A 56,284-nucleotide genomic window follows, 5' to 3' on the forward strand; every position below is an offset into this window, starting at 1 on the left:
CTGCGACTGGCCGTGCGCGTCAGCGCCGTTTCCCGTTAGCGGGCGGGGATGGCAACATGGCGCCACTCCACCGGCACACGCGCATGTTCAGACCCTTACCCGTCGCAATCGGATTGCGTTACCTGCGGGCCAAGCGCCGCAACGGTTTCATCTCCTTCATCTCCATGGCATCGATCCTCGGCATCGCGCTCGGGGTGACGGTGCTGATCACCACGCTGGCGGTGATGAGCGGTTTCCAGAAGGAAATCCGCGACCGACTGCTGCAGATGTCGGCCCACGCGACCGTCAGCGCCGATGGGGAGCCGATGAGCAACTGGCAGCACGCGGTGGACGTGGCGATGCGCGACCCGCGCGTGGCCGGCGCCGCACCCTACATCGAGATCCAGGGCATGCTCGCCGGCCCACGCGTGCAGGGCGCGATCGTGCAGGGCGTCGATCCGGCGCTGGAGCCGAAGGTGTCGGTGCTGGGTGAGAAGATGCAGAAGGGCTCGCTGGACAGCCTGCAGCCGGGCGAGTTCAACATCCTGCTCGGCAAGGAACTGGCGCTGTGGCTGGGCGTGGACGTGGGCGACAGCGTGGTGGCGACGCTGGCCGAGATCCAGGGCACCCCGGTCGGCGCGATGGCGCGGACCAAGCGCTTCAAGGTCAGCGGCATCTTCGAGGCCGGTTCCAACGAAGTCGATCGCGGCGTGGCCTTCGTCAACATGCAGGACCTGGAGCGGGTGCTGCGCGTGGACGGCGTGACCGGCGTGCGCCTGAAGCTGCACGACATGGACCAGGCCTATACCGTGGCGCGCGACCTTGCCCTGAACCTGGAAGGCTATTACCGGGTCAGCGACTGGACCCAGGAGAACGCCAACCTCTACCACTCGCTGCGCATGGAAAAGACGGTGATGGGCATCCTGCTGTCGCTGATCGTGGCCATGGGCGCGTTCAACCTGGTGTCCTCGCAGGTGATGCTGGTCACCGACAAGCAGGCCGACATCGCCATCCTGCGCACGCTGGGGCTGACGCCGGGTGGGGTGATGCAGGTGTTCATGGTGCAGGGCAGCCTGATCGGGCTGATGGGCACGGTGGCCGGCGTGATCGGCGGCATCAGCCTTACGCTCAACCTCGAGCGCATCCTCGGCCTGATCGAGTCGGCCTTCAACATCAAGCTGCTGCCGGAGGACGTGTACTACATCACCGGCCTGCCGACCGACATGCAGACCGGCGACATCGTGGTGATCACCGCGGTGGCGCTGCTGATGAGTTTCCTGGCAACGCTGTATCCGGCCTGGCGCGCGGCGCGCACCCAGCCGGCGGAGGCGCTGCGCTATGAGTGAGAACGCGAGCATGGAATCGGTGATCCGCGCCGAAGGGTTGGCCAAGACCTACGCCGAAGGACGCATGCAGACGCCGGTGTTCGACGGGCTGGAGCTGGACATCCGGGCGGGCGAGACCGTAGCGATCGTCGGCGCTTCGGGGGCCGGCAAGAGCACGCTGCTGCACCTGCTCGGGGGGCTGGATACGCCCAGCGCGGGCGAGGTCTATGTGGCGGGGCAGAAGATGTCGGCCCTGTCCGATGCCGAGCGCGGGCGCCTGCGCAACAGTTCGCTGGGCTTCGTCTACCAGTTCCACCACCTGCTGCCGGAATTCACCGCGCTGGAAAACGTGATGATGCCGCTGTTGCTGGGCGAGGACGGCGGCCGTGATTACAGGCGCGGCTGGGTGGCAGCCTGCGTGGCGCTTGTCTGCTTCGCCACGCTGGCGTCGGTCAGGAGCGGGTACTGGATTTTCCTGTGGCTTGCCCTGGGCCTGTTGCTGGCCGGGCTGCTGGGGAAGGGGCTCGTCGCGTACTGGATCGGGCGAAGAAAGGTCGCCGCCGCCCGTCGGCGGGCGACCGAGATGCTGGAGGCCGTGGGGCTGGGGCATCGCCTGCAGCACAAGCCCGGCGAACTGTCCGGCGGCGAGCGCCAGCGCGCCGCCGTGGCGCGTGCGCTGGTCAACAACCCCACCTGCGTTCTGGGCGACGAACCCACCGGCAACCTCGATGACAAAACCGCCGCGACGGTGTTCGAACTGATGCTGGAATTGAATCGCAGGCATCGCACCAGCCTGGTGCTGGTGACCCACGACCGCAGCCTGGCCCGCAAGCTGGACCGGGTGCTGGAACTGCGTGGCGCCCGCCTGTATCCGCTGGACCCTGCCGAGGTCTGACCGGGACCCGGTCTCCCGACGTGGGGCGTGTCGGTTCCGATCCGGCACGCCGGCTGAACAGGCGCCGGACTGTCGCTTGCGCCTCACGGGGCGCGGTGCAAGATGACGGCGTATTCCCGAACAGGAGGTGTGTCGTGAAACGTCTGGCAATTGCTCTATTCGCCGCGGCAGCACTGGCCGGCTGCGCCACCACCGGCAAGCTTTCCAGCAGCGAACGGTTGGAGTTGTATCGGGCCCATGCCGGTGCGCCGGTCCGGGATTTCCAGTACTTCGGTTCCCTCAACGGCTGGACCGAGCTAGGCGACAGCGCGCTGGCGGTCTGGACCAAGCCCAGCGAAGCCTGGCTGCTGAGCCTGGGCGGCCCGTGCATGGATCTTTCCTATGCGCCGGCGATCGGGGTGACCAGCATGATGGGCCGGGTATCGGCGAAGTTCGACCGCGTGATCGTGCGCGGCGGCAATCCGGGCATGGCGCCGATACCGTGCCGGATCGACACCATCCAGCCGCTGGACGTGAAGGCATTGCGGGCTTCGGAAAAGGAGCTGCGCGATGCCAAGGTCGAGGCGCGTGCCGAGGACCAGGCCAACGGCGGCAAATAACGCCGCAGCGGCAGGGCAGGAAGGGGGGGGCGGCTGAAGGCAGCGCCCGCCCTTGTCGTTCAGGGGGCTTCGGGTGCGACGTAGCCGGCCGGCTTTTCCGCACCGCCGCCGAACAGGAACTTGACCAGCTCTTCTTCCAGGAACGCGCGATGCTTGGGGTCGCGCGGCGAGAGCCGGTTCTCGTTGATCAGCATGGTCTGGTGCGCCAGCCACGCCGCCCAGGCCTGCTTGCCGACGTTGGCGAAGATGCGCTGGCCCAGTTCGCCGGGGTAGGGCACGAAGTCCAGGCCTTCGGTTTCGCGTTGTTCGTACTGGCAGAAGACGGAGCGGGGCATGCGGTGTTCCTGTCGATGGAGCGGGCCGCCTCAATGGCGGTCGAGCAGCTTGCGGATCGGTGCCGGCAGGCCCAGCGAGGGCAGGTCGGCGCGGGCGACCCAGCGCAGGTCGTCATTGTCGCCCACCCGCGGGCGCAGGGCGACCTTGCGCAGGTGCAGCGGCTGCAGGTGCAGGCGGTAGTGGCTGAAGGTGTGGACGATCGGCGGCAGTTCGCTGGCGCCGTCGTAGTCGCCCTCGATGTTGCCGGCGAACCAGGTGCGCAGGCCGGCGTCGGTCTCGGCCTGCGGCAGCGTCCACAGCGAGGCCCAGATGCCGGTGGGTGGGCGCTTGCACAGCAGGATGCGGCCTTGCGCGTCTTCCAGCAGCAGGGCGCTGGCCTCGCGTTCGGGCAGCACTTTGCTGGGCTTGGGCGTGGGCAGTGAATCCACCAGGCCCTGCGCATGCGCCGCGCAACTTTCCTGCAGCGGGCACAGGATGCAGGCCGGGTTGGCACGGGTGCACAGCGTGGCGCCGAAATCCATCTGCGCCTGCGTCCAGTCGGCCATGCGCCCGTGCGGCACATGCGCCACGTGCTGCGCAGCCAGCGCCCACAGCTGCTTCTCGATGGCGGGCAGGCCCGGGTAACCGGCGATGCCGTGGTAGCGGGTCAGCACGCGTTTGACGTTGCCGTCGAGGATCGCGAACGGGTCGTTCCAGGCCTGGCTGAGGATGGCGCCGGCGGTGCTGCGGCCGATGCCGGGCAGCGCCAGCAGGGCGTCCAGGTCGCGCGGCAGGTCGCCGCCGTGCCGCTCGACGCAGCGTCCGGCGGCGGCATGCAGGTTGCGCGCCCGGGCGTAATAGCCCAGCCCGGCCCAATGCGCCATCAGCGTGTCGTTGTCGGCCGCCGCCAGATCGGGCAGGGTCGGGAACGACTGCACGAAGCGCTGGAAATAGGGAATGACCGTGGCGACCTGGGTCTGCTGCAGCATGATCTCCGACAGCCACACCCGGTATGGCGTGCGCGGATGCTGCCAGGGCAGGTCGTGGCGGCCGTGCTGGTCGAACCAGTCGAGAAGGAGGTGGGCGGGCGGGCTCATGCGGGCAACGGTTCCAAAGCGGTAGGAGCGCACTTCAGTGCGCGATGGAGCTTTCCCGATAAAGCCCGATCGCGCACTGAAGTGCGCTCCTACGAAGATGTCAGGCGCCCAGCGCTTCGGGCAGCAACGCATCGACGAACGCTTCCGGGTCGAATACGCGCAGGTCTTCCGGACGCTCGCCGATGCCGGCAAAGCGGATCGGGATGCCGAACTCGCGCGCCAGCGCGAACACCACGCCGCCCTTGGCCGTGCCATCCAGCTTGGTCACCACCAGGCCGGTGACGCCTGCGGCGGCATGGAACTGGCGCAGCTGGTTCAGCGCGTTCTGGCCGGTGGTGCCGTCGATCACCATCAGCACTTCATGTGGTGCGGTGTCGTCGATCTTGCCGAGCACGCGGCGGATCTTGCTCAACTCGTTCATCAGCCCGGCCTGGGTGTGCAGGCGGCCGGCGGTGTCGGCGATCAGCACGCTGGTGCCGCGCGCCTTGCCGGCCTGCAGCGCGTCGAACGCCACCGAGGCGGCATCGGCGTTCTGGCCCTGGGCGATCACCGCCACGCCGTTGCGTTCGCCCCACACCTGCAGCTGCGCCACGGCGGCGGCGCGGAAGGTGTCGCCGGCGGCCAGCATCAGGCTGTGGCCCTGGTCCTTGAAGCGCTTGGCCAGCTTGCCGATGGTGGTGGTCTTGCCGACGCCGTTGACGCCGACGGTGAGGATCACGAACGGCTTGGCGTCGCCGTCGATGACCAGTGGCCTGGACACCGGCTGCAGCAGGGCGATCAGGTCGGCGCGCAGCGCGGCGAGCAGGGCGTTGGCGTCGGCGAACTCGCGCGATTTCATGCGCCTGCGCAGGTCTTCGACCAGCGCGGTGGTAGCGGGAACGCCGACGTCGGCGGTCAACAGCGCGGTCTCGATCTCGTCAAGCAGGTCGTCGTCAAGCCGTGGATTGCGCGAGAACAGGCCGCCGAAACTGCGGGCGAAGGCGCTGTTGCGCAGGCGGTCGCGCCAGCCGGGCTTTCCGGCCGGGGCCGCTGGTGCAGCATTGGCGGGGATCAGGTCTGCATCGCTTTCCGGCACGGCCGCCAGGGCTTCATCCTGGCCGGCGATGGCCGCGACGGGCTCGAAGGAGGCCGGCTCGGGCAGGGCGGGTTCGAGCAGAGTGGGTTCAGCCGCCGGCTTCCCGCTGTCGACGGGAGCCGTATCGGCGGGCTCCAGGGCCGCGGCCGGCTGTTCGGCGGGCGAGGGGACGGCGGAGGTCAGCTCCTCGGCGCTGAACTGCGGGGGCTTGCCGACCGCAGGGGTGTCCTGGGGCTTCTTGCGACGGAAAAAACTGAGCATGGATGAGAAAAACCGGGGCAGGGGCACATGCTACCACCGGCGCTGGCGCCGACCGGTTTGCAGGGGCCGTGAAACAGCTAAAGCCGGCGTGTTCCGGGCCGATACGGTGGCATGAACGCGATTTCCTCCATTGCCGCCTCCGGCATGCGCGTAGCCGTGATGGGCGTACGCGTGGCCGCGCAGAACATTGCCGTGCAACCGGTACAGCCGGTGGGGCCGCGGCAGGTGCTGGCCGTGCAGACCATTCCCGGCGGCGGCGCCAGCGCGCAGGTGACGACAGGCGGGGAAGCCCCGGACATGGTCGCCGACCTGCTGGCGGCCCGGACCTATGAAATGGCCTTCGCCGCCAACGCGGTGGTGATCCGGCGCAGCAACGAGATGCTGGGGACGTTGTTCGACGCGTTCGCGTGAATACCCCGTAGGAGCGCACTTCAGTGCGCGATGGGGGCTTGCACGCAGATCCCTCTGCAACAGCCCGCACATCCATGTGCGGGGATTCAAATGGAAAGCCCCATCGCGCACTGAAGTGCGCTCCTACGGGAAGGCCTCAGGCCGACAGTTCCAGCAGCAGCCTGTTGAGCCGGCGCACATAGGCGGCCGGGTCCTTCAGGCCGTCGCCCGCAGCCAGCGCGGCCTGGTCGAACAGCACGCGCGCCAGGTCATTGAAGCGGTCCATGTCGGGTTCGGCGTCGAGTTTCCCGATCAGCGGATGCACCGGATTGAACTCGAACACCGGCCTGCTCTCCGGCACCTTCTGGCCGCTGGCCTCGAGGATCTGCCGCATCTGCAGGCCGAGGTCCTGTTCGCCGATGGCCAGGATCGCCGGCGAATCGGTCAGACGGTGGGACACGCGCACTTCGGCCACGTCCTCGCCCAGCGCGGTCTTGATGCGCGCGGCCAGCCCTTCCTTGGCCTTGGCGGTTTCCTCCTGCGCCTTCTTGTCTTCCTCCGAATCCAGCGTGCCCAGGTCCAGGTCGCCGCGGGCCACGTCCACGAACGACCTGCCGTCGAACTCGTGCAGGTAGTTCATCAGCCACTCGTCGATGCGGTCGGTCATCAACAGTACTTCGATGCCCTTCTTGCGGAACACTTCCAGGTGCGGGCTGTCCTTGACCTGCAGGTGGCTCTCGCCGGTGAGGTAGTAGACCTTGTCCTGGCCTTCGACCATGCGGCCGACATAGTCGGCCAGCGCGACGTTCTGCTCGCCGTCGCCGCCGTGGGTGGAGGCGAAGCGCAGCAGGCCGGCGATCTTTTCGCGGTTGTTGAAGTCCTCGGCGGGGCCTTCCTTCAGCACCTGACCGAATTCCTTCCAGAAGCGCTGGTAGTCCTCGGGCTTGTCCCTGGCCAGCTTCTCCAGCATGTCCAGGGCGCGCTTGGTCAGCGCCGACTTCATCGAGTCGATCACCGGACCGGACTGCAGGATCTCGCGCGAGACGTTCAGCGGCAGGTCGCTGGAATCGACCACGCCCTTGATGAAGCGAAGGTACAGCGGCAGGAACTGTTCGGCCTGGTCCATGATGAAGACGCGCTGCACGTACAGCTTCAGGCCCTTGGCCGCGTCGCGGTGGTACAGGTCGAACGGCGCGCGGCCGGGTGTGTACAGCAGCGAGGTGTATTCCAGCTTGCCCTCGACCTTGTTGTGGCTCCACGCCAGCGGGTCGCTGAAGTCATGGGCGATGTGCTTGTAGAACTCGTTGTATTCGGCGTCGGCGACCTCGGACCGGGGGCGGGTCCACAGCGCGTTGGCCTTGTTGACCGCCTCCCATTCCGGTGCGGCCGGCGCTTGTTCGTCCTGCGCTTCCTTGAGCAGTTCGATCGGCAGGCCGATGTGGTCGGAGTACTTCTTGACCAGACTGCGCAGCTTCCAGCCATCGGCGAAGCCTTCCTCGCCTTCCTTCAGGTGCAGCACGATGCGGGTGCCGCGCCCGGGCTTGTCGATGGTTTCGACATCGAATTCGCCTTCGCCGCGCGAGGACCAGTGCACGCCCTCGCTGGCCGGCAGGCCGGCGCGGCGGCTGTAGACGTCGACCTGGTCGGCGACGATGAAGGCCGAATAGAAGCCGACGCCGAACTGGCCGATCAGGTTGGCGTCCTTCTTCTGGTCGCCGGACAGGTTCTTCAGGAAGTCGGCGGTGCCCGACTTGGCGATGGTGCCCAGGTGCGCGACGGCCTCGTCGCGGCTCAGGCCGATGCCGTTGTCGTCGATGGTCAGGGTACGCGCGGCCGGGTCGGCCTCGATGCGGATGCGCAGCGCGCTGTCGCCTTCCAGCAGCTCCGGCCGGGTCAGCGCCTCGAAGCGCAGCTTGTCGGCGGCGTCGGCCGCATTGGAGACCAGCTCGCGCAGGAAGATTTCCTTGTTCGAGTACAGCGAATGGATCATCAGGTGCAGCAGCTGCTTCACCTCGGTCTGGAAACCGCGGGTTTCCTTGTGGGCTTCGGCGGTCATCGTCGGGTTCGCTCCATGGGTTGCCTGGCCGCAAACGGCCGATGGCCCACGGATGTGGGCCGGGCGGCGGATTTCAAGGCCGGTGGTCGTGGGCATGCTCAGGATATCGGTGGCGCGGGTGCCCACGTCGGGCCTGCATCGCATGGATATCGCATCGGAGAATGCCAGGGTGGCCCCGGCGTCGACGGCACGCCTACAGCAGAAAAACAGGGCGCCGGAGCGCCCTGCCGACTCCTGTCCCATGTCGCCCCTACAGGTAGGCGGCGCAGGCCTGGAGTCAAAACGGGCCCGGTTCAGGTGGCTTGGCGCATTCCCGCCCGCATCATTCCAGCGGCGCACTGATAGGCTCGGCTCCAACTGTCGGCACTTCCGGTATCGAAGTCATCGCCAAGGCGCGCAGCCAGGGTTTCCAGCAAGGCCTGGCCGACCACCGCGAAGTGTCCGTGCTCTGCGCCATAGCTGGAATGCCTGCGGCCGAGCTGCGCCAGCGGCCCGACCAGACGCTCCGGGTTGTCGAGACTGGCTATCAGCAGGCCCAGGCTGGCAGCGAGCTTGCGGCCCTGGGCAACAAGATCGGCTGCGAACAGCGGGCGCACCTGTGGTGCCAGTTCGAACAGCCGGGCGTAGAAGTCGGCGGCGAAGCCATCCACGTTTTCACCGAGGTGCGCGTATTGCATGCGCATGCGTGCGATCCGCGATGGATCGAATACAGGGAATGAAGCAGTTGGATCGGAATGCATGGGAAACCTTTCATCGAGAGGAGGCCTGCTCCCGGTTTGCTGGCCGGAAGAAAGCCGTCGTGGGGACGGAAGGAAGCGGTGGGCACGCCCGGCACTGGGGTCTCGCGCATGGGCGCGCCTGTTTCATGCAGGGGCCGGGACTGTGCCGGACAGTGCCGGCACCCGCGCACGGGCCGTGTGTGCGGCCCGTGCGCGTGCCGCTTACCAGCTGAAGCCTGCGCCGGCCGAGACGCTCTTTTCCCCGCCGCCGAAGGCGCCGGCGATGGACACGCTGGCGCGGTTGTTGACGATGCGCTGGTAGCCGATGGCCATGGCCGCCTGGCCTCCCTGGGCGCCGAAGCCCACGCCCACGCGGTTCTGGCCGGGCAGGCCGGCGGTGTTCATCGCCATGCCGGCCATGGCACCGCTCATCGCGCCCTGCTTGTCGATGCGGCGGTCGGTCTGGCGGAAACGCCAGTCCATGTCCGAGCGCAGGGCGTCGATGGCCTGCATCGGCGCGGCGACGGCCTGGGCGAACTTCTGGTCGGTGTATCCCTTGGCCGAGGTCAGCGTGGCGGTGTCACCGGCGTCGGCGTGGGCATTGGCGGAGGTCAGCGTGGTGGCGTCGGCGGTGTTCATCTGCCGCACGTTCACCGCATCGAAGGGATCGACGCCATTGCCGACGCCCTTGATCTGCGTGCCGTCGCCGCTGAGGGTGATCGTGGATTTCGAGGCGTCGTCGTAGTGCACGGCAAGGGCGTCGGTGCTGTCGCCGGTTCCGCTGCCAGTTCCATTTCCGGCCGGCCCCTGCGGGCCTTGCGGTCCGGTTGGGCCTGCCGGTCCCTGTGGGCCTGCTGGGCCTTGCGGTCCGGCCGGTCCCGCCACGCCGCCCTGGCCGGTCAAGGCGGTCAGCTTGCTGTCCACGGCGGCGAATGCGGCCGCGACGTTGTTGTAGTTCGTGCCCTGGATGGCGAAGGTGGGCGCGGTGAATGTGCCGTTGTTCCATGCCGCGCCGCCGCCGAAGGCCAGCGCGATCAGCGAAAGATCAGGCATTGCGCCGCCGCCAGCCGGGAAGTCGGCCACGCCGAAGTTGCCGTTGGCGTCGGTGGTGACCATCTTCAGCGCGCCGGACTGGAATGCGTTGCCGTTGGCGATGCCGGCAACGGTGAGCGCGTTGTCGGCATTGCCCAGCTTGAACTGGCCGTTGCGGGTCGTAGCGACGCCGTAGCCCAGCGCAACGGAATTGAAGAAGGTGGCACTGGTGCCGCTGCCGATCGCGATGCTGCCCTGATTGTTGGCATGTGCGCTTGCACCGAGTGCAATCGAATCCGTGCCTTCCGCAAGGGAGTTGGTGCCGATGGCGGCGGTATTCTCAGCTTTGGCGCGCGCCTTGCTGCCGAACGCGGACGCATTGGCCTGGCTGGCTTCCGCCTCCGCACCTGCGGCGATGCTCACTTGGCCGACCGCATTTGCCTTGTAGCCGAACGCGGACGCATACATTCCCGTGGATTTCGTGGCCACGCCCAGTGCGATGCTCTTTTCGGCGGATGCATTCGCCAGCCAGCCCTGCGCGATGGCATTGATTCCGCTGGCGTCGGCGCTGGTGCCGATTGCGATGGCGGCGACTTGCGAGACATTCGCCTTGTAGCCCAGCGCAAGAGCCCCGGCCGCGGTGGTCTTGGCGGTATCGCCGATGGCCACCGCGTGGTCGCCACTGGCATGGCTGGCGTAACCGAATGCGGCACTGCCGGCGCCGCTGGCCTGGCTGATGTTGCCGAATGCGGAACTGCTCACGCCGTAGGCCTTGGCGCCTGTGCCCACGCCGGTGCCGCCGGCATTGGCCACGGTACTTGCGCCGATGGCGGTTGCGTCATCGCTGTTGGCTTTTGCGTTGTAGCCGAGGGCGGAGGCGGCGATGCCATTGGCTGTGCTGTCTGCGCCGACTGCGGTCGTGAATGTCTTGTTTGCGTACGCGTAGGCGCCATAGGCTGTTGCTTTGAGCGCAGCTGCGTGGCTATCGTTACCGAATGCAGTGGCATAGTTACTACCGGTCGCAAATGACCCCCAGTGCATGGATGCATCCCAGGTTTCGTAGTAACACCACATGTTGTTTGTGCTTTTGCCGAGATAGCAGGTCGTTGTCCAGGTGTCCTCCGCCAGTGCCGGCAGCGCGATAGCGGACAGCAGCGGAACCAGCGCGAGCGCGAGCGGTCGCATGCGGCGGGAATTGCGACTTTTTTTGTGATTGAAGCGGTTCATGGGTGGTCTCCTGTAGTGGTTGGAAGGGGCGTTCTGATCGCCTCAACCCAAGCCATACCCGGGAACTCCGGGAAACCGGACATGCAGTTGCCCACGGAAGCCCGCGGGCGTCAGAATCCCCCATCACCGGGGATGGGGATTCCCATGGATCACGAAGCACCGCAGTCGGTTACCTTCTGGCTGGCCCGTGCCGGCGACGGAGACGCCCGCGGGTTCCAGCAGGCCTATGCCGCCGCCTATGAGGAGCTGAAACGGTTGGCCCACAGCCAGCTGCGGCGGCGCGGGCGGGCGGTGGAGACCACCGTGCTGGTCAACGAGGCCTATCTCAAGCTGTGCACGGACAAGGCGACGCCGGCGAACGACCGCCACCACCTGATGGGGTTGGCCTGCAGCGCGATGCGCCAGGTGCTGTCGAACCTGGCGCGCGATGCAGGCGCCGGCAAGCGTGATGGCGTCATGGTGACGCTTGCGACCGGGCTGGGGGACCAGGCGCGACCGCTGGAGGATCTGATCGCCTTCGATGATTCGCTCAGCCGGCTGGCGAAGATCGATGAGCGCTGCGCCCGCATGGTCGAGCTGCGCTACTTCGGCGGTTATAACGAAGAGGAAACCGCGGCCATCCTGGGCGTGACCGACCGTACCCTGCGCCGCGACTGGCGCAAGGCCCAGGCCTTCCTGCAGATGGAGCTGGGCGCATGACCGGCGGGAACACGCTGGCCCGCCGCGCGTTCGAAGTATTCGACGAACTGGTCGAACTGCCGGATGCCGCGCGCCAGGCGAAGCTGGAGTCATTGCAGGGCAGCGATCCCACTCTACACGCGCTGGTCGAGCGGCTGCTCGCCGCCGACAGGGAGGTGGGCGATGCGCCCGTGGCGTCCGAGCGCGTGGCGCAGTGGGAGGCGGCGGTCGCACAGGCGCTGCCGCTGCCGGAGGTGGGCGCGGCGATGATCGGGCAGATGCTGGGGGGCTGGCGAATCGTTTCCCTGCTCGGGCGCGGCGGCATGGGGGCGGTCTATCTGGCCGAGCGCGAAGGCGACGAATTCCGCCAGCGGGCGGCGCTGAAGCTCATCCGCGTCGGCCTGGATTCGCCACGCGCGCGAGAACGTTTCATCCGCGAACGCAGCATCCTGGCGCGGCTCGCGCATCCCAACATCGCCACGCTGCTGGATGGCGGCATGACCGACGCCGGCGTGCCGTATTTCGCTATGACCCATGTCGAGGGCGAGCGCATCGACCAGTGGTGCGACGCGCGCGCCCTGTCCGTGCGCGAACGCGTCCGCTTGTTGCTGCAGGTGCTGGATGCGCTGGCTTTCGCCCACCGGCAGCTGGTGGTGCACCGCGACCTCAAACCGTCCAACATCGTCGTCGACGCCAACGGCCATGTCGTCCTGCTCGATTTCGGTATCGCCAAGCTGCTGGAGGATGCGGAGGAGCCTGGCCAGACCCGCACCGGTGACCGCGCATTCACGCCCGAGTACGCCTCGCCCGAGCAACTGCATGGCGAACCGGTCTCCACCGCGACCGATCTCTACCAGGCTGGCGTGCTGCTGTATGCCTTGCTGGCGCACGCGCATCCGTTCGGTTTGACCGGGGATACACCCCTGCGGGCGCAATTGACGCGCATGCGCGACGACCCGCAGCCGCTGTGGGAGGCGGCGAAGGGCATCTCCGTCGTGGACGCCGGCAAATGCGGACGTGCGCCGGGCGCGCTTGCGGGTGAGCTGAAGGGTGACCTCAGTGCCATAGCGGGTCATTGCCTGGCGAGCGACCCGCGCCAGCGCTACGGCAGTGTCGAGGCCTTGCGGGACGACCTGCTGGCCTGGCTGGACGGCCGCCCGGTGTCGGCGCGCGAACCGACCCTGCGCTATCGCGCCAGCCGCTTCCTGCGCCGGCATGCGCTGGCGGTGGGGGCGACGGCAGCGGTGGCGGCGACGTTGGTGACTGGTTTGGCGGTGTCGCTGTGGCAGGCGGACATCGCGCGCAGGGAGGCGCGCAACGCACGCGAGCAGCAGCATCTTGCAGAGAGGCAACGCGCCCTGGCTGGAATGCAGGCCAACAGTTCGCTGGCGGTGCAGGAGATGCTGGCGGGAATGTTTTCGCGTTCGCTGGCGATGGACGGCGGGCATGGCACCACGGTCAGCGACATCATCGGCAGCGCGCGCACGATGGGCATGGACCCGGAGGCGATGGATGCGCCGGCGCGCGCGCAGCTGCTGCTGCGCCTGGCGCGCATCTACGCCATCGCCGGAGGCGAACAGGAAGCCCGGGAATTCCTGGCGACGGCGCGTCCGCTCGCCGCGGGTGCCGGAGCGATACGTACCCGCCTGTTGGCGCAGGAACTGGATACCTTCGTCACATTGGCGATGGTCCGTGATGACTACCCGCAGATAATCCAGCTTTCGCCGATCCTGCTGCGTCTGCTCGACAGCTTCCCGCAGCCACTGGACGAGGAAATGCTGCAGATCCGGCTTGGCGTCCTGCGCACGCTCGGCTTTGCGTATGACCAGCGTGGCAATGCCCCACTGGCCATCGCGACCCGGCAGCGCTCCTTGCGGGCCCTCACCGGGCGCTATGGCGCCGATCATCCGCGGACCCGTGCCGCCCGAAGCGACCTGGCGCTGGTCCATCGCAACCAGGGGCACTATTCGACCAGTGCCGCGCTGATGCGCGAGTCCTTGCAGGGCATGGCCAGAACGGGGAGGCCAGCCTCGATGGACCAGCTTGTCATGATGCTGGAGTTCGTGGATGTACTCCGGCGTTCGGAAGCGGGCGCTTCCGAAGCGCTGCAGGTGCTTGAGGCAGGGCGTGCAGTAGCGGAGCAGGAGGGCATGCCTTCCATTTTCGGCCCCTGGGTGATGGCGCTGCGCGCGGACATCCTGCGTGAATCGGGTGATCTCGAAGGAGCCGCCGCCGCGTTGCGCGACCTGCCGCCGTTCCAGGAGGAGCCGGGCTTCCAGGGCGAGACGCGTGCGGTGCGCGCCATGATCCAGCAGGCGCGCTCCGATCTGGCCTGGGCAAAGGGCGATGCGGCCGGGGCCGCGCTCGCTGCACGGGCGGGTCTGGCCTCGCTGGAAGGAACTGCCCCGGCGAAGGGCTCCAATGGCCAACGCAGGCTGCTCAATCTGCGCCTGCGTCTCCTGCGCGCGGAAGCGGCAACGCTGCCCGGGGCCGACGTGCGTTCCGGTGTGGATGCCGTCCTGGGCGAGTGGGAAGGACAACCTGTTCTGCTGCGGGGGGCTGCGCTGATGATGGCCGCCGAAACCCTGCGCCTGGCGGGAGCGCCGGACCGGGAGCTGGCGCAACGCGCCGTCGCCGCTGCCGATGGCGAGCCGGAGCCGGATCCCCGCAGGCAACGCATTGCGCACAGGGAGTTGCGGTTGGCGCAGGAGTGAATCTCACGCTTGCGCGTCGCGGGGTTTCAGCGATCTGGTGGTTCGGCAAGGAAGTGCGCAGAAGGTATCGGCCGCGGGAGCCATGCTCGATTCGGCTTATCATGCCCCGCCCATCTCCATCGCCCGCCGCATGCCCCGTCCGCCCCGATCTCCAGCTCCTGCTTCCCGGCGTCCCGCGCATGGCGGGGAAGGGCAGGTGCGCATCATCGGTGGGCGCTGGCGCAATACGCGCCTGCAGGTGCCGTATTCCGAAGGGTTGCGCCCGACCAGCGACCGCGTGCGCGAGACCCTGTTCAACTGGCTGATGCCGAAGCTGCCGGGTGCGCGCGTGCTGGACCTGTTCGCCGGCAGTGGCGCGCTGGGACTGGAAGCGGTCTCGCGCGGCGCGGCCTCCGCGCAGCTGGTCGAGCGCGATCCCGCACTGGTTGCGGCATTGCGCGGCGTGGTCGAGCGGCTCGGTGCCGGGGAGCAGGTGCAGGTCGCCGCCGGCGATGCGCTGCGCTGGCTGGAAACGGCCGTGCCGATGCAGGCCGACATCGTGTTCATGGACCCGCCATTCGCCGCCGGCCTGTGGGCGCAGGTGTTCGAACGCTTGCCGCGGCACCTGGCCGCGGACGCATGGTTGTACGTGGAAGCGCCCGCCGGCGCGGCGCCGCTTCCGCCCGCGGGCTGGAGCCTGCACCGCGAGGGCGGCACCCGCGATGTGGGCTATGCCCTGTATCGCCACGCCGCTGCTACACTTCGCGGTGACCTGAACGCGACTCCGTCCGCATGATCCCGTCCAACCCGCGCATCGCCGTCTATCCGGGCACGTTCGACCCGATCACCAATGGTCACATCGACCTGGTGCATCGGGCTGCGCCGCTGTTCGAGAAGATCGTGGTGGGCGTGGCGCAGAGCCCGTCCAAGGGGCCGACGCTGCCGCTGGAGCTGCGCGTGGACCTGGCGCGCGAGGCGCTGGCACGCCATGGCAACGTCGAGGTGGTCGGTTTCGACACCCTGCTGGCGCATTTCGTGCGCTCGATGCGTGCCGGCGTGCTGCTGCGCGGCCTGCGCGCGGTGTCCGATTTCGAGTATGAATTCCAGATGGCGAGCATGAACCGCCACCTGATCCCGGAGGTCGAGACCCTGTTCCTGACCCCGTCCGAACAGCACAGCTTCATTTCCTCCTCGCTGGTGCGCGAAATCGCCCGGCTCGGAGGCGACGTGTCCGGCTTCGTGCCGGCTACGGTGCTGGAAGCGCTGCGCAAGGCCCGCGAATCCCGCGCGGGCGCCTGACCCATCCCAACAGCTGTAACGAATCCAATAGAGGGAGACGATCCATGAAGAACACGATGCGCGTGATGCTTGCCGCTTCGCTGGTGCTGGGCTTCACCGCCTGCAAGAAGGAAGAGGCCGCCCCGGTCGCCGATGCGCAGCAGGCGCTGGTAGCGCCGGCCAAGGACGACGATGCCGGCTGGCGCAAGTACCTGCAGGCCGTGGCCGTGCAGAACATGGGCAACATCAGCAACAGCCCGTTCCTGTACTACCTGGTGCCGGAATCGGATCCGGAATTCGCCGACAAGTACACGCGCCAGGTCGAAAGTGCCACCGCCGCCATCGGCCGCGGCGTGTCGCCGGGCAACATGCTGGCCTTCGGTTCCTCGGCCTCGTCGAAGATGGCCGACCTGATCGAGACCGCGTTCAAGGGCGTGGAAGCCGATTCGATGAAGGGCGTGCGCGTGGTGTTCATCGGCGATGCCGCCGACAACGCCCGCGTGCAGACCATCGTGCAGCCGACYGGCGCCGACTACATTTTCGTTGAAGCCAAGTGACCCGTGTCAGGCCGGGCATGCGCGAGGCATGCCCGGCCGCTGCCGGCCCGGAGACGGGCCGCATGGAGCCGGCGGCGCCACGCGCTTCCGGCCTGCCGCCGGCAAGCGCGGGCATGGAGCCGTTCCATGTCTCTGAAAATCAATGAGCTCTGCGTCAACTGCGACGTCTGCGAGCCCGCCTGCCCGAACAAGGCAATCTCGATGGGCGAGACGATCTACGTGATCGATCCTGCCCGTTGCACTGAATGCGTCGGCCATTTCGACGAACCGCAGTGCGTGGTGGTGTGCCCGGTCGAGTGCATCGATCCGGACCCGGACATTCCCGAGACCCACGACCAGCTGCTGGCCAAGCTGCATGCACTGCAGCGCGACCACCCCGAACTGTACGAACCGGAGACCCCCTCGGCATGAAACGTTTCGCGCGTTCCTTCCTGTTGTTTGCGCTGGTGCTGGCACCGGCGGCGTGGGCGGCGGAAACACCGCAGGCGCTCGCCGCGCACCCCGATGGCGCGGCGATCGCCAGCGGCCACGAGCTGGCAACCAAGGCCGGCATGGAAATCCTCGCCAGGGGCGGCAATGCGTTCGACGCCGCGGTGGCGGTGTCGTCCACGCTGGCCGTGGTCGAGCCGATCAGCTCCGGCCTCGGCGGCGGCGGCCTGTTCATGCTGCACGACGCGCGCACCGGCAAGGACGTGATGCTCGACGCGCGCGAGACCTCGCCGGCGTCGGCCACGCCCGAGCGTTTCCTCGACAAGAATGGCGAGCTGGACCGTGACCGCTCGGTCAACGGCCCGTGGTCGGCCGGCATCCCCGGCCTGCCGGCAATGCTGGTGCAGGTCGCGCGCGAGCATGGTCGCCTGCCGCTGTCCGAATCGCTGGCGCCGGCCATCCGCATCGCCACCGAGGGTTTCCCGGTGTATGCGCGCATGGCGCGCGGCTACGCGTCGCGTCGCGAGGTGATGGAGCGCTATCCCGGCACGCGCGAGGTCTACCTGCGCAACGGCCGGCCCATCGCCGAAGGCGACATCTTCAAACAGCCGGAGCTGGCGCATACCCTGCGGCTGCTGGCCGACAAGGGCTTCGACGGCTTCTACCGCGGCGAGACCGCCAAAAAACTGCTGACCGGCGTCAAGAAGGCCGGCGGCCAGTGGACCGCCGAGGAACTGGCCGGCTACACGGTCAAGGCGCGCGAGCCGATCGTGTTCGACTACCGCGGCTGGAAGATCACCACCGCGCCGCCGCCGTCCTCCGGCGGCATCGCGCTGGCGTCCATGCTGCAGATCCTGGAAGGCTGGGACCTGGCCAGGCTGGACGAGGCGCACCGCACCCACCTGGTGGTGGAAGCGATGCGCCGCGCCTACCGCGACCGCACCTTCTTCCTTGGCGATCCGGATTTCGTGCAGATCCCGCAGAAGGTGCTGACCAGCCGCGACTACGCGCAGGGCCTGCGCGCGACCATCCATCCGGAAAAGGCCACCCCGAGCGACCTGCTGTCGGGCAAGCCGACGCCGCTGGAAGACGACGAGACCACGCATTTCTCGATCATCGACAACGAAGGCAACCGTGTCGGCGGCACGCAGACGGTGAACCTGCTGTACGGCTCGGGCTTCATCCCGGCCGGCACCGGTGTGCTGCTCAACAACGAGATGGACGACTTCGCGCTCAAGCCGGGCACGCCCAACGCGTTCGGCGTGATGGGCTACGAGGCCAACGCGCCGAAGCCGGGCAAGCGCATGCTCAGCTCGATGACGCCGACCTTCATGGAGAACGCCGACAAGGTCATCGTGATCGGCACTCCGGGCGGCAGCCGCATCATCACCATGGTGCTGCTGGGCATCCTCGGTTACGACGCCGGGCTGGATGCGCAGCAGGTCGCGGCGCTGCCGCGCTATCACCACCAGTGGCTGCCGGACGAGATCTCGGCCGAGAGCGGCGCGTTCACGCCGGAAGTGGCCAGGCAACTGCAGGCCATGGGCCACAAGGTCGACCTGCCGGGCGACAGCGCCGAGGGCGGGCGCGGTTCCAGCCATGTCTGGGGCAACCTGCAGACGGTGGAGTGGGATCGCCGCAGCAACACCCTCAGCGGCGGCAGCGACCCGCGCAATCCGGTGGGCAGCGCTGAAGTGCGCAAGGGCGACTGAGCCCGTCTTCCACCGGTGTGATCGACCCGCGAACCCCGCCGTCATGGCGGGGTTCCGCGTTTCCGGCCGGGCGGCCGGAAACCGGTGCCGTGGCTTGCGAATATTTAACGCGGCGTGGGTAGAATTTTTCATATGAAACTATGGTCGATCCGAGGCAACAGCCAGAAGCTGGACGGTGGGGCGATGTTCGGCAACGCACCCAAGGCCGTGTGGGAAAAATGGACGCCAGCCGATGAGCTGAACCGTATCGAGCTGGCCTGCCGGGCGCTGCTGGCCAGCCCGCTCGGCGGCAGGACGGTGCTGTTCGAAACCGGCATCGGCGCGTTCTTCGAGCCGAAGCTGCGCGAGCGCTACGGCGTGCAGGAGCCGCGCCACATCCTGATCGATTCGCTGCGCGAGGCCGGCTTCGAGCACGAGGACATCGATGTGGTGGTGCTCAGCCACCTGCATTTCGATCACGCCGGCGGCCTGCTGGCGCCCTGGTCGGAAGGACGCGCGCCGGAGCTGCTGTTCCCGAACGCGACCTTCGTGGTCGGCGCCGCGCACTGGGAGCGCGCGCGCCATCCGCATCCGCGCGACCGCGCCAGCTTCATCCCGGAGCTGCCGGGCCTGCTGGAGGCCAGTGGCCGCCTTGAAATCGTGACCGGCGCGCATTCTCAGGTGCTGGGCGAGTCGGTGCGTTTCAGCTTCAGCGACGGGCATACGCCGGGGTTGATGCTGGCCGAGATCGTCGGCCCCGAACGCATCGATGGCCAACCGCATGGCGGCCTGGTGTTCTGCGCCGACCTGATCCCCGGCCGTTCCTGGGTGCATGTGCCGATCACCATGGGCTACGACCGCAACGCGGAGCTGCTGATCGACGAGAAGCGCGCCTTCCTCGAGGACAAGCTCGCCCGCAACGTGCATCTGTTCTTCACCCACGACCCGCAGTGTGCGATGGCACAGGTGATACGCGACGAGAAGGGCCGCTTCGGCGTGGCCCACGAGGTCGCCGAGCTGCGCGCGCGTTCCCTGGCGGCATGAAAAAGTGACTTCCGGCACGCCGCGCGGGTGACCGCCGGCTCCTGCCTGCCTGGTCCGCATCGCGGAAACTGGTCCCGTCTTCCAACGCGGGATCGGTCATGAACAAACGCTCTTTCCTTCGCGGGCTGTTCGCCCTGGCGCTGGCTTCGCTGGCCATGGTCCAGCACGCCTTCGCCGCGCCCGGCGCCACGGTACCGCTACAGGTATCTCCCGGGCGCGCCACCACGCTGGCCATCTGGGAGCCGGCGCAGGCGCGCGGCGTGGTGCTGTTCTCCAGTGGGCATGGCGCCTGGCCGGAGCGCTACGACCGCCTGTTGCAGACCTGGGCCGACGCCGGCTTTGTCGTACTGGCGCCGCTGCACGTGGATTCGGTCAAGTACCCGGAGCGGGAGAAGTTTTCGCTGCAGCAGGGCTTCGGCGAGCGCCTGGCCGACATGCGCGCGACCAGCGCCTATGCCCGTGCACGCTGGCCGGGCCTGCCGGTGGCGGCGGCCGGGCACAGCCTGGGCACGCTGATCTCGGCGGTGCAGGGCGGGGCATTGGCCGACCTCGGGCCGCTGCGCGATCCCGGCGTGGTGGCGGTGCTGGGCTTTTCCTCGCCGGGCCGGATTCCCGGGCTGATCGGCCCCGGTTCGTACGGGTCGCTGGCCGTGCCGCTGTTGCTGGTGACCGGCGACGAGGACCGGGTGCCGGGTTTCGTCACCGATCCGGCGGACCACCTGTATCCGGTGCAGACCGCACCGGCCGGCGACAAGCGTGCGGTCGTGCTGGCCGGTGGCGGACACAACCTGATCGGTGGGGAGCCGGAGCCGCTGTTCGAACGCGCCCTGCAATTGGGCACCGCGTTCCTGCAGGCCGAACTGCTGGGTGATGAGCAGGCGCGGCAACTGCTGGATGCGCCGGCAGCGGCGGGCGAGCACTGGCTGCGCCGTTGACGGCGGCCAATCGGGGCACGGCCATGGAGCGGATCGGGGACGATCCGCTCCATGGCGTTTCCATCATCAGTGCGTACGCAGGCAACTGCTCATGAAGGTCTTGCGGGCATCACCGTTCAGGTGCTTGGCCGAGGCGTCGGCGTTGCACTGGGTCATGCGCTGCTGCGGCGTGGTCGCAGCCGTGGCCGTGGCGGCAGCGGGATGAGCGCTGAGGCAGGTGCGCTGGGCTTCCTTGTAGGCATCGCCCTTGAGGCCCTTGTTCTTGGCCGAGCACTCGGCCATGCGTTGTTGTTGCGGGGTGGGCGTGCCGGCGCCGGCGGCGAACGGCAGGGCGGCGGCCAGCAGCAGGCAGGCAAGCAGGGCGGGACGGTACATGGCGCGGCTCCGTGGTGGATGACGGGCGCAAGCATCGCCTTGCGCGGGAGCAAGCCGCCGTGAAGCCGCGATGTAGTTTTTTTAATGCACCCGGGTGCCGAAGATGCGGTCGCCGGCATCGCCCAGGCCGGGCAGGATGTAACCCTTGTCATTGAGGCGTTCGTCGATGGCCGCGGTGTAGATCTCCACGTCCGGATGCGCCGCCTCGACCGCGCGCAGGCCCTCGGGCGCGGCGACGAGGAAGATGCCCTTGATGCGGCGCGCACCGGCGCGTTTGAGCATGTCGATGGTGGCGATCAGGGTGCCGCCGGTGGCCAGCATGGGATCGAGGATCAGCGCGTCGCGCTCTTCCAGGCGGCCGGTCAGGCGCTCGAAGTAGGGCACCGGCTGCAGGGTTTCCTCGTCGCGCTGCAGGCCGACCACGCTCACGCGCGCGGCCGGGATCAGCGACAGCACGCCGTTGAGCATGCCCAGCCCGGCGCGCAGGATCGGCACGAGGGTGATCTTGGCGCCGGCGATGCGCTGCACCGTGACCGGCCCGGCCCAGCCTTGCATCGTGCAGGGCTCGGTTTCCAGGTCGGCGGTGGCTTCGTAGGCGAGCAGGCTGCCCAGTTCGTCGGTCAGCTCGCGGAAATCCTTGGTGCTGAGCGAGGCCTGCCGCATCAGGCCGATCTTGTGCTGGACGAGGGGATGGCGGACTTCGACGACGGGCATGGGGGCGGCTCGGAAAGGAGAACGACGGACAGTTTAAGGTACGCCGTCCGGGGCTCGCCGCCGCGACTGTCCCGCCTGCCGGCGAGCCGCGCCGGCAGGCAGGGGGGATCGCATCAGAACTCGTAGCGGACGCCGCCCAGCCACGAGCGGCCGAAGCCTTCCATCTCCAGCACCCGGCTGCGCTTGCCCTGGAAGCGGACCTGGCGGGTGTCGTTGATGTTGTTGACCTCGGCGAACAGACGCCAGTTGGTGGTGAGGGCGTAGCTGGCCGAGAAATCGAGGCTGGCGCGGTCGCCCCAGTAGATGTTCAGTTCCGGCGAGTCCACGTCGAAGGACTGGATGAAGCGCGAACGATAGTTGTAGGCCAGGCGTGCATTCAGGCCATGCTTGTCGTAGGTCAGCGCCAGGTTGTAGTTGGTGCGCGAGGTGCCCGGCAGCTCGGTGCTGCCTTCGCCGAACGGCAGATCCGCGCGCGACTTGGCCCAGGTGTAGTTGCCGTACACACCGAAGCCGTCCAGCGGCGCTGGCAGGAAGTCGAAGGTCTGCTGCCAGGCCAGTTCCAGTCCATGCACCTGGCCGCTGCGGCCGTTTTCCGGGCGGGTGACCTGGCGGCTGAGGTTGTTGCCGATGCTCTCGCCATGGGTGGCGACGAACAGCGGGTCGTTGATGCGCTTGTAGAACGCGGCCACCGACACCAGGCCCAGCGGGCGCAGGTAGTGCTCCCAGGACAGGTCCAGGTTGTGCGCATAGGCGGCCTTCACGTCCGGGTTGCCCTCGGCCACCGGCGAAGTATCCAGCTCGCCGAGGGTGCGGTACGGCGCGGTGTGCATGAAGTCCGGGCGGTTGAGCGCGGTCGAGTACGAGGCGCGCAGGATGCTGTCGGCATCCAGTTCGTAGCGGAAGTGCAGGCTCGGCAACAGCTTGCCGTAGCGACGGCTGGCGTGCTGCGGCAGCATTGCGCCGGTGTCGGTGTTGAACTGGGTGGCCTCGCCTTCGGCGCGGGTCTGCTCGTAGCGCAGGCCGGTGACCAGGGTGAGCTTGTCCCAGTTCGCATCCATGCGCACGTAGGTGGCGTAGACGTCTTCCTTGGCGCGGTAGTCGCCGGTGATCGAGTCGGGGATCAGGCGCTGGTTGTTGGCGCTGTCCAGCAGCGGGCCGGCGTGCCTGTCGAAGATGTCGCGGCAGAAGCGCCGGCCGGCCAGGAAGTAGCCGAAGTTGTTGGACATCGAATCGCACAGAAGGTCGGACATGGTCAGGCCGAGTCTGGCGAAATCGGCGGCAGAGCCATTGCGGTAGCGCTCGTCGTCGAAGGACTTGTCGCGCAGCCGCGCGCGCAGGCCGAACTTGAGGCTGCCGCTGTCGCCCAGCAGCGTCTGGTCGCCGGTGGCGTCCACGCGGAAGCCGTTCTCCTTCTCTTGCCCGTATTCGTAGCGGTCGTTGAGGCGGCGGAACCCGAACCAGCTTTCCGGCAGGTCGACGCCGGTGGCCGGCGCATCGGCACGGCCCTGGATGGCCCATACCGGGAAATCAGGGTTGCCGTAGTCGTAGTCCATCTTCGGCCGCACCGTGGAACGGAAGATGTACTGGGCGCGCGGGCTGGTTTCCTTGGTGGCCCTGCTCTGCGAGGCCTGCCATTCCAGCTTCCATTGCTCGCCGACGAAATGCTCGCCGCCCAGGTTCCAGGTGCGGATGTTCTTGTCGTAGGTCCGCTCGCGCAGTTCCTTGTCGAAGGTGGCGCGGACGTTGCCGTGGACCTCGTCGGACGCGGCGGTGTGCTGGTCCATGGCGATGATCAGGTTGTCGCGGAACTCGTGGTCCTTGAAGCGCGCGTCGGAGGCGACGAGGTACAGCAGGTTGCCCGGGTCGATGCGGTAGTCGAAGCGGCCGGTGACGCCGGTGCGGGTGCGGGTGCCCTCGTAGTCCTTGATCTGCACTTCGCCGGGCAGGATGCGGCCGTCGTCGAAGCGCTGGTAGGTGGTCTCGACGTTGTCGGTGAAGCGGCCCTGTCTGCTGTACGAGGCCGAGACCAGCACACCGATGTTGCGGTCGGCGCCGAAGCGTTGGCCGAGGGTGGCGTTGTAGCGTTCGTTGTCGCCGTCGCCCAGCTCGTAGCGGCCCTGCGCGGCCGATGCGCGCAGGGTCATGCCGTCGCGGTCCAGTGCGCTCTGGGTGCGGATGTTGATGTTGCCGGCAATGGCGTCGCCGTCCATGTCCGGGGTAATGGCCTTGGTGACTTCCAGTGCGGCGATCACGTCGGAGGGAATGGTGTCCAGCTCGACGCCGCGGCTGGCCGCGTCGGGGTTGGCGATCTGTACGCCGTCGATGGTGACGGTGGTGAATTCCTTGGGCGCGCCGCGCACGGTCACGTAGCGGCCTTCGCCCTGGTCGCGCTCGATCGAAACGCCGGGAATGCGCTGGGTCGACTCGGCGATGTTGTTGTCCGGGAACTGGCCGAGCAGATCGGCCGAGACCACGTTGGTGTAGTTGATCGAGGTGCGCTGCTGGTTCAGTGCCATCGCCTGCGCATCGCGCGAGGCGCGCACGTCGATGCGCGCCAGGTCCAGCGCGGCGGCATCGGCGGCGGTGCTGAGCAGGGTCACGTCCACGCGCAGGCCCTGGCCGTTTCCGACTTCGATCTCGATGTCCTGCGGCTGGTAGCCGATGTAATCCACGCGCAGCTGGTAGCGGCCCGGCGCGATGCCGCCGAGGCGGAAGCTGCCGTCGCGCTGGCTGGCGACCTGGCGCCCGTCCAGCGTGATGCGCGCGCCATCCAGGTACACGCCGCGGGCGGCCTCCTTGACCACGCCGATGACGGTGCCGGCCATTCCTTCGGCGGTGACGGCCGCGGCGGAGCTGGCATGGACGGCGGCGGGAAACGCGAGCGCGGCGGCGATCGCCGTGGCGACAGCGGAAAGTCTCAGATTCATTGGGGATGGTTTCGTTGACGGAAGCGAGTCCCACGTGGCGTGGGCGTGCCGGCACTGTCGTCGGCGAGTGTTGCTGGAAGATGAAAAAAAATTAACGCATGGCGATGTCGCCACATGCGGCATGGCTGCCGTCATTGCGATGCAATCTTGGATGGTTAGGTTCGGCGCCTTTCGATGACGGCTCCGACGGGAGAGCAGATGAAGCCTGGATGCGTGGCCCTGATGGGCGTGTTGTTGCTGTGTGGCGGTTGTGCGGGCATGACGCAGGCAGGCAAGGGCGCGGTGTTGCCCGTCGCGCACGTCGTGGTGCCGGAAGCTTTCGTCAGTGCCTCCACGCCGCAGCACGATGTCGATTCGCCGGCCAGCTGGCGCGATCCGCAGGGGCGGCTGCAGGTGATCGCCACCGCGAAGAAGACCGGCATGCTGCTGGTGTATGACGGAGACGATGGCCGCCTGCTGCGCAGCGTCGGCGGCGAAGGCGAAGCCGCGGGCCGGCTGCGCCGCCCCAACGGCATCGCGGTGACCGGTGCGCTGGCCTGGGTGGTGGAGCGCGACAACCATCGCGTGCAGCTGTTCTCGCTGCCGGATTTCGAGCCGCTGCTGCTGTTCGGCGCCGACGACCTGCGCAAGCCCTATGGCCTGTGGGTACGTGCCCTGCCGCAGGGATATGAGGTCATCGTCAGCGACAACTACGAAGGCGAGGGCGGCAAGGACGCGGTACCGCCGCTGGCGCAGCTGGACCGCCGCTTCCATCGCTACCGCGTGGAACGGCAGGAGGGGCGCTGGCATGCCGAAGCGCTGGGCGCCTTCGGCGATACCACCGGGGCCGGCGCGATCCGCGTGGCCGAATCGCTGTGGGGCGACGAGCGCAACCAGCGCCTGCTGATCGCCGAGGAAGACATCGGCGTCGGTACCCGCCTGCGCGAGTATGGCCTGGACGGCAGGTACCGGGGACGCGACGTGGGCGAGGGCGTATACGGCGCGCAGGCCGAGGGCATCGCGCTGATGCGCTGTGCCGACGGCTCCGGCTACTGGATCGGCAGCGACCAGTACAAGCAGCGCACGCTGTTCCATGTCTTCGACCGCGGCAGCCTGCGCCATGTCGGTTCGTTCGCCGGCAAGGTCACCGCCAACACCGACGGCATCTGGCTGGACGAGCAGGGCGATGCGCGCTTCCCGGGCGGCGTGCTTTACGCCGCGCACGACGATCAGGCGGTGGCGGCGTTCGACTGGCGCGATGTCGCCAGCGCGTTGTCGTTGCCGGAGTGCGTGCGATGAGCCGGTCCCGCGATGCGATGCGCTGGGGTGCGGCGCTGCTGCTGTTCGCACTGGCGGCGGACGCGCAGGCATCCGCCGGCGCCGAACCGAACACGCGCGTACCGGCCGGGGTGATGCGCTATGCGCCCAGCGGTTTCCCCGATCGCATCGTCGCCTCGCCGCTGCAGGATGGCGCCAGCGGCTTCGCGGTGTCGTGGCGGACCGACGCGACGGTCATGGCGCCGCTGCTGGAAATCGTGGTGGCCGGCGACTCGCCCGACATGGGCCTGCCGCGGCGGCTGGTGGCCGGCAGCCACGCGCAGTCCACCGAGAACGGCGAGGCGCTGCAGCATCATGTTGTCGTCGATGGCCTGCAGGCGGACACGCTCTATGCCTGGCGCGTGCAGGGCGACCGCACCTGGAGCGCGTGGCACCACACCCGGACCGCGCCTGCCAGCGGCGAGCCGCTGACCCTGCTGTATTTCGGCGATACGCAGAACAAGAGCGTCAGCCTGACCACGCGGGTCGTGCGCGAGGCGATGCGGCATGCGCCGGACGCGCGCCTGGCGCTGTACGCGGGCGATCTGGTCAGCGGGGGAAACGACGAGGACGACAACGAGTGGGGCGAGTGGTTCGAGGCGGCGGGTGCGCTGCCGACCTCGCTGGTGGTGGCGCCGGCGCCGGGCAACCACGAGTACTTCGAGGAGTTCGAGGACACGCCGCAGGAACGCCGCGTGCTCGGCGCGCACTGGCCGCTGGCCTTCGCCCTGCCGGGCAACGGCGCGCCCGGCGTGCAGGGCACCAGCTACTGGTTCGACTACCAGGACGTGCGCGTGGTGGTGCTGGACGGTACTTCGGCGCTCGACCTGGGCACCGCGCAGGCGCAGGCGCGCTGGCTGGAGCAGGTACTGGCCGGCAGCCGCGCGGCCTGGAACCTGGCGTTGATCCACCAGCCGATGTTCTCGCCGCGCCAGGACCGCGAGAACCGGCTGTTGCGCGAGCATGTGCTGCCGGTACTGGAGCGGCACCGGGTCGATCTGGTGCTGCAGGGCCACGATCATGTCTATGGCCGGCGCGGTGGGCTGCAGGCCGGGCGCGCCACGCCGCAGTACCTGGTGTCGGTGGCCGGCGCCAAGCAGTACCGCCTGTCGCCGCAGGCGCGCGCGAGCATGGCGCCGGTGGCCGAGGACACGCAGTTGTTCCAGGTGCTGCGCATCGACGGCCAGCGCCTGCGCTACGAGGCGCGCACCGCGACGGGGCGTCTGTACGATGCGTTCGAACTGGTCCGGGACGGCGCGGGCAGGCAGCTGCGCGAACTGGACGATGGCCGCATCCCGCAGCGCGATTGCCTGCGTCCGGCATCTCCCAAGGGCCGCAGCGACCGCTGTTGGGAATAGGTAGGCATGTGCGGAGGTCGATGGTCGCAGCGACGGCCATCAACCTTCCGCGCATCCGGGGATGCGACGGGTGGCATGGCCGCCTATACTCGCCGCGACCGCGCGCCGGCCGGCGCGTACCGACATGATCTGTCGCCCGTGGACTTCGACGGCACGCACCGTCGATGGGCGCAGGCACCAGTCCGGCATCGCAGGCGATGCCGGACAACCACCAGGGAGGAACGTCATGCGCGCAGGCAGGATCCGGATCGTGGCAGGGGCGGCGCTGCTATTGGCCGCCATGGCGGGGAGCGCGTTGGCGCAGCCGCCACTGGAGGAGGAGCAGGTCAATCCTTCCGAGGTCGTTTTCGAGAACGGCCGCCCGTACATGCATGTCGATGGCGCGATGCAGGCGTTGCGCACGCGCCAGCAGAAGGGCGAGACCATTTACTACCGCATGGTCCGCTACGACCCGCAGGAAGGCTATGTGACCGGGAACGAAGACGGCGCCGTCGCAACGACAAGCCCGCAGCCGTTCGCCGCGCCGTCGCAGACGCCGATGCGCTATTACGGCCAGGGGCATCTCTACCGCCCGGATTTCTACAACAACCCCTACAACCGCGACGCGCGCCAACGCTACTCGGGACCGGGTTACTTCGGCAGCTGCAGCCGCTACGACGGCTGCAAGGAAGTGCAGGTGGTGCCGCTGTGGCCATACGGCCGCGGTTACTGAAGCGCCGGCTGGAGTGAAGCAACGGCGGCCATGGGCCGCCGTTTTCGTTGCGGGCGCCGGGTACTTCAGGCGCTGAGCGCTTCGAGCACCCGCAGTTCGGGGATCTCGCGCCCGCGCTGGCAGTACGCCGGCTCGTGGTCGACCAGATGCTTGGCGTTGGGGCACTGCAGCAGCATGTAGTTGGCGTCCAGGTTGAGCTTCTCCACCAGGAAATCGACGAAGGCGCGCACCTTGGGCGAGACCATGCCGCCGCCGGCGAACACCGCGCTGAAGTCGTAGTCCGGTCCGGTCCAGCCGGCCAGCACGCGGCGCAGCATGCCCGACTCGATGAAGGGCTTGGCCATCACGTCGCTGCTGAGCATCAGCCCTTCGCCGGCCACCAGCATCGAGTTCAGGGCCGAGGTGTCGTTGGCGACCAGCAGCGGGTTGACCGGGAATTCCTGCATCTGCCCGCCGTCCTCGGCCAGCGACCAGACGAAGCGGTTGTTCTGGCTCTGGTGCTGTTTTCGCACCGCCAGCGTGCGGTGGTACTGCAGTTCGTCCGGATGGCGCGGCTCGCCGTGGCGCTGGATGTAGGCCGGACTGGCGAAGACCTGCGTGCGCAGGCTGCCGAGCTTGCGCGCGATCAGGTTGGAATCGGGCAGGGTGCCGATGCGCAGCGCGAGGTCGGTTTCGCCGGAGATCAGGTCGAGCATCTCGTTGCCGAGGTGCATGTCCACGCGGATTTCCGGGTACTGCGCCTGGAACTGGCCCAGCAGGGGCGCGATCCAGTTGATGCCCACCGCATATGGCACGGTGAAGCGCAGCCAGCCGCGCGGCCCGGACTGCAACTGGCTGACCGCGCTCTCGGCCTGTTCGAGTTCGCGGGCGATGCGCTGGCAGTGGTCGTAGTAGACCGTGCCGGCCTCGGTCAGCCCAAGCCGGCGCGTGGTCCGGTGCAGCAGGCGTGCGCCGAGCCGTTCTTCCAGTTCCTGCACCTTGCGGCTGACGGTGGTCTTGGGCTGCCCGAGCAGGCGCGCGGCGGCGGTGAAGCTGCCCTGTTCGACCACCTTGACGAAGATCAGGGTGTCGTTGAGATCGTTGGCCATGGGAGAGGGATCCTGCGGCAGCGGGATTGTGCCGGCGACGGGACGATTATTCCCTTCAATTCGTACTAATCAAGTATTGATTAGGGGCGTAACTTGGCCGCCTCCGCCCAGAACGGATCTGCAGCCATGCGCCTGCGCCACCTTCCCGCCTTCCTGCCGACGCGCCGCGTACCAGCGTTTTCCAGAGCCGACCGCCGCGCCAGGCGGGACAACGGCTTGAATCCACTGCACTTCGCCGCGTTGCGGGGAGCGCGCACGCCAGCGGTGACGAGCGGATTGCTCGCCGCGTTTCCACGACTGGCTGCCTGCCTCGGCATGGCGTTTGTCCCGCTTGCGGGAGAAAAATTTCCGTGGGCGGGACAGTGAACCTGCAGGAGCAGCCGACCCTTGGGTGGGTTTTCCCGGCGCCTGCGCGGATGCGCACGCCGTCGCCCGGTTCCGGCGTCCGTTTCCTCCGACTGCTGACAGCGGCTGTCAGCAGCACCTCCGCACACTGCTGGACGCACCCGGCTCCCGTCCGGTCCGCGACCGCCCCGCCGCACCTCTTCCCCCTCTTGGATGCATGACATGAAAGGTATCTCCAGCCCCTCCCGTATCGCACGACGCCTTGCCCTGACAGGCATGTCGGCGCTGGCCATCGCCATCCTCGCCGCGTGCAGCGGCGGCTACGCGCAGGAAGCCGGCGCGCCGCCGGCACCGGAAGTCAGCGCCGCGCCGGTGCTGGTCAAGCAGGTCAGCCAGTGGGACGAGTTCAGCGGCCGCGTCGAAGCGGTGCAGAGCGTGGAACTGCGCCCGCGCGTGTCCGGCTACATCGACAAGGTCAATTACACCGAAGGCCAGGAGGTGAAGAAGGGCGACGTGCTGTTCACCATCGACGCGCGCAGCTACCAGGCCGAGTACGACCGTGCCCGCGCCGAACTGGCACGGGCCCGTACCCAGGCCGCGCTCGCGCACAGCGAGTCCGAGCGTGCGCGCCGCCTGGCCGAGCAGCAGGCCATCGCCGCCGAGACCGCCGAGCAGCGCCGTGCCGCCGCCGAGCAGTCCGGTGCGGCGGTGCAGGCGGCGCAGGCCGCACTGGATGCGGCCCGCCTCAACCTGGAATTCACCCGCGTGCGCGCACCCATCGACGGCCGCGCCGGCCGCGCGATGGTCACCGCCGGCAACCTGGTCACCGCCGGCGACAGCGCCAGCGTGCTGACCACGCTGGTGTCGCTGGACACCGTGCACGTGTACTTCGACGCCGACGAAAGCACTTTCCTGCGCTACGCGCGGATGGCGCGCACCGGCGAGCGCCCGAGCGAGCGCGATGAGGCGCTGCCGGTGAAGGTGGCATTGAGCGGCGAGGAAGGCTTCCCGCACGAGGGCAAGGTCGATTTCCTCGACAACCAGGTCGCCCGCAGCACCGGCACCATCCGCGTGCGTGCGCTGCTGGACAACCGCGACCGCCAGTTCACGCCGGGCCTGTTCGCGCGCGTGCGCCTGCTCGGCAGCGGCGAATTCGACGCGCTGCTGATCGACGACAAGGCGGTGCTGACCGACCAGGACCGCAAGTACGTGTACGTGGTCGACAAGGATGGCAAGGCGCAGCGCCGCGATGTCGATCTGGGCCGCAGCGCCGAGGGCCTGCGCATCGTCGAGGCCGGGCTGGCGCCGGGCGACAAGGTGATCGTCGACGGCGTGCAGAAGGTATTCATGCCGGGCATGCCGGTGCAGGCCCGGGCGGTGGCGATGCAGCGCGCGCCGGCAGTGGCGGCCGGCGCCGGCCGCGATGCCACCGCGTTGAACTGAGCCCCGTTTCCGCCTGACGCCGGCCCCGGGCCGGTCGCGTTGCCTTCGCCCGCAAGGGCGAGGGCGGGGCGGCTGCATGCCGGCGCCGGCCATTCCAAGGACTTCCCTGATGGATTTTTCCCGTTTCTTCATCGACAGGCCGATCTTCGCGGCGGTGCTGTCGATCGTGATCTTCGCCGCCGGCCTGATCTCGATCCCGATCCTGCCGATCGGCGAGTATCCGGACGTGGTGCCGCCCTCGGTGGTGGTGCGCACGGTGTATCCGGGCGCCAACCCCAAGGTCATCGCCGAGACCGTCGCCACGCCGCTGGAGGAGGCGATCAACGGCGTCGAGGGCATGATGTACCTCAAGTCGGTGGCCGGCTCGGACGGCGTGCTGCAGATGACCGTCACCTTCCGCCCGGGCACCGACCCGGACGCGGCGGCGGTGAAGGTGCAGAACCGCGTGGCGCAGGCGCAGGCGCGCCTGCCCGAGGACGTGCGCCGGCAGGGCGTGACCACGCAGAAGCAGTCGCCGACCTTCCTGATGGTGGTGCACCTGACCTCGCCGGGCGGCAAGTACGACACCCTGTACCTGCGCAACTACGCGCGCCTGCACGTCAAGGACGCGCTGGCGCGCATCCCCGGCGTGGGCGATGCGCAGATATTCGGCGGCGGCGACTACGCCATGCGCGCCTGGCTCGACCCGGACAAGGTCGCCTCACGCGGGCTGACCGCCAGCGACGTGGTGCGCGCCATGCGCGAGCAGAACGTGCAGGTCTCGGCCGGCCAGCTCGGCGCCGAACCGCTGCCCGACAGCCAGTTCCTGACCCTGATCAACGCCCAGGGCCGGCTGAAGAGCGAGCAGGAATTCGGCGATATCGTGCTCAAGAGCGGCGCCGATGGCGAGATCGTGCGCCTGTCCGACGTCGCCCGCCTGGAGCTGGGCGCCGGCGACTACACCCTGCGCTCGCAGCTGGACGGCAAGAACGCGGTGGGCATCGGCATCTTCCAGGCGCCGGGTGCGAACGCGCTGGAAATCCGCGACGCGGTCATCGGCAGCATGGACGCGATGCAGAAGACCTTCCCGGCCGACGTGAAGTACGAGGCGGTGTACGACACCACCATCTTCGTGCGCGATTCGATCAAGGCCGTGGTTTCCACCCTGCTGGAGGCCATCACCCTGGTGGTGCTGGTGGTGATCCTGTTCCTGCAGACCTGGCGTGCCTCGATCATTCCGCTGATCGCGGTGCCGGTGTCGGTGGTGGGCACCTTCGCCGCACTGTACCTGCTGGGCTTCTCTATCAACACGCTGAGCCTGTTCGGCCTGGTGCTGGCGATCGGCATCGTGGTCGATGACGCGATCGTGGTGGTGGAGAACGTCGAGCGCAACATCGAGGAAGGCCTGTCGCCGACCGCCGCGGCGCACCAGGCCATGCGCGAGGTGTCCGGGCCGATCATCGCCATTGCCCTGGTGCTGTGCGCGGTGTTCGTGCCGATGGCGTTCCTGTCCGGCGTCACCGGCCAGTTCTACAAGCAGTTCGCGGTGACCATCGCCATCTCCACGGTGATCTCGGCGATCAACTCGCTGACCCTGTCGCCGGCGCTGGCAGCGCGCCTGCTCAAGGCCCATGGCGCGCCGAAGGATGGCCCGAGCCGCCTGATCGAGCGCCTGTTCGGCTGGGTGTTCCGCCCGTTCAACCGCTTCTTCAAATCCAGTTCGGAGAAGTACGAGCGTGGCGTGGCCCGCATCCTTGGCCGTCGCGGCGCGGTGTTCGTGGTGTACGCCGTGCTGCTGTTCGGCACTGGCGTGATCTTCAAACTGGTGCCGCCGGGCTTCATCCCGACCCAGGACAAGCTGTACCTGATCGCCGGCGTGAAGCTGCCTGAGGGTTCCTCGATCGCGCGCACCGACGCCATGTTGCGCAAGGTGGCGAAGATCGCCCAGGAAACCGACGGCGTGGCCCACACCATCTCGTTCCCCGGCCTGAACGCGCTGCAGTTCACCAATACGCCCAACACCGGCGTGGCCTTCATCCCGCTCAAGCCGTTCAACGAGCGCCATGGCCGCACCGCCGCGCAGATCAACGCCGAGATCAACCAGAAGATCGCCGGCCTGCAGGAGGGCTTCGCGTTCGCGATGATGCCGCCGCCGATCCTCGGCCTGGGCAACGGCAACGGCTACCAGATGTTCATCGAGGACCGCGGCAACCTGGGTTACGGCGCGCTGCAGAACGCGGTGCAGGCCATGCAGGGCGCGGTAGCGCAGACGCCGGGCATGGCGTTCCCGATCACCAGCTACCAGGCCAACGTGCCGCAGCTGGACGCGGAAGTGGACCGGGTGAAGGCCAAGGCGCAGGGCGTGCAGCTGACCGAGCTGTTCGACACGCTGCAGACCTACCTGGGGTCGGCCTACGTCAACGACTTCAACCAGTTCGGCCGTACCTGGCAGGTGATCGCCCAGGCCGACGGCCCGTTCCGCGAGAGCGTGGAGGACATCGCCAAGCTGCGTACCCGCAACGACCGTGGCGAGATGGTGCCGATCGGCTCGATGGTGACCATCAGGGAAACCTATGGCCCGGACCCGGTGCTGCGCTTCAACGGCTACCCGGCGGCCGACCTGGCCGGCGAGGCCGATCCACGCCTGTTGTCCTCGGCCGAAGCGATGCACAGGCTGACCGAAATCGCCGGCAAGGTACTGCCGGTGGGCATGACCACCGAGTGGACCGACCTGAGCTACCAGCAGGCCACCCAGGGCAAGGCCGCCTTCATCGTGTTCCCGGTGGCGATCCTGCTGGCCTTCCTGGTGCTGGCGGCGCTGTACGAGAGCTGGTCGCTGCCGCTGGCGGTGATCCTGATCGTGCCGATGACCCTGCTGTCGGCGCTGTTCGGCGTGTGGCTGACCGGTGGCGACAACAACGTGTTCGTGCAGGTCGGCCTGGTGGTGCTGATGGGCCTGGCGTGCAAGAACGCGATCCTGATCGTCGAGTTCGCCCGCGAACTGGAAATGGGCGGCAAGGGCATCGTCGAATCTGCGCTGGAAGCCTGCCGCCTGCGCCTGCGCCCGATCGTGATGACCTCCATCGCCTTCATCGCCGGCACCGTGCCACTGGTGCTGTCGCATGGCGCGGGCGCCGAGGTGCGCTCGGTCACCGGCATCACCGTGTTCGCCGGCATGCTCGGCGTGACCCTGTTCGGCCTGTTCCTGACGCCGGTGTTCTACGTGGCCCTGCGCAAGTTCGTCACCCGCAACGGTGGCGGCCAGCTGGTGCGGCACGGCGAGCCGACCCTCCATCACTGACACGCAATGCCGCCGGTCGATGGCCGGCGGCCGCTGCTCCCATCGAGGCATGAATCCATGAATACCCATCACGACAGAATCGCGCTGGTCACCGGCGCCACCCGCGGCATCGGGGCCGAGACCGTGCGCCAGCTGGCCCACGCCGGCGTGCACACGCTGCTGGCCGGGCGCCGGCGCGAAACCACGGTGGAACTGGCGCTGAAGCTGCAGGCCGAGGGCCTGCCGGTGGAGGCGCTGCAGCTGGACGTGACCGACGCGGCCAGCATCGCCGCCGCCGTGCGCGAGGTAGAACAGCGCCATGGCCGGCTGGACATCCTGGTCAACAACGCCGGTGTGCTGCTGGAAGATCCGGCGCTGCCGCCGTCGGAACAGTCGCTGGAGGTCTGGCACCGCACCTTCGATACCAATGTGCACGCACTGGTGGCTGTCACCCAGGCTTTCCTGCCACTGCTCAGGCGGTCCGGCGCGGGGCGCATCGTCAACGTCTCCAGCATTCTCGCCTCGCAGACCCTGCACGCCGATCCTGGTTCGGGCATCTACGATTTCAAGATCCCGGCCTACAACGCCTCCAAGGCGGCGGTGAACAGCTGGACCCTGTCGCTGGCGTACGAACTGCGCGATACGCCGATCAGGGTCAACACCGTGCATCCGGGCTACGTGAGGACCGACATGAATGGCGGGCTGGGGGAAATCGACGTCGCCGACGGCGCGCGCTCCAGCGTGCAGATGGCGCTGGTCGGCGATGAAGGCCCGAACGGCAGCTTCACTTACCTCGGCGAGGTGCTGCCATGGTGAGGCACGCGCTGGCCGCTGCGCTCTCCGGCCTGCTGCTGGCCGGCTGCGTCACCGTCGGCCCGGATTACAAGGCGCCGGCGCAGGTGCCTGTCGCGCTGCAGGGCGCGGTCGCGCCGGTATACAACGCGCAGTCGCCGGTGGCCAGCTGGTGGGCGCAGTTCGACGATCCGGTGCTCGAACAGCTGATGCATGCGGCGTTGTCGGACAACCTCGACCTGAAGGTGGCGCTGGCGCGCGTGCGCCAGGCGCGCGCAGTGTTCATCGAAAGCCGCCTGGACCAGGCGCCGCACGTCACCGCGACCGGCAGCCAGGACCGGCGCCTGCAGCCCGACCCGGCGCAGGGCGGCGCGCGTGTCTCCAGCGAGACCTGGCAGCTCGGTTTCGACGCCGGTTGGGAGCTGGACCTGTTCGGCCGCCAGCGCCGTGCCGCCGAGGCGGCACGCGCCGATCTGGATGCGGAGTGGGCCAACCTGGTCGATGCGCAGGTGCTGGTGGCTGCCGAAGTCGCGCGCAACTATTTCGAGCTGCGCGGCACGCAGAAGCGCATCGCCGTGGCCGAGCGCACCCTGCTCAACCTGCGCGACACGCAGGCGCTGACCGAGACCCGCTGGGAACTGGGTGCGGGCAGCGAACTGGACGTGCAGAGCAGCCGCGCGCGGCTGAAGGCGATCGAGGCCGACATCCCCTTGCTGGAGATGGCGCAGACGCAGTCGCGGCACCGGCTGGCGGTCCTGCTGGGGCAGCGTCCGGGTACGCTGGATACACTGCTGCAGCCGCGCGAGGTGCCGGCGTTCGCCAGGGCCTTGCCGCTGGGCGACACCACCGGCCTGCTGCGGCGGCGCGCCGACGTGCGTGCGGCCGAGCGCCGCCTCGCCGCGGCCACCGCGCGGGTGGGCGTGGCCACCGCCGACCTGTTCCCGCGGTTGTCGCTGACCGGCTTCGTCGGTTTCCTCGGCGGCGATGCCGGCGGCCTGGTCAACGGTGCCAACAAGGCCTGGTCGCTGACGCCATCGTTGAGCTGGGCCGCGTTCGACTTCGGCAGCGTGCGCGCGCGGCTGCGCGCCAGCCGCGCGCAGGCCGACGGCGTGGCGGCCGAGTACGAGAAGACGGTGCTGCTGGCGCTGGAGGACGCGGAGAATGCGCTGGCGCGCTATTCCAGGCAGCAGGCACGGCTGGCGATCATCGCCGAACAGGCGCAGGCGGCGCGGCGTGCCGAATCGCTGGCGCAGGTCCGCTACCGCGAAGGATCGGAGGACTTCCTTGCGCTGCTGGATGCGCAGCGCAACCAGCTGGCAGCCGACGACGCGCTCGCCGCCGCCGAGGCCACGGTGAATGTCAGCGTGGTCGGCGTCTACAAGGCCTTGGGGGGCTGGGGGCAGGCGTCGGCATCGGCGCCGTCGGTTGCGGTGGTCGATACGCACTGAGTTGTCGGGTGGATGCGGGGCTCGCCCCGCATGGGCTTTCCCGGACGAAAAAGGCGGCCAGGTGGCCGCCTCTTCCGTTTTCCATCGGTGCAGCCGGTGCGGATCAGGCCGCGTCGGCCTGCTCGCGGCGCGGGCCTTCGGCCAGTGCACGGCCGACCATGTCCACCAGCAGGTCCAACTCGGCCTCGTCCATGCCGAAATGCGGGGTGAAGCGCAGCGAGTTCTCGCCGCCGTGGATCACGTTGACGCCGTGCATGCGCAGCCATTCCTCGGTGGAATTGGCGCCATAGCACTTGAACTGCGGGGCCAGTTCGCAGGAGAACAGCAGGCCGGTGCCCTGTACCTTGGTGATCAGGCCGCCCAGCTTCGCCTTGAGCGCTTCCAGCTTCTGCACCGCCTGCTCGCCACGGGCGCGGATGTTCTGGCGTACCTCGGGGGTAAGGCGGGCGAGCGTGGCGCAGGCCACGTCCAGCGCGCGCGGGTTGGTGGTCATGGTGTTGCCGTACACGCCCTTGCGGTACAGCTGGGCGGCATGTGCGGTCACGGCCAGTACCGACAGCGGGAACTGCGCGCCGTTCAACGCCTTGGAGTAGGTCTCCATGTCCGGCGGGTCCAGGGTTTCATAGCCCGGGTAATCGACGAACGACACGGTGCCGTGCGCGCGCAGCGAGGCCTGGATGGAGTCGATCAGCAGCAGGCTGCCATGGTCACGGGTCAGTTCGCGCGCCAGCTTGTAGAAGCTTGCCGGGACCGCGCGGCCCGGGTCGCCTTCGCCCATCACCGGCTCCAGGAACACGGCTTCGACGAACCAGTTGTTGGCCTTGGCATCGTCGAACACCTTGCGCAGCGCGGCCTCGTCGTAAGGGGCGATGGCGATGACGCTGTCCTCGCCGCGGTAGCTGGCCAGGAAGCGGTCGTAGGTCTTGCGGGTCGAATCCGAGTACAGCGCCGGGCGGTCGGTACGGCCGTGGAAGCTGCCCTTGATGACCACGCGCTTGACCGTGGCGCCGGCGTGGGGGGCACCCGGATCGGTCTGCAGCTTGGCGTTGATGTCGGCGATGCGGGCGGCCAGGCCGACCGCCTCGGAGCCAGAGTTCAGGCACATGAAGTGCGAGAACGGACAGCCGCCGCGGGTGTGGCCGATCTCGTTGCGCAGCGCCTGCACGAAGCGGCGCTGGGACAGGCTCGGGGTCATGATGTTGGCCATCACCTGCGGCTTGGCGGCGGCAGCCAGCACGTCGGCCGGGGTATGGCCGAAGCCGAGCATGCCGTAGCCGCCGGCGTCATACAGCACCGCGCCCTTGAGCGAGACCACCCACGGGCCGCAGGCGGCGAGGGCGATGTATGGCACCACCGCATCGTCGGCGTAGAAATTGACGAAGCCGGCCTGCATCGCGGCGATCTGGTCCTTCTCGTCCAGGTCCAGCAGGTCGGCGACCTCGTCCTTGATGCGGGCATATTCGCTGGCCGCCGCCGCGATGGCGCCGGACAGATCGGGATGGGCGGCGGCCAGGCGTTCGACGGCAGCGTCGTCCAGCCCGGTGGTCAGGCGGGTGCCGGCGTGCGCGCGGAGCGCGGCGAGAGGGCCGAGTACGGTCATGCTCATCTCCAGAAAGGTTTTGTACAGTCATTATCTGGAGATTCTGGTCATATGGCAGCTGTCATTCCGTCGAAAATCGGGTTAATTTCGTCGAATCGACGAAAATGGTCCGCGATGTGAAGATTTCTCCCGCCGACGAACGCCTGCTTTCCGTGCTGCGCGAGGACGCCCGGGCCTCCACCGCGCAGATCGCGCGCCGGCTCGGTCTGTCGCGCACCACGGTGCAGAGCCGCATCGACCGGCTCGAGCAGCAGGGGGTGATCGCCGGCTACACCGTGCGCACCCATGAGGACTACGAGCAGGGCCAGGTGCGCGCGCACGTGCTGATCACGGTGTCGCCGCGCAGGATGCCGGCCGTGGTCAAGGCGCTGCGCGAGATCCCGGAGGTGCGCAGCCTGCATTCGGTCAGCGGCGCGCACGACTTGGTGGCGATGGTGGTGGTGGGCGGGGTCGGCGAGATGGACGTGGTCACCGACGCCATCGGCGTGATCGACGGGGTCGAGCGCACCACCAGCGCGATCATCCTGTCGACCAAGTTCGAGCGCTGACCTCCGGCTGCTGTTCGTGCGGGGGCGCGTGCGCGGGTGCCGGTACAATGGCCGGCTCCCCCGCCCGATGTTCCGGCCTTGAAGAAGTCCGATTTCCACTACGACCTGCCCGAAGAGCTGATCGCCCAGGCGCCGCTGGCCGAGCGCTCCGCCAGCCGCCTGCTGGTGGTGCCACCGGCGCCGGCCGCCTATGACGACCGCCATGTGCGTGACCTGCCGGACCTGCTGCAGCCCGGCGACCTGCTGGTGTTCAACGATACCCGGGTGATCCCGGCGCGGCTGTTCGGGCAGAAGGCCACCGGCGGCCGGGTCGAGATCCTGATCGAGCGCCTGCTCGGCGGCCAGCAGGCCCGCGCCCAGATCGGCGCCAGCAAGTCGCCCAAGCCCGGCAGCCGCATCCAGCTCGACGCTGGTGGCGAGGCCGAGGTGCTCGGCCGCGACGGCGAGTTCTACGTGCTGCGCTTCGATCTCCCCGAGCCGCTGGAATCCTGGCTGGTGCACGAAGGCCGGCTGCCGCTGCCGCCGTACATCCACCGCGAACCGGGCGCCGACGACCGCGAGCGCTACCAGACCGTGTTCGCGCGCCAGGTCGGCGCGGTGGCCGCGCCGACCGCGGGCCTGCATTTCGATGAGGCGCTGCTGGAGCGGTTGCGTGCGCGCGGCGTGCGCTTCGGCCACATCACCCTGCACGTGGGAGCGGGCACCTTCCAGCCGGTGCGGGTGGACGACCTGTCCCACCATGTGATGCACCGCGAATGGCTCAATGTCGGCGCCGAACTGGTGCAGCAGGTGCGCCAGACCCGCGCCGCCGGTGGCCGCGTGATCGGCGTCGGCACCACCGTGGTGCGCGCCCTTGAAAGTGCCTGGCGTAAAAGCGAGGCGATGCCCGAGGGCGAACTGCATCCGTTCGCCGGCGAGACGCAGATCTTCATCACTCCGGGCTACCGCATCCGCAGCGTCGACGCGATGGTCACCAACTTCCACCTGCCGGAAAGCACCCTGCTGATGATGATCTCCGCCTTCGCCGGCAAGAAGCGGGTGTTCGATGCCTACGCGCACGCAATCGCCGCGCGCTACCGGTTCTTCAGCTACGGCGACGCGATGCTGCTGTTCCCGAAGTCCGACGCCTGATTCCGCCTTTACCTGCGCCGCCGTCGCCGATCCGCGACAATGGCGGCATACCGATCGAAACAAGCCCCATGTCCAGACTGCAGTTCACCCTCCAGACCACCGACGGCAACGCGCGCCGCGGCCAGCTGTCTTTCCCGCGCGGCACGGTGCAGACCCCTGCGTTCATGCCGGTGGGCACCTATGGTTCGGTGAAGGGCGTGCTGCCCGAGCAGGTCCGCGCGCTCGGCGCCGAGATCATCCTCGGCAACACCTTCCACCTGTACCTGCGCCCGGGCCTTGACGTGATCGCCGACCATGGCGGCCTGCACGGTTTCTGCCGCTGGAACGGGCCGATCCTGACCGATTCGGGTGGCTTCCAGGTGTTCTCGCTGGCGCACCGGCGCAAGATCACCGAGCAGGGCGTCACCTTCGCCTCGCCGACCGACGGCGCCCGCGTGTTCCTGGGGCCGGAGGAGAGCATGAAGATCCAGAAGGTGCTCGATTCGGACATCGTGATGATCTTCGACGAGTGCACGCCGTATCCGGCCACCGAGGACGTGGCGCGCAGATCGATGGAACTGAGCCTGCGCTGGGCCAGGCGCTCGCGCGACGCGCACGATGCGATGGACAACGATGCGGCGTTGTTCGGCATCGTCCAGGGTGGCGTGCATGTCGACCTGCGCAGCCGTTCGGCCGAAGGCCTGCAGCAGATCGGCTTCGACGGCTACGCCATCGGCGGGTTGGCGGTGGGCGAGCCCGAGCACGAGCGCAACGCCATGCTCGAGCACATGCATCCGATCCTGCCGGCCGACCGCCCGCGTTACCTGATGGGCGTGGGCCGTCCGGAGGATCTGGTCGAGGGCGTGGCCCGCGGCGTGGACATGTTCGATTGCGTCATGCCGACCCGCAACGCGCGCAATGGCCACTACTTCACCTCGTTCGGCACGGTGCGCATCCGCAACGCCCGCTACGAGCGCGACATGGACACGATCGAACCGGGCTGCGGCTGCCACGCCTGCAGCAGCGGCTATACCCGCGCCTACCTGCGCCACCTGGACCGCTGCAACGAGATGCTGGCGCCGATGCTCGGCACCCTGCACAACCTGTATTACTACGAGAAGCTGATGGCCGACATGCGCGCGGCCATCGAGGCGGGAACCTTCCTGGCGTTCCGCCAGTCCTTCTATGCGGCCCGGGGCACGACCGCCCCGGCGCTCTGACCCGGCCGGGGAGGCCGCGGGGCAGGGCGGGCTTGCAATGGAGCCGGGCCGCCCCTATGGCATACTTCCCCGCTTGAATCCGTTTCGCGGCGCCGGCTCCGGCGGGCGCTGCCCAACAGTTAAGGACACACGATGAACCCGATGGCTATCCTGCTTCCCGTCGCCCAGGCCGCTCCGGCCGCCCCGGGAATGGGCACTTTCCTGCTGCCGATCGCCCTGATCGCGGTCATGTACTTCCTGATGATCCGCCCACAGATGAAGCGCCAGAAGGAACACAAGGCGATGCTGGAGAAGATCTCCAAGGGCGACGAAGTGCTGACCAACGGCGGCATCGCCGGCGTGGTGACCGACATCGGCGACAACTTCATCACCGTCGAAGTGGCCGACAACGTCCGCATCCGCGTGCAGAAGGGCGCCATCGGCAACGTGCTGCCCAAGGGCACGCTGAAGTCCGCGGCCTGAGCCCGAGTTTCCCTTCCGTCATGACGCGGCGCCGGGACAGGCGTCGCGCAGGAATCCGCAATGCTTGAATTTCCTCGCTGGAAGTACTTCCTGATCCTGGCCATCCTGGTGTTCAGCGCCCTGTACGCGCTGCCCAACGTGTACCAGAAGGATCCGTCCGTGCAGATCACCGCCAACCGCGGCGGCCAGGTCGACGATGCCCTCAAGCAGCGCGTCGGCGCCGCGCTGGGCGAGGCCGGCATCACGCCCAAGTCGGTGGAGAAGGAAGGCGAGAGCCTGATCGTCCGCCTCGGCTCGCTCGACGCCCAGACCCGCGCCAACGACGTACTGCGCGAGAAGGCCGGCGAGAACTACACGGTCGCGCTGAACCTGGCCTCGACCGTGCCGGACTGGCTGGCGCGGATCGGCGGCAAGCCGATGGTGCTGGGCCTGGACCTGGTGGGCGGCGTGCACTTCGCCCTGCAGGTGGACAAGAAAGCCGCCGTGGACAAGCGCTTCGAGGCCTTCGCCGAGGACATCCGCACCACGCTGCGCGACAACCGCGTCGGCTACCGTTCGGTCGAGCGCCGCGGCGAGAACGACATCCAGGTGACGCTGTCCAATGCCGCCGACGCGGACAAGGCCCGCGCCGCGCTGGTCAAGGCGCAGCCGACCCTGACCTATTCCGGCAGCGACGAGCGCATCACCGTGAGCGTGCCGCAGGCCGAGATGCTGCAGATCGCCTCCGGCGCCATCGAACAGAACCTGACCACGCTGCGCAACCGCGTCAACGAGCTGGGCGTGGCCGAGCCGATCATCCAGCGCCAGGGCGAGGACCGCATCGTGGTCGAGCTGCCGGGCGTGCAGGACACCGCCGAAGCCAAGCGCATGATCGGCGCCACCGCCACCCTGGAATACCGCCTGGTGGTGGACGGCAATGCGGCCGACGCTGCCGCCAGCGGCCGCATCCCGCCGGAAGCACGCCTGTACCGCGATCGCCGCGGCATGCCGGTGCTGCTGAACAAGCGCACCATCGTGACCGGCGACCAGATGGTCAAGGCCGAGGTGTCCACCGACCAGAACGGCCTGCCCGCGGTTGCGGTCACGCTCAACAGCGTCGGCGGCCAGCGCATGTTCGACGTCACCAGCGTCAACGTGAACAAGCCGATGGCCGTGGTCTACACCGAGCGCATCCCGCAGGTGACCATGGTCGACGGCAAGGAAGTGCGCAGCTTCCGGGTCAAGGAAGAAGTCATTTCCGTGGCCAACATCAACAGCCCGCTGGGCAAGAACTTCATCACCACCGGCCTGGAGAAGACCGAGGCCGACAACCTGGCCAAGCTGCTGCGCGCCGGTTCGCTGGCCGCGCCGATGGACTTCGTCGAGGAATACGTGATCGGCCCGAGCCTGGGCGCGGAGAACGTGGCCAGCGGCATCAAGGCGGTGGTGTTCTCGTTCGTGTTCACCCTGCTGTTCTTCACCGTGTACTACCGCATGTTCGGCGCGATCACCTCGGTGGCGCTGCTGTTCAACCTGCTGATCGTGGTGTCGGTGATGTCGCTGTTCGGCGCGACCATGACCCTGCCGGGCTTCGCCGGCCTGGCGTTGTCGGTGGGCCTGTCGGTGGACGCCAACGTGCTGATCAACGAGCGCATCCGCGAGGAGCTGCGCGGCGGGATGCCGGCCAAGGCGGCCATCGCCGCCGGTTACGAGAAGGCCTCCCATACCATCCTCGACGCCAACCTGACCGGCCTGATCGTCGGCGTGGCCCTGTATGCCTTCGGCACCGGCCCGCTGAAGGGCTTCGCGCTGACCATGATCATCGGCATCTTCGCCTCGATGTTCACCGCGATCACCGTGTCGCGCTCGCTGGCGGTGCTGATCTACGGCCACCGCAAGAAGCTGACCTCCGTGGCGATCTGACGCGAATCCATCGCAAGCGCCCCGCACGTCCGCGTGCGGGGCCTGACAGGAAACTCCCTGCATGAAACTGTTCCCGCTCCACATCATCCCGAACGACACCACCATCGATTTCATGCGCCACCGCAAGCCGGTGCTGGCGTTCATGGCGGTGTTGCTGGTGGCGTCCATCGCCATCATCGGCCTGAAGGGCTTCAACTACGCGCTCGAGTTCACCGGCGGCACCGTGGTGCGCACCCACTTCGAGAAGGCGGTGGATGCCGAGCAGGTGCGCGAGCGCCTGGCCACGGCCGGCTTCGAGCACGCGCAGGTGCAGAGCGTGGGCGGCGGCAACGACGTGATGATCCGCCTGCAGGCGGACAACGAGCACAACAACGCCGCCGACGCCGCGCAGAAGGTCGCCGAGAAGGTGCGCGCCGCCATCACCACCGACGCCAACCCGGCCACCGTGCAGCCGGGCGAGTTCGTCGGCCCGCAGGTCGGCAAGGACCTGGCGATGAACGGCATCTACGCCACGCTGTTCATGCTGATCGGCTTCCTGGTCTACATCGCCGCGCGCTTCGAGTGGAAGTTCGCGATGGTGGCCAGCATCACTGCGTTCTTCGACCTGATCCTGACCATCGCCTACATGTCGCTGCTCGGCCGCGATTTCGACCTGACCGTGCTGGCCGGCCTGCTGTCGGTGATGGGCTTCGCGATCAACGACATCATCGTGGTGTTCGACCGCGTGCGCGAGAACTTCCGCAGCCTGCGCGTGGATTCGATGGAAGTGCTGAACCGTTCCATCAACCAGACCCTGTCGCGCACCATCATCACCGCGGTGATGTTCTTCCTGTCGGCGTTCGCCCTGTACCTGTACGGCGGCACGTCGATGGAAGGCCTGGCCGAAACCCACATGATCGGCGCGGTGATCGTGGTGGTGTCCTCGGTGCTGGTCGCGGTGCCGATGCTGACGATCGGGCCGTTCCGGGTCTCCAAGCAGGACCTGCTGCCCAAGGCCAAGGACGTCGAGGAACTGGCGCGCCGCCCGTAAGGTCCGCCGGTTTCCGTCCGGGAAAGAGCCGCGCATCGCGCGGCTCTTTCTTTTTGTCCGCTATCCGGCCCACCTATACGGTAGCGCCGTGAGTCGGCTGGCAGCCGCAATGCCAATGACACCGGCCAACGGCCAACGGCCAGCGTTGCCCCTCGCATGATGCACGCTGCCGGGCCCGGTCCTGCCTGATTCCCGCGGGCGCATCGTCCAGCCGGTATTTTCCTGTGCGATCCATGCGGTGGCGTCGGTTGTCATCGCCGCAGGCGCACACTACGATCCTCGCGGTTCGGCGCCCGTCCGCGATGTGCCACGGCGCTGTTTTTCCGCATCCAACCGAGGTTTCCATGGTCATCAAACCGCGTGTGCGCGGCTTCATCTGCGTCACCACCCATCCGGCCGGCTGCGACGCGGCGGTCAAGGAACAGATCGACTACATCAAGGCGCAGCCCCGGCTCGCCCATGGCCCGAAGAAGGTGCTGGTGATCGGTGCCTCCACCGGCTACGGCCTGGCTGCGCGCATCAAGGCCGCCTTCGGCAGCGATGCCGCCACGCTGGGCGTGTTCTTCGAGCGCCCCGGCAGCGACAGCAAGCCGGGTACGGCCGGCTGGTACAACTCGGCTGCGTTCGAGAAGTATGCGCACCAGGCCGGCCTGTATGCGCGCAGCGTCAACGGCGATGCGTTCTCCGACGAGGTCAAGGCCAAGGTCATCGAGATCATCAAGGCCGACCTGGGCCAGGTTGACCAGGTGGTCTACAGCCTGGCATCGCCGCGCCGCAGGCACCCGAAGACCGGCGAGGTCATCAGCTCCACGCTCAAGCCGATCGGCGCGCCGATCACCCTGCGCGGCCTGGATACCGACAAGGAAGTGCTGACCGAGACCACCCTGCAGCCGGCCACCGCCGAGGAAATCGCCGGCACCGTGCAGGTGATGGGCGGCGAGGACTGGCAGATGTGGATCGACGCGCTGCTGGAAGCCGGCGTGCTGGCGCCGGGCGCGACCACTACCGCTTTCACCTATGTCGGCGAGGAGATCACCCAGGCGATCTACTGGAACGGTTCGATCGGTGCCGCCAAGAAGGACCTGGACACCAAGGTCAAGGACATCCGCGCCAGCCTGCAGGGCATCGGCGGCGATGCGCGCGTGTCTGTGCTCAAGGCGGTGGTCACCCAGGCCAGCTCGGCCATCCCGACCATGCCGCTGTACCTGTCGCTGCTGTTCAAGGTGATGAAGGGCGAGGGCACCCACGAAGGCTGCATCGAGCAGCTCGATACCCTGTACGACATCCTCTACAACGGCCCGCAGGGCGGCGCCAACGCGGCGGGCCACCTGCGCCGCGAACTGGTCGATGGCAAGGGCCGCGGCATCGCGCTGGTCGACGAGGAAGGCCGCCTGCGCGCCGACTACAAGGAAATGGCGCCGGAAGTGCAGGGCAGGGTACTGGAACTGTGGCCGCAGGTGACCAACGAGAACCTGTACGAGATCAGCGACCTGGCCGGCTACAAGGCCGACTTCCTGCGCCTGTTCGGCTTCGGCATCGACGGCGTGGACTACGACGCCGACGTGGACCCGGACGTGAAGATCGAAAACCTGGTCGACCTGACCTGATGCGCGAAGGGCCGGCGGATGCCGGCCCTTCGTTTGCAATGAACCTGATGTAGGAGCGCACTTCAGTGCGCGATGGGGCTTTCTATTTGAATCCCCGCACATGGATGTGCGGGCTGTTGCAGAGGGATCTGCGTGCAAGCCCCATCGCGCACTGAAGTGCGCTCCTGCGGGTTTCGGCCTTGGCTCAGCCGAACTCGAAATTCATCTCCGGGCCGGCCGGGCCGACGAAATCGCCCTGCACGTAGTCCACGCCGGAACTGAACAACAGGCTCATCGTTGCCGCGTCCGAGACGAATTCGGCGATGGTGCGGATGTTCTCCGACTGCGCGCGCGCGGTGATTTCCTGGGTCTTGGGCAGCTGTTCGCGGGCCTGGACCGGATCGGCGGTGAAGCTGCTGTCCAGCTTGAGGAAGCCCGGCTGGAAGTGGGCCAGCAGCTGGAACGAATCCAGCCCGGAACCGAACTGCTCCAACCCGACCTTGCAGCCCAGCGCCGAGACGGCAGCAAGGAACTGCTGGGCGTTGCGCAGGTGGGTGAACACCTTGGCCTCGGGGACCTGCAGCCACAGCTGGTCGCCCGCCACGCCCTCGGCCTGCAGGCCGTCGCGGATCACCGCCAGCAGCTGCGGATCGGAGAACGATTCCGGGGTGATGCGCACCATCAGGTGGGTGCGGTGGCCGGCACGGCGGCGCTCGCCCAGCGCCTTGATCGCGTGGCCGACCAGCCAGCGGTTGATGGGCGCGAGCAGGCCCTGGTCCTCGGCGATCGGCAGGAAGGTCGAGGGGCCTACCATCTCGTCGTTGTTGCGCAGTCGCAGCGAGGCGTCGTACAGCTGGATCGCCTCGCCCATGAGGTTGATGACCGGGCGGAAGCGCAGCTGGAAGCCGTCGCCTTCCAGCGCGTCGCGCATCAGTTCCACCCAGCGCTGGATGCGTTCTTCCTCGACGCGGTCGGCGGCGCCCGGGTCGAAGACCTTGACCGTGTTGCCGCCCAGTTCGGCCGCGGCGCGGGTGCAGTCGCTGGCGCGTGCCAGTACCTGGCCGACGCTGGCGATCTTCTCGCCGACCTGCACGCCGCCGATGCTGACGGTGACCGTCGCCGAGCGCGCGCCGACGCTGAAAACATGCGAGGCGAAGGCTTCGCGCACGCGCTCGGCCAACCGCGTGGTATGCGGATAGTCGCCCTGCGCGAGGATGGCGAAGCTGTGTTCGCCGAAGCGCGCGACCGACAGCCCGGCATCGAGGGTCGCGGCCAGGTGCTGGCCCAGCGCGGCGACCAGCGCGTCGGCCGAATCCAGGCCGATGTCGGGCAGCAGGCGCGCGTAGTGGTCCGGCTCCACAAGCAGGAAGCCGTACTGGCCCTCGCTGCGGCTGACCTGCGCCACGGCGTTTTCCAGGTGCACCATGAAAGTGGGGCGGTTGAGCAGGCCGGTGACCTGGTCGCGCTGGCGCAGCTCCTCGACCTCGCGCGCCAGCTCCGGATCGAACTCCTCGCGGCGGCGAAACACCACCTGGAAGCAGGATTCGCCCTCGTAGGTGGCGGCGGTGAATTCCATCGTAGCCGGGAAACTGTCGCCATCCTGGTTGCGCGCGTGCACCTCGTACTGCGGCGGCGGCGGCTCACCCTTGCCCAGCGCCTTCAGCAGCTGCTTGAAGTCCTCCACGTGCTGCGGCGCGACCATGTCCAGCAGCGAGATGCCTTCCACGTCCTCGAACGATTCGTAGCCGAACATCTCCAGGTACGCCTCGTTGGCGCGGATGTGCATGCCTTCGTGGATATAGGCGATGGGGTCGCGCGAGGAGGCGATCAGCGCGTCGCAGCGGCGCTCGGTCTCGCGCATCTGCGCCTCGATCCGGCGCAGGCCGCGGCGCGCCTGCAGGTCGGTCCATTCGTTGCGGACCACCGCCAGCAGGTGCTCGGGGCGGTGGCGCAGGGCGATGGCGCGGATGCCGTTGGCGCCGGACTCCACCAGCATCTGCTCGTCGACCTGTTCGGCCAGCAGGATCGTCGGGATGTCCTTGCCGCTGGCGGCGATCTGCTGGCTGAGCAGGGCCTGCGGGATCACCTGCGAGGGCGCCGAAAGCACCAGGTCGATGGACTGGCCGGACAGGATGTCCACCAGTTCGGCCGGTGCCTGCGGCCGGAACGGGCGGATGGCGATGCCGCTGTTGCGCAGGGCGCTGACGATCGCCTCGGCGTTCTCGGCGCTGTCGTCGACGATCAGCAGGCGCAGGGTTGTTTCTTTGCCGTTCTGCATTCAGGACTCCCCTCTGACCGGGTTTAATACAACATGGGTGCGGTGCCGTCCATGCGCGGATCGCTTGCCTGTGACGCGGTTCCTGCGCGCGCCTCAGGCCGCCTGTCCGGCCGCATGCCCCGAGGCCCAGGCCCACTGGAAGTTGTAGCCGCCCAGCCAGCCGGTCACGTCCAGCACCTCGCCGACGAAATGCAGCCCCGGCACCTGCCGCGATTCCAGGGTCGCGGACGACACCTGGCGCGTGTCCACGCCGCCCAGCGTCACCTCGGCGGTGCGGTAGCCCTCGGTGCCGCTGGCTACCAGCGGGAAATCCGCCAGCAGGGCCGCGGCCCGCTTCAGCTGCGGCTCGTCGAGCTGGCGCACCGGCTTGTCCGGCAGCCAGTGCTCGCACAGGCGCTGCGCCATCCGCTTGGGCATGACCTCGGCCAGCACCGTGCGCAGCTCCGAAGCGCCGCGCTCGCGCTTCATCGCGCGCAGCCATTCCAGCGCATCGTGGCCGGGCAGCAGGTCAAGGCGCAGGTCGTCGCCGGGCTGCCAGTACGAGGAGATCTGCAGGATCGCCGGGCCGCTGATGCCGCGGTGGGTCAGCAGCATGAAGTTGCGGAAACCCTGTCCGTTGCAGCGCGCCTCCACCGGCAGCGCCACGCCGCTCAGTTCGGCGAAGCGTTCCTGGTGTCTGCCGCTCAGGGTCAGCGGCACCAGCCCGGCGCGGGTGGGCAGCACCTCATGGCCGAACTGGCGCGCGACCTCGTAGCCGAAACCGCTGGCGCCCATGCTGGGAATGGACAGGCCGCCGGTGGCGATCACCAGCGAGGCGCAGTGGAACAGCCCGTGGGCGGTACGCACGCGGAAGCCGTCGGCGCCGCGTTCGATGCCTTCCACCGCGCAGTCGGTGCGGACCTGCACGCCCGCCTGCTGGCATTCGTCCTGCAGCATGCGCACGATCAGCTTGGAGGAGACGTCGCAGAACAGCTGCCCGAGCTCTTTCTCGTGGTAAGCGATGCGGTGCCGCTCGACCATCTCGATGAAGTCGGCCGGGGTATAGCGGGCCAGCGCCGATTTGCAGAAATGCGGGTTGGCCGAAAGGAAGTTGGCGGCGGTGGTGCCGGTATTGGTGAAGTTGCAGCGGCCGCCGCCGGACATCAGGATTTTCTTGCCGACCTTGTTGGCGTGGTCGATCACCTGCACGATGCGGCCGCGCTGGCCGGCGGTGAGCGCACACATCAGCCCGGCGGCGCCGGCGCCGATCACCAGCACGTCGCAGCGGTGCGTGCCCATGCCTGGATTCGTCACCGCGCGCTCAGGCCGCCGCGCGCTTGCGCCAGGCGGGGATGATGTCGAGCTGGACCTGGTCGTTGAGGATCTGCACCTCGCCGTCCTGGATCAGCAGGCTCCAGCGCATCGCCCGCTGGATCTGCTGGCCCCAGCGCTCGACGAACCCGGCGTCCAGATCCATCACCGACAGATTGCCGAAACGGGCCAGGCCCTTGCCCTGCTTCTGCCACCAGATGTCCGAGGCGTTGCCGCCGTAATTGATCACCCGCACCTGGCGGCTGCGGTTGCAGGCCTTGCGCACGCGCGATTCGTCCGGGTGGCCGAGGTCGATCCATTGCAGGATGTCGCCGGTGTAGTCGTGCTGCCACAGGTCCGGCTCGTCGTCGGTGCTCAGGCCGCGGCCGAACTCCAGGCGGTCGTCGGCGTTCAGCGCGAAGGCGAGCAGGCGCACCATCAGGCGCTCGTCGGTCTCGGAGGGGTGCTGGGCCAGGGTCAGGTGGTGGGTCGCGTAGTAGCCGCGGTCCATGTCGCTGATCTGCAGCTCGGCCTTGCGGATGGTGGCGGTGAGGGCCATGGGATCACGGGGCAAAGACCGTCATTCTACTGCGCGGGCGCATGCCCGGCGGCCTGCACTTCAGCGTTGTCGCGCCAGCCATTGGTCGAGCCGTGCGGCGAAGGCCCGGCGGTCGCGTGTGTGCAGGCTGGCCGGGCCGCCGGTCTGGACGCCCGCGCCGCGCAGTTCGGCCATGAAATCGCGTATCGACAGGCGCTGCGCGATGCTGTCGGCGCTGAACGGCCCGCCGCGCGGGTCCAGCGCGGCGGCACCTACGGCCAGTACGCGCGCGGCCAGCGGGATGTCCTGGGTCACCACCAGGTCGCCGGCGACGACGCGCTCGGCGATGGCATCGTCGGCCACGTCCGGGCCACCGGCGACCTGCATGGCGCGGACGAAGCGCGAGGCCGGCGTCTGCAGCCAGCGGTTGGCGACCAGGATCACCTCGATCCGGGTACGTTCGGCGGCGCGGTAAAGAATGTCGCGGATGACGGCGGGGCAGGCGTCGGCATCGACCCAGATGCGGGGCGCCGGGGCGGGAAGGGCGGATTCCATGCCGCGCAGTCTAGCCGCCGGGGCTGCCGATCCGGGATATCAGGCGCCCTCCCCGAACCGCCAAGCCAATGAATTTGCCGGGATTGTTGCCCCGACGACCGCCTGCGGGACGGATGAATACGGTATTTGTCGCTTTTTGGCGGAAAGCCGCGTATCTTTCGCCCCACTGTGCTTGCAAGGGTCACCGTGAATCGTGGCCTGATGCAGCTGATCCTCACCGATCCGCTCATCGTTCCGTTTTACCAACGCCTGCAACTCAGTCTCGGCCCCGATCCCCGGTGGCTGCGATTTCCAATCAATAGTTCCAGGAGTTTGTAATGTCTGAGCGTCAGACCGGCACGGTGAAGTGGTTCAACGATGCCAAGGGTTTTGGTTTCATCACCCCGGAAAGCGGCCCCGACCTGTTCGTGCACTTCCGTGCCATCCAGGGCACCGGCTTCAAGTCGCTGCAGGAAGGCCAGAAGGTGACCTTCGTCGCCGTGCAGGGCCAGAAGGGCATGCAGGCTGACCAGGTGCAGGCGGTCTAATCGACCCCTCGCAACCGCAAGGTAGCCAGAACGCCGGAAGCGAAAGCTTCCGGCGTTTTTATTTGTGTCGGAACCATTCCCGGCGGCTGCTTTTACGGGAATGACGCGGCCTTCCAGCGGCCGTGCTTGTGACATCGAGCCCAGCCCCCATCTCCTGCCGATGGATACCCAGGTACTGCATTTCGACAACCGCTTCCTGCACGAACTGCCCGGCGACGCCGAAACCGGATCGCGCCGGCGCGAGGTGCTCGGCGCGGCCTGGTCGCAGGTGATGCCGACGCCGGTGGCGGCGCCGCGGTTGCTGGCGCATTCGCCCGAAGCAGCGACGATGCTGGGTTTCGATGCGGAAGCCATGCAGGCGCCGGATTTCGCCGAGGTATTCGGTGGCAATGCGCTGTATGCCGGCATGCAGCCGTGGGCGGCCAACTATGGCGGGCACCAGTTCGGACATTGGGCCGGGCAGCTGGGTGATGGCCGCGCCATTTCGCTCGGCGAACTGCTTGCCGGCGGCGGGCGCTGGGAACTGCAGCTCAAGGGGGCGGGGCCGACACCGTACTCGCGGGGTGCGGATGGCCGCGCGGTGCTGCGTTCGTCGATCCGCGAATTCCTGTGCTCGGAGGCCATGCATCACCTCGGCGTGCCGACCACACGCGCCCTGAGCCTGGTCAGCACCGGCGAAACCGTGGTGCGCGACATGTTCTACGACGGCCATCCGCGCGGCGAACCGGGCGCGGTGGTCTGCCGGGTGGCGCCCTCGTTCATCCGCTTCGGCAGTTTCGAGCTGCCATCCGCGCGCGGCGACCTGGCGCTGCTGCAGCGACTGGTGGATTTCTGCATCGACCGCGATTTCCCGCACCTGCAGGCCGGCTCCTCGCGCCAGGCAGACTGGTTCGTCGAGATCTGCACGCGCACCGCGGAGATGGTCGCGCAATGGATGCAGGTGGGCTTCGTGCATGGAGTGATGAATACCGACAACATGTCCGTGCTCGGCCTGACCATCGACTACGGCCCGTATGGCTGGGTCGAAGACTACGACCCGGACTGGACGCCGAACACCACCGACGCGCAGGGCCGCCGCTACCGCTTCGGCACGCAGATGCAGGTGGCGTACTGGAACCTGGTCCGGCTGGCGCAGGCGTTGTCGCCGCTGTTCGACGAGGCGGCGCCGCTGCAGGCCGGGCTGGATGCCTTCCAGGCGCGTTTCGCCGCATGCGAGCGCGGCAACCTGGTCGCCAAGCTCGGCCTGGGCAGGTACCGCGAGGGCGATGAGGCATTGATGGCGCGGTTCCGGGAACTGCTGCACGAAGGCGAGATGGACATGACCCTGGCGTTCCGTGCGCTGGCCGATGTCGATCCCCTGCAGTTGGATGCGGCCGCGCTGGAAGAAGCGTTCTATTCGCCCGGGCGCCGCGCACGGGTGATGCCCGGCCTGCTGGACTGGCTGCAGCGCCATGCCGCGCGCGTGCGCGACACCAACCTGCCGACGGAGGAGCGGCGCCGCATCATGCTGGCCGCCAATCCGAAGTACGTGCTGCGCAACTGGCTGGCGCAGCAGGCCATCGACCGCGCCGAGCAGGGCGATACGGCAGGCATCGCCGAGTTGCAGGAAGTGCTGCGTCGCCCGTATGACGAGCAGCCCGGCCGCGAGGCATTTGCTCAACGCCGCCCGGAGTGGGCGCGCGAGCGCGCCGGCTGCTCGATGCTTTCGTGCAGCTCCTGATTCCCTGCGGTTCAATGACCCATATGACGAACACCTATCCCGACTGGTCCGGCGCGATCCGCGAGGTGGCCGATTTCCCCCGGCCCGGCATCCGCTTCAAGGACATCACGCCGCTGCTGGCCGATGCCGCCGCTTTCCGCGCCGCGATCGCGGCGATGGCCGGGCCGTGGCGCGCGGCCGGGGTGCAGGCGGTGCTGGGCGTGGAAGCGCGCGGCTTCATCCTCGGTGCCGCGCTGGCGCTGGAACTGGGTGCCGGCTTCGTGCCGGTGCGCAAGCCGGGCAAGCTGCCCGGTGCCACCCTGATGCAGGAGTACGCACTGGAATACGGCAGCGACCGCATCGAGGTCTGCGCCGGCGCCATCGCGCCGGGAGCACGGGTGCTGCTGGTCGACGATGTGCTGGCCACCGGCGGCACGCTTGCCGCGGCGCTGTTGCTGGCGCATCGGCTCGAAGCCGAGGTGCTGGGTGCGGCGGTGCTGGTGGAACTGGATGGACTGGGCGGCCGCCAGCGCTGGCCCGGAGGCCTGCCGTTGCAGGCGACGCTGGTGTATCGGGCGTAGGAGCGCACTGGCGCAGGAGCGCACTTCAGTGCGCGCTGGGGCTTCCCCGGTAGAGCCCCGCGCACTGAAGTGCGCTCCTGCGTTCCTGGTCCTACATCTTCCGTACGCGGAACCGCTTGCCTTTGATCTTGCCGGCTTCCAGCCGCGCCACGGCCTTGCCGACCTGTTCGCGGGCGATGGCCACGTAGGAGCGGGTGGGGAAGATGTCGATCTTGCCGATGGCCTTGCCCGACAGTCCCGCATCGCCGGTGAGGGCGCCGAGGATGTCGCCGGCGCGCAGCTTGTCGGTCTTGCCGCCATCGATGCGCAGCGTGGTCATCGCCGCCTGCGGCAACTGCGCTGGGCGTGCGGTGGCCAGCGGGGTCTTCTGCCAGTTCAGGGCGCTGCCCTGGTCGGCTTCCAGCGCATCGGCGCGGTGGCGCTCGCGGCCGGCGACCAAGCTCAGCGCCAGGCCGCTGCGGCCGGCGCGGGCGGTGCGGCCGACGCGGTGGCGGTAGGTGTCCAGATCGCTGGGCATCTCGTAGTTGACCACCGCGGCCAGGTCTTCCACGTCCAGGCCGCGCGCGGCCACGTCGCTGGCGACCAGCACGTTGCAGCTGCGGTTGGAGAACTGCAGCAGCACTTCGTCGCGGTCGCGCTGCTCCATGTCGCCATGCAGGGCCAGCGCGGAGAAGCCGAACTGGCGCAGCGAGTTGGCCACTTCGTCCACGTCCTTGCGGGTGTTGCAGAACACCACCGCCGATTCGGGCGTGTACTTGAGCAGCAGACCGGCCAGCGCCTTCTGCCGGTGCGCGGATTCGACCTCGAAGAACAGGTGCTGGATGGCCGGGGCTTCCTGCTGGCCGTCGATGGTGACTTCCACCGGTTCGTTGAGCAGGGCGCGGGCCAGTTCGCGGATTTCATCGGGGAAGGTCGCCGAGAACAGCAGGCTCTGGCGTTCCTTGTGGGTGCGGCCGGCGATCTCGCGGATGGGCTCCTCGAAGCCCATGTCGAGCATGCGGTCGGCTTCGTCGAGCACGAACGTGCGCACCTGGCCGAGGTTGAGCGCGCGCTTGCGCGCCAGCTCCTGCACGCGGCCGGGCGTGCCCACCACCACCTGCGGGTCGTGCGCTTCCAGCGACGCCAGCTGAGGACCCAGCGGCACGCCACCGGTCAGCACCAGCAGCTTGAGGTTGGGGATGCCGGTGGCCAGCTTGCGCAGCTGTTTGCCGACCTGGTCGGCCAGTTCGCGGGTGGGGCAGAGCACCAGTGCCTGGGTACGGATGGTGGCCGGATCGAGCCGGTTCAGCAGGCCCAGGCCGAACGCGGCGGTCTTGCCGCTGCCGGTGGGGGCCTGGGCGATCACATCGCGCCCTTCCAGGATCGGCGGCAGGCTCAGCGCCTGCACCGGGGTCATGGCGGTATAGCCCAGCGCGTCGATGCCGGGAGCGAGTGCCGGCGACAGCGGCAGGGTAGAGAAATCGGTCATGCGGCATTTTCGCAGATGGCGCGACGGAATGTAGGTGCGCCCCCTGATGCGTGATCGGGCTTCGCCGGAAAAGCCCTGTGCGGGGCAAGCCCCGCACCTACAGGATGGCCCGCACGCCGAGGTTGATCAGCAGCCCGCCGCCCAGCAGCCAGGCGAACAGCAGTACCGCCAGCAGCAGCGGCCGGGTGCCGGCCTGGCGCAGGGCCGAGACGTGGGTGGTCAGGCCCAGGGCCGCCATTGCCATCGCCAGCAGGGCGGTATCCAGATCGACCAGCGTGGCGACCAGCCGTGCCGGCAGCAGTTGCAGCGAGTTGAAGCCGACCATGGCGATGAAGCCGAAGGCGAACCAGGGAACCGCGATCTTCGAGCGCTGGCCGTTGCCGGCAAGGCGACCGCGCGCCAGCAGCGCCGACAGTCCGACCAGGAACGGCGCCAGCATCATCACCCGCACCATCTTGGCGATGACCGCGGCGTCGGCGGCCGGCTGGCTGACGGCGCGGCCGGCGGCCACCACCTGCGCCACTTCATGCACGGTGGAGCCTGTGAACACGCCGAAGCCGGTTTCGTCCAGCGGCATCCAGCCAGCGTCCATGCCCCACTGGTAGAGCAGCGGGTACAGGAACATCGCCAGCGTGCCGAACACCACCACGGTCGCCACGGCGACGGCCACCTGCTCGGCGCGGCCCTTGACCACCGGTTCGGCAGCCATCACCGCGGCGGCGCCGCAGATGGAACTGCCGGCGCCGATCAGCAGGGCCGTGTTGCGTTCCAGCCCGAGTACCCGGCAACCCAGCCACCAGGCCAGGGCGAAGGTGGAACACAGCACCAGCGCGTCGATCAGCACGCCGGTGGCGCCGACCTGGCCGATGTCCTGCAGGGTCAGGCGCAGGCCGTAGAGGACGATACCAGCGCGCAGCAGCGTGGCCTTGGAGAAGCCGACGCCGGCGGCTGCGCGCGGTGCCAGCGCGGCGTAGACGGTATTGCCGAGGACGATGCCGATCACGATGGCCAGCGTCAGCGCGCTGATGCCGTGCGCCTGCATCCACGGCAGGGTGCCGAGCCAGGTGGACAGGCCGGCGACGGCGGCGGTCAGCAGCAGACCGGGAAGGAGACGGGAGGGGTGGGCGGGAGCCAGCCCTTGCGTGGCGGTATTCATGACGGATGGTTATCAGAAGGTGGCCCATCCTGAGGGCGGCATGATCACCCGTAAAACGGATACTATTTGTAGTATCAACCTGTTTTATGGGTAATTCATGCATCTTTCCCTGCGCCAGTTGCAGATCTTCTCGGCCATCGCCGACGCGGGAACGACCACCGCCGCGGGCGAAACCATCGGCCTGTCGCAGTCGGCGGTGAGCGCGGCGCTGGGGGAACTGGAAAGCCTGCTCGGGCTGGCGCTGTTCGACCGCGTCGGGCGGCGGCTGGTGCTCAACGGCCACGGTCGCGCCCTGCTGCCGGAGGCGCGCGCCCTGCTGGCGGGCATGGACGACATCGAACGCCGCTTCCGCCGGAGTGATGAAACCGCCGCGCCGGTGCGCTGGCGGGTCGGCGCCAGCACCACCATCGGCAACTACCTGATGCCGGCGCGCATCGCCGACCTGCGCGACGGCAACGGCCAGGCCCATGTCGACCTGGTGATCGGCAATACCCGCGAGGTGGCCAGCGCCGTGCTGCGGCTGGAGGTGGACATCGGCCTGATCGAAGGCCCGTGCCATGAGCCGGGGCTGGAGGTGGCGGTCTGGCGCGAGGACGAACTGGTCATCGTATTCGGCGACCGCCATCCGCAGGCGGCAACGCTGCGGGCGGGCGCGGACATGGCGCGGCTGCGCAGCGCCTGCTGGCTGCTGCGCGAGCCCGG

General features: G+C 68.3%; 50 protein-coding genes (2 of these 50 cut by a window edge). 33 read left to right on the top strand and 17 right to left on the bottom strand.

Annotation, left to right across the window (positions count from 1 at the left end; genetic code table 11):
- From AC1DGW_RS03390 to AC1DGW_RS03405, 4 genes are all read left to right on the top strand, one after another.
- Positions 1-39 carry the 3' end of a hypothetical protein gene (locus tag AC1DGW_RS03390; RefSeq protein WP_478019375.1) on the top strand. 390 nt of this gene lie to the left of the window's left edge, so 39 of the gene's 429 nt are visible here — the last part of the coding sequence; its start codon lies beyond the left edge, outside the window; the stop codon is at positions 37-39.
- Between the two features lie 44 nt (positions 40-83).
- Complete coding sequence (locus tag AC1DGW_RS03395) at positions 84-1,325, top strand: lipoprotein-releasing ABC transporter permease subunit (RefSeq protein WP_478019378.1); 1,242 nt, start codon at positions 84-86, stop codon at positions 1,323-1,325.
- Positions 1,318-2,199: an ATP-binding cassette domain-containing protein gene (locus AC1DGW_RS03400; RefSeq protein ID WP_478019380.1), complete on the top strand. Its 882-nt coding sequence runs from the start codon at positions 1,318-1,320 to the stop codon at positions 2,197-2,199. The genes AC1DGW_RS03395 and AC1DGW_RS03400 overlap by 8 nt, the downstream gene beginning before the upstream one ends.
- Positions 2,200-2,333: 134 nt before the next feature.
- Positions 2,334-2,798, top strand: coding sequence for a DUF6491 family protein (locus AC1DGW_RS03405; RefSeq protein WP_478019383.1), 465 nt, complete (start codon positions 2,334-2,336; stop codon positions 2,796-2,798).
- Positions 2,799-2,857: 59 nt separating this feature from the next.
- Here AC1DGW_RS03405 and AC1DGW_RS03410 read toward each other — a convergent pair whose 3' ends face one another.
- From AC1DGW_RS03410 to ftsY, 3 genes are all read right to left on the bottom strand, one after another.
- Positions 2,858-3,133 carry an oxidative damage protection protein gene (locus AC1DGW_RS03410; protein ID WP_478019385.1) on the bottom strand — a complete coding sequence of 92 codons (276 nt, stop codon included), beginning with the start codon at positions 3,131-3,133 and terminating at the stop codon, positions 2,858-2,860.
- A gap of 30 nt (positions 3,134-3,163) precedes the next feature.
- Positions 3,164-4,210 carry an A/G-specific adenine glycosylase gene (gene mutY, locus AC1DGW_RS03415; protein WP_478019387.1) on the bottom strand — a complete coding sequence of 349 codons (1,047 nt, stop codon included), beginning with the start codon at positions 4,208-4,210 and terminating at the stop codon, positions 3,164-3,166.
- A gap of 100 nt (positions 4,211-4,310) precedes the next feature.
- On the bottom strand, positions 4,311-5,546 hold the full coding sequence (gene ftsY, locus AC1DGW_RS03420) for a signal recognition particle-docking protein FtsY (protein ID WP_478019389.1): 1,236 nt from the start codon (positions 5,544-5,546) through the stop codon (positions 4,311-4,313).
- A gap of 111 nt (positions 5,547-5,657) precedes the next feature.
- Here ftsY and AC1DGW_RS03425 point away from each other — a divergent pair, with 111 nt between their 5' ends.
- Entirely contained in the window at positions 5,658-5,957 is a 300-nt protein-coding gene (locus AC1DGW_RS03425) for a hypothetical protein (protein ID WP_478019391.1), read from the top strand.
- A gap of 136 nt (positions 5,958-6,093) precedes the next feature.
- On the opposite strand, the gene htpG is transcribed toward AC1DGW_RS03425, so the two are convergent.
- The 3 genes from htpG to AC1DGW_RS03440 all read right to left on the bottom strand — a co-directional run bounded on the left by htpG (position 6,094) and on the right by AC1DGW_RS03440 (position 10,970).
- Positions 6,094-7,992 (bottom strand): molecular chaperone HtpG, encoded by a 1,899-nt coding sequence (gene htpG / locus AC1DGW_RS03430; RefSeq protein WP_478019393.1) that lies wholly within the window; start codon positions 7,990-7,992, stop codon positions 6,094-6,096.
- Positions 7,993-8,285: 293 nt separating this feature from the next.
- Positions 8,286-8,732: a globin domain-containing protein gene (locus tag AC1DGW_RS03435; protein WP_478019395.1), complete on the bottom strand. Its 447-nt coding sequence runs from the start codon at positions 8,730-8,732 to the stop codon at positions 8,286-8,288.
- A 201-nt stretch (positions 8,733-8,933) separates the two neighbouring features.
- Positions 8,934-10,970 (bottom strand): YadA-like family protein, encoded by a 2,037-nt coding sequence (locus AC1DGW_RS03440; RefSeq protein WP_478019397.1) that lies wholly within the window; start codon positions 10,968-10,970, stop codon positions 8,934-8,936.
- 144 nt (positions 10,971-11,114) lie between these two features.
- Between AC1DGW_RS03440 and AC1DGW_RS03445 the strand changes: the two genes are divergently transcribed.
- From AC1DGW_RS03445 to AC1DGW_RS03485, 9 genes are all read left to right on the top strand, one after another.
- A complete protein-coding gene (locus tag AC1DGW_RS03445; RefSeq protein ID WP_478019399.1) occupies positions 11,115-11,669 on the top strand; it encodes an ECF-type sigma factor in 555 nt (184 codons plus the stop codon).
- Positions 11,670-11,761: 92 nt separating this feature from the next.
- Complete coding sequence (locus AC1DGW_RS03450) at positions 11,762-14,362, top strand: serine/threonine-protein kinase (protein ID WP_478019401.1); 2,601 nt, start codon at positions 11,762-11,764, stop codon at positions 14,360-14,362.
- A 130-nt stretch (positions 14,363-14,492) separates the two neighbouring features.
- Complete coding sequence (rsmD, locus tag AC1DGW_RS03455; protein ID WP_478019403.1) at positions 14,493-15,137, top strand: 16S rRNA (guanine(966)-N(2))-methyltransferase RsmD; 645 nt, start codon at positions 14,493-14,495, stop codon at positions 15,135-15,137.
- Positions 15,134-15,640: a pantetheine-phosphate adenylyltransferase gene (gene coaD, locus AC1DGW_RS03460; RefSeq protein ID WP_478019405.1), complete on the top strand. Its 507-nt coding sequence runs from the start codon at positions 15,134-15,136 to the stop codon at positions 15,638-15,640. The genes rsmD and coaD overlap by 4 nt, the downstream gene beginning before the upstream one ends.
- A 44-nt stretch (positions 15,641-15,684) precedes the next feature.
- A complete protein-coding gene (locus AC1DGW_RS03465; RefSeq protein WP_478019407.1) occupies positions 15,685-16,176 on the top strand; it encodes a hypothetical protein in 492 nt (163 codons plus the stop codon).
- 126 nt (positions 16,177-16,302) lie between these two features.
- Positions 16,303-16,587 (top strand): YfhL family 4Fe-4S dicluster ferredoxin, encoded by a 285-nt coding sequence (locus AC1DGW_RS03470; RefSeq protein WP_104938690.1) that lies wholly within the window; start codon positions 16,303-16,305, stop codon positions 16,585-16,587.
- Positions 16,584-18,317 carry a gamma-glutamyltransferase gene (gene ggt, locus AC1DGW_RS03475; protein WP_478019410.1) on the top strand — a complete coding sequence of 578 codons (1,734 nt, stop codon included), beginning with the start codon at positions 16,584-16,586 and terminating at the stop codon, positions 18,315-18,317. The genes AC1DGW_RS03470 and ggt overlap by 4 nt, the downstream gene beginning before the upstream one ends.
- Before the next feature lie 132 nt (positions 18,318-18,449).
- On the top strand, positions 18,450-19,340 hold the full coding sequence (locus AC1DGW_RS03480; RefSeq protein WP_478019412.1) for an MBL fold metallo-hydrolase: 891 nt from the start codon (positions 18,450-18,452) through the stop codon (positions 19,338-19,340).
- A gap of 98 nt (positions 19,341-19,438) precedes the next feature.
- Positions 19,439-20,275, top strand: a complete 837-nt coding sequence (locus AC1DGW_RS03485) for an alpha/beta hydrolase family protein (protein WP_478019414.1) — start codon at positions 19,439-19,441, stop codon at positions 20,273-20,275.
- A gap of 66 nt (positions 20,276-20,341) precedes the next feature.
- Here the strand turns inward: AC1DGW_RS03485 and AC1DGW_RS03490 are convergent, their stop codons facing one another.
- From AC1DGW_RS03490 to AC1DGW_RS03500, 3 genes are all read right to left on the bottom strand, one after another.
- A complete protein-coding gene (locus AC1DGW_RS03490; RefSeq protein WP_478019632.1) occupies positions 20,342-20,635 on the bottom strand; it encodes a PsiF family protein in 294 nt (97 codons plus the stop codon).
- 96 nt (positions 20,636-20,731) lie between these two features.
- Positions 20,732-21,364, bottom strand: coding sequence for a uracil phosphoribosyltransferase (upp, locus tag AC1DGW_RS03495; RefSeq protein ID WP_478019417.1), 633 nt, complete (start codon positions 21,362-21,364; stop codon positions 20,732-20,734).
- 113 nt (positions 21,365-21,477) lie between these two features.
- Entirely contained in the window at positions 21,478-24,291 is a 2,814-nt protein-coding gene (locus AC1DGW_RS03500; protein WP_478019419.1) for a TonB-dependent receptor, read from the bottom strand.
- 258 nt (positions 24,292-24,549) lie between these two features.
- Between AC1DGW_RS03500 and AC1DGW_RS03505 the strand changes: the two genes are divergently transcribed.
- The 3 genes from AC1DGW_RS03505 to AC1DGW_RS03515 all read left to right on the top strand — a co-directional run bounded on the left by AC1DGW_RS03505 (position 24,550) and on the right by AC1DGW_RS03515 (position 27,657).
- Positions 24,550-25,569, top strand: coding sequence for a phytase (locus tag AC1DGW_RS03505; protein ID WP_478019634.1), 1,020 nt, complete (start codon positions 24,550-24,552; stop codon positions 25,567-25,569).
- Positions 25,566-26,945 (top strand): purple acid phosphatase family protein, encoded by a 1,380-nt coding sequence (locus AC1DGW_RS03510; protein WP_478019421.1) that lies wholly within the window; start codon positions 25,566-25,568, stop codon positions 26,943-26,945. Before AC1DGW_RS03505 ends, AC1DGW_RS03510 begins: the two co-directional genes overlap by 4 nt.
- A 226-nt stretch (positions 26,946-27,171) precedes the next feature.
- Entirely contained in the window at positions 27,172-27,657 is a 486-nt protein-coding gene (locus tag AC1DGW_RS03515) for a hypothetical protein (RefSeq protein ID WP_478019423.1), read from the top strand.
- Between the two features lie 65 nt (positions 27,658-27,722).
- Here AC1DGW_RS03515 and AC1DGW_RS03520 read toward each other — a convergent pair whose 3' ends face one another.
- Positions 27,723-28,745 carry a LysR family transcriptional regulator gene (locus AC1DGW_RS03520; protein WP_478019426.1) on the bottom strand — a complete coding sequence of 341 codons (1,023 nt, stop codon included), beginning with the start codon at positions 28,743-28,745 and terminating at the stop codon, positions 27,723-27,725.
- 126 nt (positions 28,746-28,871) lie between these two features.
- Between AC1DGW_RS03520 and AC1DGW_RS03525 the strand changes: the two genes are divergently transcribed.
- The 5 genes from AC1DGW_RS03525 (at position 28,872) to AC1DGW_RS03545 (ending at position 36,032) form a co-directional block, all read left to right on the top strand.
- Positions 28,872-29,111: a hypothetical protein gene (locus AC1DGW_RS03525; protein ID WP_478019428.1), complete on the top strand. Its 240-nt coding sequence runs from the start codon at positions 28,872-28,874 to the stop codon at positions 29,109-29,111.
- A gap of 201 nt (positions 29,112-29,312) precedes the next feature.
- Complete coding sequence (locus AC1DGW_RS03530) at positions 29,313-30,533, top strand: efflux RND transporter periplasmic adaptor subunit (protein ID WP_478019430.1); 1,221 nt, start codon at positions 29,313-29,315, stop codon at positions 30,531-30,533.
- 109 nt (positions 30,534-30,642) lie between these two features.
- Positions 30,643-33,813, top strand: a complete 3,171-nt coding sequence (locus tag AC1DGW_RS03535) for an efflux RND transporter permease subunit (RefSeq protein WP_478019432.1) — start codon at positions 30,643-30,645, stop codon at positions 33,811-33,813.
- A 57-nt stretch (positions 33,814-33,870) separates the two neighbouring features.
- The gene (locus tag AC1DGW_RS03540; RefSeq protein WP_478019434.1) at positions 33,871-34,608 is read left to right on the top strand and encodes an SDR family oxidoreductase; all 738 of its coding nucleotides are present in this window, start codon (positions 33,871-33,873) and stop codon (positions 34,606-34,608) included.
- Entirely contained in the window at positions 34,602-36,032 is a 1,431-nt protein-coding gene (locus tag AC1DGW_RS03545; protein ID WP_478019436.1) for an efflux transporter outer membrane subunit, read from the top strand. The genes AC1DGW_RS03540 and AC1DGW_RS03545 overlap by 7 nt, the downstream gene beginning before the upstream one ends.
- Positions 36,033-36,135: 103 nt before the next feature.
- Here the strand turns inward: AC1DGW_RS03545 and AC1DGW_RS03550 are convergent, their stop codons facing one another.
- Positions 36,136-37,632: an aminotransferase class III-fold pyridoxal phosphate-dependent enzyme gene (locus tag AC1DGW_RS03550; RefSeq protein WP_478019438.1), complete on the bottom strand. Its 1,497-nt coding sequence runs from the start codon at positions 37,630-37,632 to the stop codon at positions 36,136-36,138.
- A 116-nt stretch (positions 37,633-37,748) separates the two neighbouring features.
- On the opposite strand from AC1DGW_RS03550, the gene AC1DGW_RS03555 reads away from it, so the two are divergent.
- From AC1DGW_RS03555 to fabV, 7 genes are all read left to right on the top strand, one after another.
- On the top strand, positions 37,749-38,180 hold the full coding sequence (locus AC1DGW_RS03555) for an Lrp/AsnC family transcriptional regulator (RefSeq protein ID WP_456119211.1): 432 nt from the start codon (positions 37,749-37,751) through the stop codon (positions 38,178-38,180).
- Between the two features lie 78 nt (positions 38,181-38,258).
- Positions 38,259-39,311: a tRNA preQ1(34) S-adenosylmethionine ribosyltransferase-isomerase QueA gene (gene queA / locus AC1DGW_RS03560; protein WP_478019442.1), complete on the top strand. Its 1,053-nt coding sequence runs from the start codon at positions 38,259-38,261 to the stop codon at positions 39,309-39,311.
- Between the two features lie 68 nt (positions 39,312-39,379).
- Entirely contained in the window at positions 39,380-40,510 is a 1,131-nt protein-coding gene (gene tgt / locus AC1DGW_RS03565) for a tRNA guanosine(34) transglycosylase Tgt (protein WP_478019444.1), read from the top strand.
- Between the two features lie 132 nt (positions 40,511-40,642).
- A complete protein-coding gene (gene yajC, locus AC1DGW_RS03570; RefSeq protein WP_054665275.1) occupies positions 40,643-40,972 on the top strand; it encodes a preprotein translocase subunit YajC in 330 nt (109 codons plus the stop codon).
- A gap of 60 nt (positions 40,973-41,032) precedes the next feature.
- Complete coding sequence (secD, locus tag AC1DGW_RS03575) at positions 41,033-42,874, top strand: protein translocase subunit SecD (protein WP_478019447.1); 1,842 nt, start codon at positions 41,033-41,035, stop codon at positions 42,872-42,874.
- Between the two features lie 61 nt (positions 42,875-42,935).
- Positions 42,936-43,904 carry a protein translocase subunit SecF gene (gene secF / locus AC1DGW_RS03580; RefSeq protein WP_478019449.1) on the top strand — a complete coding sequence of 323 codons (969 nt, stop codon included), beginning with the start codon at positions 42,936-42,938 and terminating at the stop codon, positions 43,902-43,904.
- 344 nt (positions 43,905-44,248) lie between these two features.
- Entirely contained in the window at positions 44,249-45,511 is a 1,263-nt protein-coding gene (gene fabV, locus AC1DGW_RS03585; RefSeq protein ID WP_478019451.1) for an enoyl-ACP reductase FabV, read from the top strand.
- Between the two features lie 184 nt (positions 45,512-45,695).
- Here the strand turns inward: fabV and AC1DGW_RS03590 are convergent, their stop codons facing one another.
- The 4 genes from AC1DGW_RS03590 to AC1DGW_RS03605 form a co-directional block, all read right to left on the bottom strand.
- On the bottom strand, positions 45,696-47,768 hold the full coding sequence (locus AC1DGW_RS03590) for an EAL domain-containing response regulator (RefSeq protein WP_478019453.1): 2,073 nt from the start codon (positions 47,766-47,768) through the stop codon (positions 45,696-45,698).
- Positions 47,769-47,861: 93 nt separating this feature from the next.
- On the bottom strand, positions 47,862-49,046 hold the full coding sequence (locus AC1DGW_RS03595) for a BaiN/RdsA family NAD(P)/FAD-dependent oxidoreductase (RefSeq protein WP_478019455.1): 1,185 nt from the start codon (positions 49,044-49,046) through the stop codon (positions 47,862-47,864).
- Between the two features lie 22 nt (positions 49,047-49,068).
- Positions 49,069-49,617, bottom strand: coding sequence for a YaeQ family protein (locus tag AC1DGW_RS03600; protein ID WP_478019457.1), 549 nt, complete (start codon positions 49,615-49,617; stop codon positions 49,069-49,071).
- A 60-nt stretch (positions 49,618-49,677) separates the two neighbouring features.
- Positions 49,678-50,151 carry a YaiI/YqxD family protein gene (locus AC1DGW_RS03605; RefSeq protein WP_478019459.1) on the bottom strand — a complete coding sequence of 158 codons (474 nt, stop codon included), beginning with the start codon at positions 50,149-50,151 and terminating at the stop codon, positions 49,678-49,680.
- A gap of 317 nt (positions 50,152-50,468) precedes the next feature.
- On the opposite strand from AC1DGW_RS03605, the gene AC1DGW_RS03610 reads away from it, so the two are divergent.
- The 3 genes from AC1DGW_RS03610 (at position 50,469) to AC1DGW_RS03620 (ending at position 52,958) form a co-directional block, all read left to right on the top strand.
- Positions 50,469-50,678, top strand: coding sequence for a cold-shock protein (locus AC1DGW_RS03610; RefSeq protein WP_055769319.1), 210 nt, complete (start codon positions 50,469-50,471; stop codon positions 50,676-50,678).
- Positions 50,679-50,838: 160 nt separating this feature from the next.
- Complete coding sequence (locus AC1DGW_RS03615; RefSeq protein ID WP_478019462.1) at positions 50,839-52,398, top strand: protein adenylyltransferase SelO; 1,560 nt, start codon at positions 50,839-50,841, stop codon at positions 52,396-52,398.
- Positions 52,395-52,958 carry an adenine phosphoribosyltransferase gene (locus AC1DGW_RS03620; RefSeq protein WP_478019636.1) on the top strand — a complete coding sequence of 188 codons (564 nt, stop codon included), beginning with the start codon at positions 52,395-52,397 and terminating at the stop codon, positions 52,956-52,958. The genes AC1DGW_RS03615 and AC1DGW_RS03620 overlap by 4 nt, the downstream gene beginning before the upstream one ends.
- 91 nt (positions 52,959-53,049) lie before the next feature.
- Here the strand turns inward: AC1DGW_RS03620 and dbpA are convergent, their stop codons facing one another.
- Both dbpA and AC1DGW_RS03630 read right to left on the bottom strand, forming a co-directional pair.
- Positions 53,050-54,426 (bottom strand): ATP-dependent RNA helicase DbpA, encoded by a 1,377-nt coding sequence (gene dbpA / locus AC1DGW_RS03625; protein ID WP_478019464.1) that lies wholly within the window; start codon positions 54,424-54,426, stop codon positions 53,050-53,052.
- Positions 54,427-54,523: 97 nt separating this feature from the next.
- A complete protein-coding gene (locus AC1DGW_RS03630) occupies positions 54,524-55,582 on the bottom strand; it encodes a YeiH family protein (RefSeq protein ID WP_478019466.1) in 1,059 nt (352 codons plus the stop codon).
- 97 nt (positions 55,583-55,679) lie between these two features.
- Between AC1DGW_RS03630 and AC1DGW_RS03635 the strand changes: the two genes are divergently transcribed.
- Positions 55,680-56,284, top strand: the 5' portion of a protein-coding gene (locus AC1DGW_RS03635) for a LysR family transcriptional regulator (RefSeq protein ID WP_478019468.1). The gene runs 301 nt beyond the window's last position; only the first 605 of its 906 coding nucleotides appear in the window; the start codon lies at positions 55,680-55,682; its stop codon lies beyond the right edge, outside the window.

The organism is Stenotrophomonas sp. 05N423 (assembly GCF_056397145.1).

What these genes read in the sequence shown, in the direction of transcription:
- AC1DGW_RS03395 (WP_478019378.1), top strand. Translation starts at nt 84, where the DNA reads ATGTTCAGACCCTTACCCGTCGCAATCGGATTGCGTTACCTGCGGGCC.
- AC1DGW_RS03400 (WP_478019380.1), top strand. Translation starts at nt 1,318, where the DNA reads ATGAGTGAGAACGCGAGCATGGAATCGGTGATCCGCGCCGAAGGGTTG.
- AC1DGW_RS03410 (WP_478019385.1), bottom strand. Translation starts at nt 3,133, where the DNA reads ATGCCCCGCTCCGTCTTCTGCCAGTACGAACAACGCGAAACCGAAGGC.
- mutY (WP_478019387.1), bottom strand. Translation starts at nt 4,210, where the DNA reads ATGAGCCCGCCCGCCCACCTCCTTCTCGACTGGTTCGACCAGCACGGC.
- ftsY (WP_478019389.1), bottom strand. Translation starts at nt 5,546, where the DNA reads ATGCTCAGTTTTTTCCGTCGCAAGAAGCCCCAGGACACCCCTGCGGTC.
- AC1DGW_RS03425 (WP_478019391.1), top strand. Translation starts at nt 5,658, where the DNA reads ATGAACGCGATTTCCTCCATTGCCGCCTCCGGCATGCGCGTAGCCGTG.
- htpG (WP_478019393.1), bottom strand. Translation starts at nt 7,992, where the DNA reads ATGACCGCCGAAGCCCACAAGGAAACCCGCGGTTTCCAGACCGAGGTG.
- AC1DGW_RS03435 (WP_478019395.1), bottom strand. Translation starts at nt 8,732, where the DNA reads ATGCATTCCGATCCAACTGCTTCATTCCCTGTATTCGATCCATCGCGG.
- AC1DGW_RS03440 (WP_478019397.1), bottom strand. Translation starts at nt 10,970, where the DNA reads ATGAACCGCTTCAATCACAAAAAAAGTCGCAATTCCCGCCGCATGCGA.
- AC1DGW_RS03445 (WP_478019399.1), top strand. Translation starts at nt 11,115, where the DNA reads ATGGATCACGAAGCACCGCAGTCGGTTACCTTCTGGCTGGCCCGTGCC.
- rsmD (WP_478019403.1), top strand. Translation starts at nt 14,493, where the DNA reads ATGCCCCGTCCGCCCCGATCTCCAGCTCCTGCTTCCCGGCGTCCCGCG.
- coaD (WP_478019405.1), top strand. Translation starts at nt 15,134, where the DNA reads ATGATCCCGTCCAACCCGCGCATCGCCGTCTATCCGGGCACGTTCGAC.
- AC1DGW_RS03470 (WP_104938690.1), top strand. Translation starts at nt 16,303, where the DNA reads ATGTCTCTGAAAATCAATGAGCTCTGCGTCAACTGCGACGTCTGCGAG.
- ggt (WP_478019410.1), top strand. Translation starts at nt 16,584, where the DNA reads ATGAAACGTTTCGCGCGTTCCTTCCTGTTGTTTGCGCTGGTGCTGGCA.
- AC1DGW_RS03480 (WP_478019412.1), top strand. Translation starts at nt 18,450, where the DNA reads ATGAAACTATGGTCGATCCGAGGCAACAGCCAGAAGCTGGACGGTGGG.
- AC1DGW_RS03485 (WP_478019414.1), top strand. Translation starts at nt 19,439, where the DNA reads ATGAACAAACGCTCTTTCCTTCGCGGGCTGTTCGCCCTGGCGCTGGCT.
- upp (WP_478019417.1), bottom strand. Translation starts at nt 21,364, where the DNA reads ATGCCCGTCGTCGAAGTCCGCCATCCCCTCGTCCAGCACAAGATCGGC.
- AC1DGW_RS03500 (WP_478019419.1), bottom strand. Translation starts at nt 24,291, where the DNA reads ATGAATCTGAGACTTTCCGCTGTCGCCACGGCGATCGCCGCCGCGCTC.
- AC1DGW_RS03505 (WP_478019634.1), top strand. Translation starts at nt 24,550, where the DNA reads ATGACGCAGGCAGGCAAGGGCGCGGTGTTGCCCGTCGCGCACGTCGTG.
- AC1DGW_RS03510 (WP_478019421.1), top strand. Translation starts at nt 25,566, where the DNA reads ATGAGCCGGTCCCGCGATGCGATGCGCTGGGGTGCGGCGCTGCTGCTG.
- AC1DGW_RS03515 (WP_478019423.1), top strand. Translation starts at nt 27,172, where the DNA reads ATGCGCGCAGGCAGGATCCGGATCGTGGCAGGGGCGGCGCTGCTATTG.
- AC1DGW_RS03520 (WP_478019426.1), bottom strand. Translation starts at nt 28,745, where the DNA reads ATGGCCAACGATCTCAACGACACCCTGATCTTCGTCAAGGTGGTCGAA.
- AC1DGW_RS03525 (WP_478019428.1), top strand. Translation starts at nt 28,872, where the DNA reads ATGCGCCTGCGCCACCTTCCCGCCTTCCTGCCGACGCGCCGCGTACCA.
- AC1DGW_RS03530 (WP_478019430.1), top strand. Translation starts at nt 29,313, where the DNA reads ATGAAAGGTATCTCCAGCCCCTCCCGTATCGCACGACGCCTTGCCCTG.
- AC1DGW_RS03535 (WP_478019432.1), top strand. Translation starts at nt 30,643, where the DNA reads ATGGATTTTTCCCGTTTCTTCATCGACAGGCCGATCTTCGCGGCGGTG.
- AC1DGW_RS03540 (WP_478019434.1), top strand. Translation starts at nt 33,871, where the DNA reads ATGAATACCCATCACGACAGAATCGCGCTGGTCACCGGCGCCACCCGC.
- AC1DGW_RS03545 (WP_478019436.1), top strand. Translation starts at nt 34,602, where the DNA reads ATGGTGAGGCACGCGCTGGCCGCTGCGCTCTCCGGCCTGCTGCTGGCC.
- AC1DGW_RS03550 (WP_478019438.1), bottom strand. Translation starts at nt 37,632, where the DNA reads ATGACCGTACTCGGCCCTCTCGCCGCGCTCCGCGCGCACGCCGGCACC.
- tgt (WP_478019444.1), top strand. Translation starts at nt 39,380, where the DNA reads ATGTCCAGACTGCAGTTCACCCTCCAGACCACCGACGGCAACGCGCGC.
- yajC (WP_054665275.1), top strand. Translation starts at nt 40,643, where the DNA reads ATGAACCCGATGGCTATCCTGCTTCCCGTCGCCCAGGCCGCTCCGGCC.
- secD (WP_478019447.1), top strand. Translation starts at nt 41,033, where the DNA reads ATGCTTGAATTTCCTCGCTGGAAGTACTTCCTGATCCTGGCCATCCTG.
- secF (WP_478019449.1), top strand. Translation starts at nt 42,936, where the DNA reads ATGAAACTGTTCCCGCTCCACATCATCCCGAACGACACCACCATCGAT.
- fabV (WP_478019451.1), top strand. Translation starts at nt 44,249, where the DNA reads ATGGTCATCAAACCGCGTGTGCGCGGCTTCATCTGCGTCACCACCCAT.
- AC1DGW_RS03590 (WP_478019453.1), bottom strand. Translation starts at nt 47,768, where the DNA reads ATGCAGAACGGCAAAGAAACAACCCTGCGCCTGCTGATCGTCGACGAC.
- AC1DGW_RS03595 (WP_478019455.1), bottom strand. Translation starts at nt 49,046, where the DNA reads ATGGGCACGCACCGCTGCGACGTGCTGGTGATCGGCGCCGGCGCCGCC.
- AC1DGW_RS03600 (WP_478019457.1), bottom strand. Translation starts at nt 49,617, where the DNA reads ATGGCCCTCACCGCCACCATCCGCAAGGCCGAGCTGCAGATCAGCGAC.
- AC1DGW_RS03605 (WP_478019459.1), bottom strand. Translation starts at nt 50,151, where the DNA reads ATGGAATCCGCCCTTCCCGCCCCGGCGCCCCGCATCTGGGTCGATGCC.
- AC1DGW_RS03610 (WP_055769319.1), top strand. Translation starts at nt 50,469, where the DNA reads ATGTCTGAGCGTCAGACCGGCACGGTGAAGTGGTTCAACGATGCCAAG.
- AC1DGW_RS03615 (WP_478019462.1), top strand. Translation starts at nt 50,839, where the DNA reads ATGGATACCCAGGTACTGCATTTCGACAACCGCTTCCTGCACGAACTG.
- dbpA (WP_478019464.1), bottom strand. Translation starts at nt 54,426, where the DNA reads ATGACCGATTTCTCTACCCTGCCGCTGTCGCCGGCACTCGCTCCCGGC.
- AC1DGW_RS03630 (WP_478019466.1), bottom strand. Translation starts at nt 55,582, where the DNA reads ATGAATACCGCCACGCAAGGGCTGGCTCCCGCCCACCCCTCCCGTCTC.